Here is a 52,205-nt window from a genome sequence, read left to right on the forward strand (position 1 = left end):
GCAGCAGGGCCCCCCCCCCCAAAAAAAGGCCCCCCCCAAAACAAACCCCCCCCCCCCCAAAACCCCCCCCCCCACCCCCCCCCCCCCCACAAAAAAAAAAAAAAAACAAACACCAAAAAAAACAACACCCCCCAAAACACCCCCCCCCCCGCCGCCCCCCCCCCCCCCCCCCCCCCCCCCCCCCCCCCCCCCCCCCCCCCCCCCCCCCCCCCCCCCCCCCCCCCCCCGGGCCCCCCCCCTGCTGCAGAGCCGGAGGCACCGGCTTCCCGGCCCGCGAACGCGCACGGGCCCGCTTCACTCGTGCGATCAGGCGTCGACGAGTTCCCCACTCGCCGCGTTCACCAGCGCGCGCAGCGCCTCACCCAGTTCGCGCAGCGTCTCGGCGTCCTCACGCGGATGGTTCACACCGAAACGTTCACCCCAGGTCGCGAAGTGCAGATGCGCCTCGTCGACGATCTTGCCGCCGGCCACGCCCACCGTCTTGACCGCGTCGGCATGCGCCCACTTGGCGGCATTCGGGCTGATGGAACCGCTCAGGATTGCGACCGGCTTCTCATTGATCGCACCCGCACCGTAGGGCCGCGACAGCCAATCGACCGCGTTCTTCAGTACCGCGGGCAGCGTCCCGTTGTATTCCGGAGTGATCAGCAGCAGACCGTCGCTCGCACCCACCGCGTCGCGCAGGGCCTCGGCCGCAGCCGGAACCGAACCCGGTACATCGATATCCTCGTTGTAGAACGGAATATCGCCGATACCCTCGTACACGGAGACGTCGACGCCCTCCGGCGCGGTGCCGACCGAGGCCTCGGCGACCTGCTTACTGAAGGAAGCGCTACGAAGGCTGCCGAAGAGGACGACGATACGGGTCTGGCTCATATTCACTCCTGCGGTACTAGTTGTGTGATGATCGCACTGCCCAGATCAACCGGACCATGGTCCGCTACATTCCCCGGAGGCCCCTCCCCCGCCGTGAACTACGACACACCCTGCCCGGGCCCGGCGGACGACCCGCGCCCCGGCGACACGCCCCGGCCGTACCCGGCGGACGAACTCCATACCGCGCCGATCCGGCCGGCCCACCGGGTCGGCCCACAGCTGCCCGGCACCACCGAACCCGCCGAACGCGCCGACGCCGCCCGCAACCGGCGACGACTGCTCGACGCCGCCCGCGAACTCGTGCGCGAACACGGCGTGGACGCGCTCACCATGGACGCCCTGGCCAAACGCGCCGGTGTCGGCAAAGGCACCGTATTCCGCCGCTTCGGCAGCCGCACCGGCCTCATGTACGCGCTCCTGGACCATTCCGAAACCCTGGCGCAGGAAGCGTTCATCTTCGGCCCGCCGCCGCTGGGCCCCGGAGCCCCACCGATGGACCGGCTCATCGCCTTCGGGCGGACCCGGCTGCTCGATATCGAAGTGGAGGGCGAACTGCATCGGGCAGCAGAACTGGGATCCCCGGAACGGCACTATTCGAGCCAGCCCTACCGGGTGCTGAAAACCCACGTGGCGATGCTGCTCCGCGAAGCGGACACACCCGGCGACAGCGGCCTGCTGGCCGATGCGCTCCTGGGCGTCCTGGCCGCCGGACTCGTGCTGCATCAGCTGCGCACCCTCGGCTACACGCGCGAACAGATCGCCGCCAACTGGGAAGCCATGGTTCGCCGGGTCGCCGGACCGGCGGCGCAGTAGAGTGATCCGGCATGGGAAACGTGCGTGATCAGATCATCGCCGAGCTGGGTGTACAGCCGAGTATCGAACCCAAGGACGAGGTGCGGCGCCGCGTCGATTTCCTGAAGGACTATCTGCGCGCCACGCCCGCAAAGGGTTTCGTATTGGGTATCAGCGGTGGTCAGGACAGCGCACTCGCCGGGCGCCTGTGCCAGCTGGCCGCCGAGGAACTGCGCGCCGACGGCGCCGAAGCGCGTTTCGTCGCGGTCCGCCTGCCCTACGGCGTGCAAGCCGACGAGTCCGACGCCCGGGTCGCCATGACCTTCGTCGCGCCCGACGAATCCGTGGTGGTCAACGTCCGTCCCGGCGCGAACGCGGTGGCGGCCGAGGTGGCTTCGGCACTGAAGATCGGTAAATTACGCGATTTCGTGCGCGGCAACATCAAGGCGCGAGAGCGGATGGTGATCCAATACGCCATCGCCGGCCAGGAGAACCTCCTGGTGATCGGCACCGATCACGCGGCCGAGGCGGTCACCGGGTTCTTCACGAAATACGGTGACGGTGGTGTGGACCTCACCCCGCTCACCGGCCTCACCAAACGCCAGGGCGCCGCCCTGCTTCAAGAACTCGGCGCACCGTCGCGACTGTGGTCGAAGGTGCCGACCGCCGACCTCGAGGACGACCGCCCGGCCCTGCCCGACGAGGAAGCGCTCGGCCTGCGCTACAGCGAAATCGACGACTACCTCGAGGGTAAGGACGTGACGACCGCGGTGGCGGAGCGGATCGAATCGATCTTCCACAACACCCGGCACAAGCGGACCGTGCCGGTCACCCCACTCGACGACTGGTGGCGCTGACCCGACGCCCGCTCAGCACACCCGGCCGCCGGGCTCGGCGGCGACGGCTCGCAGCAGGTCGCGGACCAGCTCTACGTCCGGGCCCGCCGAACCGCGGAAACGCAGGCAGCCCTTGCCCGTATCCTGACCGGCCAGTCGTGGCGCGAAGGCTTCCCGGACGTCCTCGCGCATGAGGTAGAACGACAGATAGTTGCGCTGCACGGCAAACGCGATCTCGCTCTTGCCGCTGTACTGGTAGTTGGGCATTCCATAGGCCATGACCTCGGAATAGCTCGTGAGTTCGGTCCGGCACAGGTCCCGCAGGACGGTCGCGTGTGCCCGCCTGTCGTCGGGGAGTCCGGCCAGGTAGGTGTCGACATCGGCTGCCGTGCTCTTCACCACGGGCATACCCTAACGCCGCGCAAGGACCGGTTGCGCGAGAAGGCCGAGGTAGCGCCGGGGCCGCCGCCGTTCGCGCGTCCGGAGGCTCGGCGCCCACCGAGCCCGGGACATCGAGCGTGTCCTCGACCCGCTCGGCGGGCAGAGCGGCGGAGTGCGATATCAGCGACCATCACACCGGACGGCACCTCCCCGCTCGACATTGCGGGCAGGAGATTCCTGCGCACCGAGTAGTAGCGCCCCACGCGCACCGGCATCTAAGCACCAGGCCCCTCGGCCCGGCACATGTGCTCGACCTCGGCCAGCCGACGGTGCAGATATCCGCGCGCGGCATCGTTTCCGGTGGCCACCAGGGCGATCCGGTAATTCTGTGCGGCCTCGGTGAAGCGTCCGGCTCGGCGGTACAGGTCGGCACGTGAGGCCGCTATCGGCTGTCCATCCGCCACCCGGCTACCGTCCGCGACCTCCTCCAGCGCCCGCAGACCCGCCTCCGGGCCGTCACGGAAGCCCACCGCGACGGCTCGGTTCACCCGGGCCGCGGGTGACGGCGTGTAGCCGAGTAGTTCGTCGTAGGCCGCGACAATCGCAGTCCAGTCGGTGGCCGCCCAGGTCGGTGCGACGGCGTGCGCCGCCGCGATCCGGGCCTGCGCCAGGTACGGCCCGCCGCCCTCGGCCGCTACCAGCAGACAGTTCAGCCCGGCCCGGATCGCCTGGCGATCCCACCGGCCGCGGTCCTGCTCCTCCAGCGGGATCAATTCGCCGTCGTCACCCCGACGTTGCGAGCGGCGGCTGTCGGTCAGCAGCATGAGGGCGAGCAGCCCGTGCGCCTCGGCCCGCACGGCCCGCTCCTCGACCGGTAACAGCCCGCACAGCAGCCGCCCGACCCGCAGCGCCTCGTCACACAGTTCGTCACGCACCGCCGCGGGGCCGGCGGTCGCGAAGTAGCCCTCGGTGAACAGCAGATACACCACCGCGAGCACCGTCGGCGCCCGTTCCGGCAGCAGATGTGCGGGCGGGACCCGCAACGGTATCCCGGCGTGCCGGATCTTGGCCTTCGCGCGGCTGATCCGCTGCGCCACCGTCGCCTCGGATTGCAGGAAGGCCCGGGCGATCTCGGCGGTCCGCAGACCGCACACCAGCCGCAGCGTCAACGCCACCCGCGATTCGGGCGCGAGTGCGGGATGACAGCAGGTGAAAATCATCCGCAGCTGGTCGTCGGGCAATTCGCTCACCTCGATATCCGCGGGGCCCGGTGCCGTCAGTACGGCCTCGTGTTCCTTACCGTGGCGCGCGGACTCCCGGCGCAGCCGGTCCAGGGCGCGCCGGCGGGCGGTCGTGGTGATCCAGGCGCCCGGATTCGCCGGGGCACCATCGCGGTCCCAGGTACGCAACGCGATGGCGAACGCCTCCTGGACCGCGTCCTCGGCCAGATCGATATCACCGGTGAACCGGGCGAGGGTGGCCACCGCGCGGCCGAACTCGGCCCGGTACACGCCATCGAGATCGACCGCCGGCCGCGCCGCGCTCATGCTCCGAGATTCACCACCTGCCGGACCTCCGTGCCGCCGCCCGGCCCGATCGGAATCTTCGCGGCGATCTCGGTAGCGGCGCGGCGATCCGGCGCGGTGAACAGGTACAGGCCGGCCACCACCTCCGCTGTTTCGGTGAAAGGTCCATCGGTGAGCAGCGGTGGACCGTCGGTGCCGCGCACGGTGGTCGCGGTGGACGGCGGTTGCAGGGCGCCGCCGCCGCGCAGCACCGCCCCGACCCCCTCACCGAACCGCTCGTGCTCGGCGACCGCGGCATCCCACTCCGGCGTCCCCGGCGTGAGCGCCGAATCCGCCTGCTCCCACAGCAGCGCCATCCACCAGTCCGCTCCCGGCTCGTCATGCGGCAACCACTGGACCAGCGGACGGAGTTCGACCGACCCCGTCGCCACCGCCGGTAGCTGCCGGACGAGATCTGTCGCCGCATCCAGGTCGGGCACATCGAACACATAGAACCCACCGACCACCTCGGCGTGCTCGGCGAACGGCCCATCGGTGACCAACGTGTCCGTGCCACCCTGCCGTATCGTCACGGCGTCCGCCGACGGATACAGCGCGGCCCCGCCCGCGATCACTTCGGCGACCCGGGCGTCGAACGCCGCGTACTGCGCGACCTCCGCGTCGAACTCCGCCGTGCCCGGTTGCGCCACGGCCTCGCCCTCGTCCCCGGTCAGCAATGCCAGGTAATACATATCGCCATCCTTCCGCTTCGGTGAGGAGCCCGATACCCCTCTCACCAAAACGACGAGCGGGGATGCCGATCTTCGACAGAGCCGGAGAATCTCCCGGCAAATCACGACAGGAGATGTCGTGCTTTGCCGAGACCATGATCAGACGACCGGCGGACAGCCCGAGCGGTCGCGGCGACAGGAGAGGATTCCCCATGGGATCTCAGATCAACCCGTGCATCACATTCGACGGCAACGCGCGACAGGCCATGGAGTTCTACCAGCAGGTCTTCGGCGGCGAACTCGAACTGGGAACCGTCGCGGACTTCGGTTCGCCGGACGCACCCGACGCCGACAAGATCATGCACTCCCGCCTCGACACTCCCGCCGGCTACACGCTGATGGCGTGGGACTTCCCTGACAACAGGCCAGGCCACCCGCCATATCGCCCGGGCAACAACGTCGCACTCTTCCTGAGCGGCGAGGACGACAGCGAACTGCGCACCTCTTTTCAGCGGCTCTCGGAAGGCGGCACCGTCACGCTGCCGCTGGAAAGGCAGGTCTGGGGTGACGTGGCGGGCTCGGTCGTCGACCGGTTCGGGATCACCTGGATGGTCAACATCAGCGTCGGCGCCACTGATCGGCAGCCGCTCTGAACGTCCGGACCACTAACCGCCGGCGAAAGGTGGGAGGACGTCGACGCGAGGAGTGAGGGCGACCGTGGTGTCGCGGGTCAGTTCGTCGCCCACCAGGTAGGCGCAGACGGCGAGCATCTTGTCGAGGTCCGGGCCGTAGGTGGCGGCGAGGCGGGTGCGCAGGTCGGCGACGGTGGCGCCGGGCGGAAGGTCCAGGGTTTCGGCATCCTTGCCGACCGCGTCGGCGATGGCGGCGAAATAGCGGACCTCAACCACCTATTGCTCCCATCGTGCGTTCCGGTGGGACGAAGTCCGCGGCATCGATACCGTGACCCGCCCATTTCTGCCACATGGCGCCACGCCACAGCTGCGCCAGCTCCTCGTCGCTCGCGCCCGCGCGGAGCACGCCGCGCAGATCGAACTCCTGATCACTGAACAGGCAGGATCGGAGCATACCGTCGGCGGTGAGGCGGGTGCGGTCGCAGGTATCGCAGAATTTGCGGGTGACCGAGGCGATGATGCCGACGGTGGCGGGCCCGCCGTCGACCAGCCAGGTTTCGGCGGGGGCGGACGGGTCTTCGCGGCCGGCGGCGGTGAGCCGGTAACGGGTGCCGAGCACATCGAGCAGTTCGGCGGCGGTGACCATATTGGCCCGCGCCCATTCGTGGTCGGCGTCCAGCGGCATCTCCTCGATGAACCGCAGTTCACAGCCCTCGTCGAGACACCAGCGCAGCAGGTCGGGGGCGCCGTCGAGGGTTTCCCGCATGAGCACCGCGTTCACCTTCACCGGCGCCAATCCGGCCGCGCCCGCGGCCCGGATCCCGGACAGTGCCGATTCCAGCCGGTCGCGGCGGGTGAGCCGGGCGAAACCGGCGCGGTCGACGGTGTCCAGGGAGATATTGACCCGGCTCAGGCCGGCTTCGGCCAGCCCGGCCGCGCGATGGCGCAATCCGATCCCGTTCGAGGTCATCGCCAGCGGGATCTCCGGGGCGGCGGTATGGCAGCCGGCCACGATCTCCTCCAGATCGCGCCGCATCAGCGGTTCCCCGCCGGTGAAGCGGACCTCGCGAATCCCCAGCTCACGCACCGCAAGAGTGACCAGCCGGACGATTTCGCGCGCGGTGAGCAGCTCTTCCTGCGGTATCGCGGGCAGCCCCTCTTCGGGCATGCAGTAGGTACAGCGCAGCGAACATTTCTCGGTAATGGAAACCCGCAGGTCGCGTGCGGTGCGGCCGAAGCGGTCCACCAGCAGCGGTGTTTCCGGACGCCCATCCAGCGAGGGGCGCCCGGACCGCACTGTGGGTATCCCCATATCGACCAGCGTCACCCCACCATTATGGACGCCGGGCCGCCACACGCACCCCTCCTGCGCCGGATCGCTCCATATTGCCCGGCCCATGCGCCGCGTGGGCGTGGCGGACGGCGGGCGATACGGCGACGCGGGCCCGGCCGCCGCCATTAGTCTGAGCGCATGATCTCTCGGCCCGCCAGTCCCCCGGTCCGGTCGGCGGACGACTACCGCGACACCATCGAACAACTGTTGCGCCCACTCGCCGCCCGGCCGGTCGATACGGTGCCGGTGACCGAAGCGCTCGGCCGGCAACTGGCCGCGGATATGCATGCGCCGATCGATCTGCCGGTGTTCCGGAATTCGGCGATGGACGGTTATGCGGTCCGGGCACAGGATGTGGCCACGACACCCGTCGATCTGCCGCTCACCGGTGTCGTGGCCGCCGGCGACCCCGGCCTGCAGCCACTCACCCCCGGTACGGCACGCAAAGTGATGACCGGAGCACCGCTGCCGCCGGGCGCGGACTGCGTGGTTCCGGTGGAGGATACAACCGCCGGCGCCGATACCGTCCGGATCGAACGCGGGCGGTCGGCCGGCGACTTCGTCCGGGAACCCGGCAGCGATGTGCGCGCGGGCGCCGAACTGGTCACCGCCGGCACGACCCTCGCGCCCCGGCATATCGCGGCATGCGCCGCGGCCGGGCTGGCACAGCTGCCGGTTTTCGCGCCCGTGCGGGCGGTCGTCATCAGTACCGGCGACGAACTGGTCGCGCCGGGCAACCCGCTGCGACCCGGCCAGATCTACAACTCGAACGGTATCGCGCTGGCCGCGGCGCTCACCGCCAACGGTGTCGAGGTCGTCGCGATCCAGCACAGTGGTGACGATCCCGGCCACTTCCGGCAACTGCTCCGCACCGCCGCCTCGACGGCCGATCTGGTGATCACCACCGGCGGTGTCTCCAAGGGCGATTTCGAAGTAGTGCGGGAAGTGCTGATCCCGCTGGGCGGCGATTTCGGTGCGGTGGCCATGCAGCCGGGCGGACCACAGGGCCTGACCGTGGTGGACGGTGTCCCCGTGCTCAGTTTTCCGGGAAACCCGGTAAGCGCGGTGGTGTCGTTCGAGGTGCTCGCCCGCCCGATCCTGCGCCGGCTGGCGGGGCTGGAGCCGGCACCGGAATACGAACTTCCGCTGCTCGGCCCGGTCCGCCGCTCGCCGGAGGGGCGGCGGCAGTTCCTGCGCGGCAAACTGGTGTGGAAGGGTTCGCAGCCGCGTGCGGTGGACGTGGTTTCCGGGCCCGGATCGCATCTGGTGGCGAGTATGGCGGCGGCCGATGTGCTGATCGATATCCCGGCGGCGGTTACCGAACTTCCGGCCGGAGCGACTGTGCGAGTGTGGACGTTATGAGCGAATTGTCGCATGTGGATTCCGCGGGCCGGGCCCGCATGGTGGATGTGAGTGCCAAGGCCGACACCACCCGGATCGCCGTGGCCGGTGGGGAACTGCACACCACCCCTGAAGTGGTCGCGCTGGTACGTGCCGACGATATGCCGAAGGCCGATGTGCTGGCCACCGCCCGGCTGGCCGGTATCGCGGCAGCGAAGAAAACCTCCGAACTGATTCCGCTGTGCCACCAGCTCGCACTGTCCTCGGTGAAGGTCGAATTCGGCTTCACCGACTCCGCGATCACGATCGAGGCATCGGCCAAGACCACCGGCCCGACCGGAGTGGAGATGGAAGCCCTGACAGCGGTCGCGGTCGCCGGGCTCACCTTGCACGACATGGTGAAGGCCGTGGACCCGGCGGCCGTGCTGAACGGAGTCCGGCTGCTCACCAAAGAGGGCGGGAAACGGGGTCGCTGGACCCGCCCCGACACTCCCCCGGCCATGGGCGCGCAGCCTGATACATCCGCCGCGTCCGGCGGCGACGCCGTCCCGACCATGACCCCACCCGCATTCACTCCCGGCAGCGGCGCCGGTGCGCACGCCGAAGGCGGTAGCTCCGATGTACTCGCACCGGAGGACGTCCGGGAACGCGACTCGGGCACCTCGGCCCCCGGCGACGACGCGCACGAAGGCACCGCGGGTAGCGAGTCCCGCGTACAGCCGTCGGGCAGCTCTCATACTCCGAGCGCGGGCCGCGATCCGCACACACGCGAACGAAACTTCGGCACCGCCTCTTCCGATGCGAACGGCGGAACGCTTGCCCCCGGGGGCGCCCTCGCACGCCCGTCCGGCGGCGAAACGACCGGCACAGCCGTAGTGGTGGTCGCGTCCACCGGGGCGGCGGCGGGGACGCGGACCGATACCACCGGACCGCATCTGGTGTCGTGGTTGCGGGGGCTCGGGTATTCCACGCGCGACCCGCTGGTCTACGCGGACGCCGATATCGCCGAGGGGCTGGCCGAGGCGCTGCGCCCCGCACCGGACCTGGTGGTGACTACCGGGGGAACCGGTGCGGCGCCGTCGGACCGGACACCGGAAGCGACGGCGGCCGTGCTGGACCGGGAACTGCCCGGGGTGGCCGAGGCCATCCGGCAGCGGGGTACCGCGAAATTCCCGCTCGCGGCGTTGAGCCGGGGTGTCGCGGGGCTGGCCGGACGGTCGGTGGTGGTGAATCTGCCCGGCTCACCGGGTGGTGTGAAAGACGGTATCGCGGTGCTCGAACCGCTGCTGGGGCATCTGCTCGCGCAGGTGGCGGGCGGCGGGGCACACGAGGGCGGCCAGGGGGCACCGCGGGCCGAGAGGGGAAACGAGAGCGCTCATGCCTGAAGAATCTGCACAGCTTCCTGGCGGGACCGGCGAGGTCCGGCTTGCCGAAATCAGCGACGGGCCGTTGGATCCCGCTGTCGTGGACGCCGCGGTCCGGGGGCCGAGTTTCGGTGCGGTCGTCGTATTCACCGGATTGGTCCGCGATCATGATGGCGGGCAGGCGGTTTCGGCGCTGGAGTATTCGGCGCATCCGCAGGCGACCCGTTTCCTGCGCGAATGCTGCGCCGCGATAGCGGAATCCACGGGCCTTCCGGTGGCGGCCGTGCACCGGGTCGGGGATCTGGCGGTGGGCGATCTGGCCATCGTCACGGCGGTGGCGGCGCCGCATCGCGCCGAGGCGTTCGCGGCGTGTTCGGCGCTGGTGGACCGGATCAAACACGAGGTGCCGATCTGGAAGCGGCAGATGTTCGCCGACGGTATGTCGGAATGGGTGAACGCCTGCGGTTGACCGCGGTTCAGACGGTGCTTTCCACGGGAATGTAGCGCCAGAGCCCGAGCATGGTCTGTTCGTCGAGCGGTTCCGCGTCGGTGTGCACGGTTTCGCGTAACCGTTCGTGTGCCGCGCCGGTATCCAGGTCGGTGCCGATCAGCACCAGTTCGGTGTTCCGGGCGCGAGAGCGGCGGGCCGGTTCCAGGGTGATGGCCCGGCCCACCAGGTGCACGACGTACGGCCCGGACTCCGCTACCGCGAACGATACGAAACCTTTGGCGCGGAACAACCCCGGTGGCGGATTCTCCAGGAATTCGATGAGCCGGCGGGGATGCAGTCCGGTGGTAGTGGTGAACACCGTGCTGGTGTAGTCGTCGTGCAGATGACGGTGCGCGTCGCCGTCGGGGTCCGCGTCGTGGTCGTGCAGGAGTTCGTCCAGGCTCAGTTGTTCGCCTATCCGCGGAGTGTCACGGTTGCGGGGGTCGAACAACAAGCCTGGGTCGATGCGGCCGCGGGTGGTGGCGTACACCGGGACTCCTTCGGTGATCGCCGTGATCTCCGACCGCATTCGCGTTGCCTCGTCTGCGCCGAGCCGATCGACCTTGTTGAGGATCACCAGATCCGCCAGCCGTAGGTGGCTCACCAGTTCCGGATGCCGGTCGCGGGTGGTCGCGAATTCGGCGGCGTCGACCACTTCGAGCAGACCGCCGTAACGGATGCGGGGGTTCGCACTGCCCACCACCATCCGCACCAGATTGCGCGGTTCGGCCAGCCCGCTGGCCTCCACCACGATCACATCGATCCCGGCCCGAGGATCGGTCAACCGGGTGAAGAGTTCGTCGAGTTCGGCGACGTCCACGGCGCAGCATACGCAGCCGCTGCCCACCGACACCATCGCGTCGACCTGCCCGGCCACCAGCATCGCGTCGATGTTGACGGCGCCGAAATCGTTGACCACCACACCGATCCGGGTGCCCCGGTTGTTGTGCAGCAGACCGTTGAGCAGGGTGGTCTTCCCGGCGCCCAGGAATCCGGCCACGATCACCACGGGTATGCGCTCAGCCACCCGACCACCTTACTGAGTCGGCTCCGGCCATCGGCAGCCCGCCATCGGTGAGGAGAATTGATTATGTTTCAAATTCCCTGTTGTCCGGAATTCCCGTTCACCGGACTTTCTTTCGTGGAATACGGGAAAAATTCCGCATTCCCAGAAATCGGCATGGGAATTCTGGTAAACGTGCCGGGGAGATCGGGGAATCTCGGAATACAAATCGGAACAGAATTACCTAGGAGTACCGGATGCGTGCACCTACGTTGCCGGCCGCCGTGGCACTGCTGTCGGCGGCGATCTTGCTGGGCAGCGGTAGCGCGGCGGCCCAACCCGCCGATGTCATCCCGAACGACGGCGTCTACCGGGTCGGTGTGGATATCCGACCCGGCGTCTGGGAATCACCCGGACCCGTGGACCCCGCCCAGGGTTGCGATTGGCGGCGACTGTGGCGGATCGAGGGCGACAACACGAATATGCAGTACATCATCGAGAACAACTACACGAAGCTCGGCCCGATCCGGGTCACTGTGAAACCGTCCGACGCCGGTTTCCTCACCCGGAATTGCGGACCGTGGCGGATGGTGCCGCCCGCCCCTACGGGTTCCGCCGGTTTCTGAACCCTGAAACGACGAAGCCCGGTCCCCTGCCCTGGGAACCGGGCTCGCCGGGTGCTGCGGTCGATCAGGCGTGTGCGCGCAGCTGATACAGCCCCTCGGTTTCGGCGACGACGACGCCGTCGACATCGGTGAGCACCGCGCGCAGCGTGAAATCGGCCTTACCGTTCGCCTCGGCCTCCGCGCTGACCCGCTCGATCTCGGCGTCGGTCAGCGTCGCCTCCGCCCGCACGGCCGTGGTGGCGGGCCGGCGGAAACCGATCCGCAGATCCTTCACCAGCGGGTAGAACTTCGCGGTATCGAAACTGGCCACGGCAATGGCACCACCCAGGATCTCGCCCACGGTGAACAGCACCCCCGCGTACATGACACCGAAATGGTTACCGTTGCCCTCCGCGGGCACGGTGGCCGCGGCAAAGCCGGGCCGGACCTCCTCGGCGTGCACACCCATCCGGTGGGCGACCGGGATGGTGTGCTCCAGCGCCGAGTTCACGATCTCGGCGACGGGCGGGTTGCGGGTATCGCTCATGGCAGGACGAGCCCTTCCGGGGTCACGCGACGGATTGTTTCTCCGTGGCCGAATGGTGCGGATCGGCGTCCGGTACCTCGGTTCCGCGCAGCGACGTACCCGCAGTCTCCCGGAGGAACGCCCAGGCGACCAGGCCGACCAGCGCGGCACCCGTCATGTAGAGAGCAGGGAACAGGCTCCAGCCGGTGCCTTCGATCACCGCCTCGTTCACCAGCGGTGCGGTACCACCGAAAGCGGCCGTGGACACGTTGTAGCCGAGCGCGAAACCGGCATAGCGGACATGGGTCGGGAAAATCGCCGGGAAGGTCGCGCTGATGGTCGACAGCTGCGGTACGTACAGCAGGCCCAGCACCACGAAGCCGAGGATCGCGAAGCCGGTGCCCTGACCCATCAGCCAGTACATCGGCACGGACAGCACCGCGAGACCCACCAGCGAGAACAACCACATGGGCCGGCGGCCGACCCGGTCGGAGAGACGACCGAAGAACGGCACGCACAGCATCATGATGACCTGGCCGATCAGCATCATCGCCGTGGTGGTGGATTCCCCGAGACCGATGGTGTTCTGCAGATAGGTCGGCTGGTAGGTGAGCAGCGTGTAGTTCGCCACGTTCAGCGCCACCACGAGACCGAACAGGATCAGCACCTCACGCCAGTACGTGGTGAGCAGGATCCGCAGCCCGCTTTCGGGATGCTCCTTCTCGTTCACCTCGGTGAAGACCGGGGATTCGTCGAGCCGGGTCCGCAGATACCAGCCGATGGCGCCCAGCGGGATCGCGATCAGGAACGGAATCCGCCAGCCCCAGTCGTGCATCGCATCGGAACCGAGGATCAACTGGCACAACAGCACGACCGCCGAGCCCCCGACGAACCCGCCGAGCGTGCCGAATTCCAGGAAACTGCCGAAGAAACCGCGCTTCTTGTCACTGGCGCATTCGGCCAGGTAGGTCGCGGCACCGCCGTATTCACCGCCGGTCGAGAACCCCTGCACCACCCGCAGCAGGATCAGCAGGATCGGCGCGAGCACCCCCACCTGGCCGTGTGTGGGCAGAACACCGATCAGACCGGTGGCGGCGGCCATCAGCAGGATGGTGGTGGCCAGGACCACCTTGCGACCCACCCGATCGCCGAGCGGCCCCCACACCATGCCGCCGAGCGGACGCAGGACGAACGACACCGCGAACCCGAGCATGGTGCCCAGGGTTCCGAGATCACCGGGGAAGAACGCGTCGGTGAGGTAAGTGGCGGTTGCGGCGTAGACGCCGTAGTCGAACCATTCGGTGGCGTTACCCATGGCCGAGGCCGCCACCGACCTCTTGAGATGGGGCGACTCCTGCGGTTTCTCGAGGTGTGCCCCGTCCGAACTCTTCTCCAGTTGTGGTGTGTCCGGCTGCTGCTCCGTCACGGTCAGTCCTCTCCGGCGTGCGCGGCCAAGTCGGCCCGGCCGACCCATAACGTCGCGCCCGCCGGCGACCGGGTTCCGGCGAGTATCGACCTCAAACCGTTACCCGGGATTTGCCCTGGGTAAACGCGGACCAGCTCCGAACCCACCGGACCAATGGCTTTGATCAGCTATTTCCCAGCTTATGTGAAGGCGGTCACGCCTGCCCTCTCCAGGCCGCCGACGCACCGGGAAAGAAAGGCGCGCAGAGCCGGCCGCGAGGTGCGCGGCCGGCTCTCACGGACTGGACGGCGAGGGTGTGCACCGGCACCCGGGACGGACCGACAACGACGTGCACCAGCACCCCGGACCGAACAACAACGACATCCACCAGCACCCCGGACCGAACAACGACATCCACCAGCACCCGGGACCGGGCAGCGAGGGGTATGCGCGGGCTCACTGGACGGAACGGCGACAGGGCACGCCGGCTCCCGGGACCGAGCGGCGACCATGTACGCCGGCTCCCGGGACTGGGCAGCGGGGGTGTGCGCCGGCTCCCGCGTAAGCGAGCAGCGAGGGCGTGCGCGCGCCCTGTGTCGATCAGTGGGCCTGTTCCCCCGCGGCGACCTCCGGGCGCTCGCGGTGCTTCACCTCCACCAACGGCAGGCGCAGCGCAGCCGGCGCCGAGGCGGGAACCACGGGGGCGACCGGCTCCACCGGCGCGATCCGCCGATACGGCGACCCCAGCGGCGGCCGCGGATCGGCCTCCCCCTTGTTCGGCCACAGTGCGACAGCCCGCTCGGACTGCGCGGTGATGGTGAGTGAGGGATTCACACCGAGGTTCGCCGAAATGGTCGAACCGTCGATCACGTGCAGGCCGGGGTATCCGTAGAGCCGCTGGTAGGGGTCGACCACCCCGGATTCGGGGGTGTCGCCGATCACGCAGCCGCCGATGAAATGGCCGGTCATCGGAATATTGAAAACGCTGCTGACCGGCCCGCCGGGGGTTCCGTCGATTTTGCCGGCGACCCGGCGCCCCACCTCGTGCCCGGCGGGAATCCAGGTCGGGTTGGGGGCACCTTCGCCCTGTCGTGTGGTCATCTTGCGCTTGAACAGGCCGCGTTTGGTGTATGTGGTGATCGAATTGTCCACCGACTGCATCACCAGCAGGCCGATCGACTGCTCCGACCAGTGCCGCGGATTCTGCAGATGCGGCATATCGCGACGATGCCGCCACATCTCCCGCAACCAGAGCCGCCGCTTGGACACCCCCGGCTCCTCGCTCACCATGATGCTGCCCAGCAGCGCGATCACATTACTGCCCTTGCCGTAGCGCACGGGCTCGACATGGGTATCGGCGTCCGGGTGGATCGACGAGGTGATCGCCACCCCCTTGGTGAAATCGTTGTCCGCCACCCGGCTGCGGATGGCGAGCAGTTCCTCGGAATTGGTGCGCGAGAGGAACCCGAGCCGGCCGGAGATATCGGGCAGCGACCCGGCATCACGCAATGTGTGCAGTAGCCGCTGGGTGCCCAGCGATGCCGCCGAGAAGATCACCTGTTCGGCGGTGTAGGTGGTGCGCTTCTTGCGCATCCACCGGCCCGTGGCCACGGTCTGGACCGCGTACCCGCCGTCCGGCAGCGGTTTCACGTCGGTGACGGTACGCAACGGATGCACCACCGCACCCGCCTGCTCGGCCAGGTAGAGGTAATTCTTCACCAGCGTGTTCTTGGCGTTGTGCCGGCAGCCGGTCATACATTCGCCGCAGTGGGTGCAGGAGCGCCGCGCCGGGCCGGCCCCGCCGAAGAACGGATCCTCGACCTCCTCGCCGGGCCGGGCGCCCGGGCCGCCGAAGAACACACCGACCGGGGTCCGCTGATACGTATCGGCGACCCCCATCTCCTCGGCGACCTCACGCAACACCCGGTCGCTCGGGGTGGTGGCCGGGTTGGTGGTCACGCCCAGCATGCGTTTGGCCTGGTCGTAGTAGGGCCCGAGCTCGTCCTTCCAGTCGGTGATATGCGCCCACGGCCCGTCGCGGAAGAATTTCTCCGGCGGCTCGTAGAGCGTGTTCGCGTAGACGAGGGAACCACCGCCGACCCCCGACCCGGCCATGATCAGGGTGTCCTTCAACAGCGCCAGCCGCTGGATACCGAAACACCCGAGGTAGGGAGCCCACAGGTACTGCCTGGCACGCCAGGACGTTTTCGCGAATTCGTCGTCGGCGAAACGGCGCCCGGCCTCGAGAACACCGACCCGGTACCCCTTCTCGGTCAACCGCAGGGCGCTCACACTGCCGCCGAATCCGGAGCCGATGACGAGTACGTCGTAGTCGAAGGTCTGGCCGGGCCCGGCGTCGGTGCCGGGATTCGTTGCGGAACTGGACATTCTTCCGAGACTATGGCCTGGGTCACCCCGCAGGGAACACACCCGCGGTCAGGAAATCGGCTTTTTCGGCCAACTCGGTGGCCACGGCCGGCTATGTGGTGCAGGATCTGCGACAGCGCCACGGCCTGGCGCCGGCCGGACCGATGGCCGCGGGAGACTCGGCTCCGCAAGCGCCTACCGGGCATACCGCCCGAGCTTCACCTACCCGCGTCGATTTCCGCTTCCCGGCCGGAAGCATCGACTTCGGGCGGGGCGGGCGCAGGGCCGGGGTCACCGGCGGCTTCGGCACCGGGCCGACCGTGTTCGACCACGAAACTCGCTCGGGTGACGACGGGTGCGCCGGGCTCCCGGACGAACGGCACCACCCGGAAATCACTGCGCCACAGCTCGTGATCGACCTCCACCCGGACGTAGCCGCGCTGGCCGTTGAAGAACTTCATATCGGGGTTGGCGGCGAGCAGGGTTCGACCGCGCGGGGTCAGATCCGCGCCGTCACGACCGGTGGTGATCGAGGTCCCGGTGAATTCCGTGGCCACCACCGGCGACCCCGGATCCCGGTAATCGCCGCGGATATCGACCACATAGTTCTCGTGCCGATCGCCGGTGAGCACCACCAGATCCCCCCGCCCGCGGGCAGCGGCCGCGGCGAGCACCGCGTTGCGGTCGGCGACATAGCCGTCCCAGGCGTCGGTGCCCACCGCCACCGCCGGGCCGGGGTCGTAGTCGGATTGCGCCATGGCGACCTGATTGCCCAGGATCTGCCAGCGCGCCGGCGAGTGCGTGAGACCGTCGATCAGCCATTCACGCTGTTCGGCGCCCAGGATCGTACGGTCGGGGGCGAAGCGGTCAGCGCAGTCGGTGACGAGATTCGCACCGTCGCCGCAGACCAGCGGTGAACGGTACTGGCGGGTGTCGAGCATGGTGAGATCGGCCAGATCGCCGAAGGTATAGCGGCGGTGCATCCGGGCGTACGGCCCCCGCGGTAGCTGTTCGAGGCGTAGCGGCAGGTGTTCGTACATCGCCTGGAATGCGGCCGCGCGGCGCCGCCGGAACAGGGCGGGCAGCAGATGGATATCGATACCGGCGCCGGGTTCGAAACCCGCCCAGTTGTTGTCGATCTCGTGATCGTCGAAGGTACAGACCCAGGGGAAAGCGGCGTGCGCGGCGCGTAGTTCCGGTTCGGCCTTGTACTGCGCGTAGCGAAGGCGGTACCCGGTGAGGTCGGTGGCCTCGTCGCGCAACGTCTCCGGGATCGCGACCCCTGCCCGGCCGCGCGCCCATTCCATTTCGTAGATGTAATCGCCGAGATGCACGACCAGATCCAGGTCCTCGGCGCCCAGGTGCTCGTAGGCGGTGTAGTAGCCGGAACTCCAGTGCTGGCAGGACGCGAACGCGAACCGCAGCCGATCGATCCGTGCTCCGGCCGCGGGCGCGGTACGGGTGCGGCCGACCGGTGAGATCGCCGATCCCGCACGGAACCGGTAGAAATACCAGCGATCCTGCGCCAGCCCCCGCACCTCCGGGTGCACACTGTGGCCGAGTTCCCGGGTGGCGACCGCGCTGCCCCGGGCAGCGATCCGGCGGAACTGCTCGTCCTCGGCGACCTCGTATTCGACGGTGACCGGTGCGAGCCCGGTCCCGCCCAGCCCGTCGGGGGCGAAAGGGTCGGGCGCCAGACGCGTCCACAGCACCACACCGCCGGGCAGTGGTTCGCCGGAAGCAACTCCCAGCGTGAACGGGTCGCCGAGCAGCCGCGGCGCCCGAAACGGCGCACTACTCACCAGCCCTGCGCCGGCCAGCACTGCGACGGCACCGGTCGACCCCGCATGCAGCAACCTGCGACGGGATAGGGGCATGGATCAAATTATTGCCTGCCCCGGCCCGATCCGCCCCCGCGGCCTGCCACCCCGCGGGCCCGCCCGGCCCGCACCGCACAGACCGAAGAACTGACGCCCCCAGCACCGGACCTGCCGGGGCCCGGCCCACCATTGCCGGGAATCCCGGAAGCACCATGCACGACGGCATAGGCCCCCGATTCCAGCGTCCCGGGCCCGTATGTCGGCGCGTCGGCCGCGACCCGGTCGCCGGCGATCAGCCGCACACTTTCTTCCCGCTCGAATCGTGGACAACCGCAACAGCAGGGCATTCCGGCGGCGCTGCGGCCCCGGCCGATCAACTCACCGTCACCAGCACGGTCCGGCGACGTCCATCGTCGGCAACGCGGCCGCGGTCTTACTCCTCGCCGTCGACCGGTGGCCCGGTAAGGGGCGAGGGCGGGCTCATGCCCGCCCTCGGTCGCTGTCGGATGCCGCGATACTGCCTAGAGGTCGGCGAAGCAGACCACGAACCGCCGCTCGTCGTAGACGAAACCGCGATCCGCCGACGGGCAGGCGTTCACACTGTTGGTATCCGGCAGGATGCTGACCACCTGCACTCCTCCGGGGGCACAGTCGGCGCGCTGGGGATGATCGCCCGATACATCGGCACAGCTGCCCACCACCCAGTCGATATCGAGGCACAGGGTGGTGTCGGCGATCGTATGGGTGGTGTCGCCGTCGGCGGGGCAGGCTGTTCCGGCCGGACCCACCGCGGAGACCTTGTACCGGGATTCGGGGCTGCCGCAGGGGGCTTCGGTGACTTCCTTCTCGCCGAATCCGCTGAGGCATTCCCCGGCGGCCACCTCGACCTTCGGCGGCGCCTGTTTCGCCTCTTTGTTGACCTGTCCCGCCGTGCCGAGGGCGGGCGGGGTGGTGGTCGGCGGCGCGGAGGCCGAGGGCGGCACGACGGGCACCACGGGCGATGCGGGTGTCGTGGTCGTTCCCGCGATTGTGGTGGTGGCGGCTGCGGTGGGGGCGGCGAGATCCTCGGTCGCCTCCTCTGTGCCGCCGCCACCGGCCGTGGCCAGCAGGGCGGCGATCCCGATTCCCAGCACGATCGAGGTCACCACGGCCGCGATGGCGATGGCGGCCGCAGTGGCCCCTACCCGTGCGCGTTTGTCCTGCTTCGAGAGCGACGGCTGCCCGTCGATCTCGTTCGGTGCCGGATCGGTCACGGTTCGCCGCGCAGGACGGCCGCCACGGCGTCGCCGAACGACTGCCCACCCATGACGTAACCACCGGCCACACCGCCGACCAGCAGTCCGATCGGTCCGGTGATGATGCTGAGGAAGCCGAGCCCGACGAGCGCGCCGAGCAGACCGCCCAGTACCGCGCCGACCGCGACCCCGGCGACGTTCTTCTCCAGTTCGGAGGTCAGCCGGGCCATCGAGCTCACCGGCCGCATCTCGCCGATGTTCTCAGCGGTGACGGTCGGGGTGAGTTCGAGAGAGGTGCCGTCGCCGCTGATTTCGTGGGCGACGGCCATCTCGCTGCCGGAGATGTCATAGGTCAGCGGCACCTCGGCCACGACGGCGCCGCTGACGGCTTTCAGTACGGCCGTGGCGCCGTCGGGGGTGAGTTCGAACCGGCCGTTCTCGACCTCGGTGGTGATGGTCTGCGTTTTCTGGTCGACGCTGGTCTCGTAGGCGATTCCCTGGTCGACGCCCTCGCTTTCGAGCTTCGGGGCCGGAGCCGCCGGTTCGGCGTGCACGGTCGCGGCCGAAATACCGACGGCGGCGACGGACAGAAGTGCGGTTGCGGCGAAAGTGCCGAACTTCATTACGTTCAATTCCTTCTCACGTAGACCGTCCCGGAACCGGGCGGCTGCGATTTCAGTTCGCGCACAGGACCATACCGATATTCGGACTCCAGGTGCATACCCAGAATTCAAAGGAATTTTCATCCTTTAAATTGCTGCACAATAACGGGCATTCGGTGGCGGAATTCCGCAGAACTCGCCTGACCCAACGGTTATACCGCTCGGCAATGTTCGCAACGAGCGACCGAACGGGCCACCAGCATTCAGCCGGCAATCACGCGCCGTCGATAACGTTTACGCACCGTTATTCACTCGAAGGCCCCCGGCTGTTACACGTCCGCCGGATCCCTGCGAACCACTCGATGAGCATTACCCCATTCGTGACCCCCGCACACACTTCGTGATCATCCGGGGCTGTGCCCCGTGATCCGCAGGTGCTCCACTACTTACAGGATGTCCGATACCTGCCCATACCACCGGAGCCGGCCATGAACTCATCGGGAAATCTGCGCCTCGGGGTCACCGCCTGTGCGCTCGCCACCGCAGCCGTCCTCGGCCACCCCGCCACCGCCTCGGCCGATATCACCGATATCGGCGTATCAGGCGGGTTCGGGCTGGGTTTCATCCAATACGGTGTCGGCTGCACCTACACCGTGACCGCCACCGGCGCACCCGGTGACCAGGTGGTTTTCGCGGATTCGGTGAACGGGCGGCCGGGCGGCGGCACCTTCGGACCGGTCGCGGAGGAGGAACCGGGGGTGTTCACCGCGGACTGGAACCCCACGGCGATCGGGCGCCACACCGTCTCCGCGGGCGGCGCCGCCACAGAGGTCGATGTGCAGGTCGGCTACGACTTCGGCATCATCTGCTTCACGTTGCCCGAGTGGGTTCACCTGCCGTTCTGACCCTGTCGGCGAAGCCTGCGGCCCGCGCTCCTGCTTCCAGAGCGCTTGACAGGCTCGGCAATTTTGACAGACTCCGACGAAATCGCCGGGCGGGTACGCGCCGGGTCGTAGGGAAGGATTTCGGATGGGTGTCTATGCGGTCACCGGAGCTGCCTCGGGTATGGGCAGGGCCGTCGCCGAGAAGCTGGAAGCCGAGGGTCACCGGGTGATCGGCGTGGATATCCAGGAAACCGATATCGTCGCCGACCTTTCCACCGCGGCGGGCCGCCGCCGGGCGATCGACGAAGTGCTCGAGGCTGCGAACGGCCGGCTCGACGGCGCGGTCCTGGCGGCGGGGCTGGGGCCGGTACGGGATCGGTCGCGACTCCCGGTGATCGCGGCGGTCAACTACCTCGGCGTCGTCGATCTGCTCGAGGGCTGGCGGCCGGCCCTCGCCGCGACCGGCGCCGCGCGCGTGGTGGCCTTCGGCAGCAATTCGTCCACCACGGTCCCCCTGGTACAGAACCGGACGGTCCGCGCATTCCTGGCCGGCGATACCGAGCGCGCGGTCCGTAGCGTGCGGCTCTTCGGTGCCCAGGCCGCACCGTTCGTCTATGCCGCGTCCAAGATCGCGGTGAGCCGCTGGGTCCGCCGGCATGCCGTCCGGCCGGAATGGGCCGGTGCCGGTATCCGGCTCAATGTCATCGCACCGGGTGCCATCCTGACTCCGCTACTGGAGCGCCAGCTCGCCACCCCCGGCGAGGCCAAGGCGGTCGAAGCATTCCCGGTCCCCACCGGAAGTTTCGGCAAACCCGAGCACATCGCCGACTGGGTGTCCATGATGCTGTCCCCGTCGGCCGAGTTCCTGTGCGGCAGCATCCTGTTCGTGGACGGCGGTACCGACGCCTACTTCCGTCCGAACGACTGGCCGCGGGCTGTCCCGCTGCGGGGCGTGGTGGGTTACCTCCGGAAATTCCTGGGATTCACCGCGACCCGCCGCACGTGAGGTCACCGGGCGCAGGGCGGTAGTAATACTCATGCCCGCCCCGGCCCGCCCACGGCAGACTCGGCAAGAGGAACCGAATCAGCCGAATGAGCCGAGGGGAACACCGATGACATGGACGTGGGTATGGCGGGTGACGACCGGGGTGGCGCTGCTGTCCATCCCCCTGCTCATGGTCGCCGTCCGACTGAATATCTCGGCGGGCTGGATCTTCGCGTTCGTGTTCATCTACGGCGCACCTCTGTGGCTGGGCAGTGTCGCCGTCGTCATCTGGATCGCGCTGGGCTTGTTCACTCCGGGCAGTGCCGTCGAGACGGCGGGGCCCCGCACCCGCGGCCTGCTGTACGGGTTGCTGTGGCTCCACCTGGCGGCCCTGAGCTTCTTCTGCCTGTTCATGTCCGACGGTGGTGATGCCGACGACTGGCAGTCCCCCGCCGGTCATTTCCTGGGCGTGGACGGCTACAACAGCAGTACGCCCGAATACCTGTGGCGGGCGGAGGCCGCGGCGTTTCCGAGTCTCGTGGTGAGCTGGGTGGCGCTGTTCGCGGCCGCGATCATCTACGGGCTGGTCGTTGTCCGGCGCCGGCGGGCCCGATCCGTATCCGCGCCCGTACTGTAGGCCGCGGTCACGGCGGTTCGGGTAGCTGCAATGCGCTGAACCAGATCCAGTTGAGGGTGTCGAGCAAGGTTTCGGCGTCGATCTTCTCGCCCTCGACGAACACCAGCGAGGCCATCCGGCTCACCATGCTCGACAACGCCAGCGCCGTCACCCGCGCGTCCAGCCGCGGCGTCACCAGACCGCGCTGCTGCAGATCGCGGATCAGCGCCGCATTGCGATCGATGAACGCCGACGCCCGTTCGGCGCGCAGGGCCGCGAACTGCGGATCGACCCGCGATACCTGTTCCAGCGCCGCCATCAGGCGGGCATTACGCTGGTAGGCGCGCAGATACTCCCGGTTGGCGGCGGCAATCCAGTCCCGCGGATCGCTGCTTCCGCCCCGGGCGCGGACATGCGGATGCAGCATCTCGTCGCGGACCTGCGCGACCACTTCGGAGAAGATTTCTTCCTTGCTGTCGAAATGGGTGTAGAAGGATCCCGATGCCACCCCCGCGGTGCGAGTGATATCGCTGATGCGGGCATCGACGAACCCGTCGTTTTCGAAAACCTGCCGCGCCGCGGCCACCAGTGCGGCCCGGGTCCGGATGCCGCGCCGGCTCTTCGGCGCCGGGCGGCCACCGGCCGGGCCCGCAGGGGCAGCGGGGTCGGTCACGGTATCCGCCGTGCCGCCCTCCCGGGCTGTCACCGGCTGCTCGCCGGGAACAGGCGGCCCGTCGCCAGGGTGGTGATCCGGTCCTCGTTACCGGCGTCGCGCAGCGTCGCCCGCGCCACATCGGCCCGCACCATCGCCTCGGCGACCACCGGCCCCACGCGCGCGGCCTGCAGATAGCGCAGCCCCAGCGTGCTCAGGGTCGCGCCGGGAGCGAGCGAGAGCATCGCCTCCTCGGCGGCGAGCGCGATCAGGCCACCGTTCACCGTGCGGGAGGCGTTGAGACCGTCGTCGGTACGCGGCAGCACCGCGGTCCCGGGGGCCCGCCGCTCGCAACCCGCCCGCTCGGCCAGCGGTACCGCGAGCAATCGGCCGGTGACCGGCATATCGATACTCATCTGCTCCGGTAGCCGCAGTTCCTCGTTCGGCGACACCATGAACGACCCGCCGCCGAACGCGAAAGGCTCACCGTCGACGGTCCACTCCACTTCCGCGACGAAGACCGAACGCCCCGCCTTGATCGTGCGGCCGACCGCCCGCACCTCACCGGAGCTCGGCGCCGGGCGGTAGAGGTGAACATCGAGTTCGAGAGTCACCGGAACCCGCGGCCCGAGGGTGAGCGCCGCGAGCAGGCCGGTCACCGTATCGGTCCAGGTGGCGAGCACCGAGGTACGCAGCCGGTCGGTGCCCGGCACATGCATCTGCGGGGTGATCGTCGCCGACCCGTGCAGTTCCTCTCCCACCCTCGTGGTCGCGAACCCGAGTTCCAGCAGAATATGCCGCCGCCGCTGCGGTTCCGTACCGGTCTCCACAGTCATCCGTTGCCTCCTCGTGCTCGTCCCCGGCAGCACCCGTGATCGCGGGGCACCGGCCGGACCTACCCAACGTATCCCGAGCCGATCCGCCACACGGGCGCTACGTCGTCCGGCGGCCGACGGCGATCCGCCGCCGGTGAGGAGCCCGGCGAGCCCCGGCTGTTCTCTGGCCTCCCGAGCCCGGCGGAGTGCCGCACGTCCGGCCGGTTCAGCACTGAGTGTCCGGCGGCGCGGCGGCCGCCCGGACGCCGCCCCCCCCGGGATACGGCGGCCATCGCCCCCGGACCGCGCGCCCCCCCGCCCCGCCGCGCCCCCGGTGATCCGGAGGCCTTCGCACCGGAACCGAGCGCCACGCGGCACCGAGCCGGCCAGGTACTCGGCGTCCCCTTCCGGATCCCCGCTCCGGATGCGCGCCCCCTCAGCCGGCGGCTTCGGCGGCGGCGCGGGCCTTGCCGAGTTCGGCGCGGGCGATGGTCAGTTTGTGCACCTCGTCGGGTCCGTCGGCGATACGCAGGGTCCGCAGGTGGGCGTACATGCTTGCCAGCGGGAAATCCTCGGTGACCCCGGCCGCCCCGTACACCTGGATTGCGCGGTCCACGATGCGCAGCGCCATCACCGGCGCGGCGATCTTGATGGCCGCGATCTCCGTACGCGCCTCCTTGTTGCCGACCGTATCCATCATCCAGGCCGTTTTCAGGGTGAGCAGCCGTGCCTGTTCGATATCGATCCGGGCCTCGGCGATCCAGTCGCGGATATTCGCGCGTTCACTGACCTTGCGCCCGAACGTGATACGCGATTCGGCCCGCGCGCACATGAGTTCCAGCGCGCGCTCGGCCATCCCGATGGCACGCATCGCATGGTGGATCCGGCCCGGTCCGAGCCGCGCCTGGCTGATCGCGAAACCCTCACCCTCGCCTTTGAGTACATCGGTCAGCGGCACCCGCACATCGGTGAATTCGATTTCGGCGTGCCCCTCGCGGTCGACGTACCCGAACACCGGCAGGTTGCGCACCACCCGGACACCCGGCGCATCGATCGGCACCACCATCATCGACTGCTGCCGGTGCTTGGGCGCCTCCGGATCGGTTTTGCCCATGACGATCAGCACCTTGCAGTTGCGGTGCATGGCATTGGAGGCGAACCATTTGCGGCCGTTGAGGATGTAGTGGTCGCCATCGCGTTCCATCCGCATTTCGACATTCGTCGCATCGGAGCTGGCCACACCGGGCTCGGTCATCGCGAAGGCCGAGCGGATGGTGCCGTCGAGCAGCGGTTCGAGCCAGCGTTCCTTGTGTTCCTGGGTACCGAAGAGGGTGAACACCTCCATATTCCCGGTATCGGGCGCCGAACAGTTGCAGGCCTCCGGGGCCAGCGCCGGGCTGCGGCCCATGATCTCGGCCAGCGGCGCGTACTCCAGGTTGGTCAGCCCCGGGCCCCATTCCTCGTGCGGGTGGAAAAGGTTCCACAGGCCGCGCGTCTTGGCCTCGGCCTTCAGATCCTCGAGGATCTGCGGGTGATGATGCGGATCGCCGGCCGCGGCCATCTGCTCGGCGTAGACCGGTTCGGCCGGGTACACGCATTCGTCCATGAAGCCGAGCAGTTTCTGCCGGTACTCGCGGGCGCGGTCGGTCGAGGTGAACAGTTCCACGGGAGAACTCCGATCTTCGGGGCGCGGCTCGATAGGCCGCAGAGGGACCTTCGCTGCTCTCCGCACGCTAAACCAACTTGAATCCGGATTCAAGTAGTGACTCGCCTCGGCCGGCCGCGACGTGGGCCGGTGCGTGGCCGGGTATCTCGAGAGCCTCATCGATCTCGGGATACCGCGGCCGGGGCGTCCCCTTCTCAGGCCCCCTCAGGAACCTCGCGGGCCGCAGAGGTGCCTGCGCGGCCTCGCCTCAGGTGTAGGTCGCGGGACGGGCCGCGGCCTGCTCGACACCCAGCAAGGGCGAGCTCGGCGGGAAAGTGACCGGGAGTTCCACCAGCGACCGATGGAACGGACCCGGGCGCCAGGCCGGTTCGTCGCCGGGAAAGTCGGCACGCATCTCCGGGATGGCGTCCAGCAGCTGATCGATCGCCCCTTCGGCGATGATGTAGGCCAGCGACTGCGCGGGGCAGGCATGCGGACCGAGACCCCACGCGAGATGGGCACGATTACCGGTGAGCTCCGAGGCCCGGATCTTGGGATCGTTGTTACAGGCGGCCATACTGATCACCACCGGCTGATGCGCCGGCAACCAGACATCGTCGAGCAGGATCGGCATCCGCGGATAGGTCACCAGCAGATTCGCCAGCGGCGGATCGTTGAACAGCACCTCGTCCAGGGCATCGCGCGAGGTGAGGTTGCCGCCGAGCACACTGCCACCGAACCGGTCGTCGGTGAGGATCAGCAGCAGGGTGTTGACGATCAGATTGAGTTCGAATTCGATCCCGGTGCCGTACACCTGCGAAACATGGTGCGACACCTCTTCATCGGATAGCTCGGCCGGATGCCGCAACAGTACCGAGGTGATATCGGCCCCGGGGTCCTCCCGCTTCGTCGCCACCAGCTTCGCCAGGGCCTCACCCAGCATCCGGCTACCGGCCTCGGCATCGATCCCCTCGAGCATGGCGGCGATACCGGCGGCGACCTGCTGCCCGACCTCCGGCGGGCTGCCGAGCAGATAGTTGATCACCTGGAACGACAAGGGGAAAACATACTGCTGGATGAGTTCGGCCCGGCCGTCCGCGCAGAACGAATTGATCAGCGGACCCGCGATGTTCTCCACCACGGCGTGGATGGCATACATATCCACTTCGTCGATACCGGCCGTGATCGCCTGCCGGTAGCGCAGGAATTCCTGACCGGCGCAGCGGCTGGCCATCGGCCGCCACTCCATCATCGGCAGCACCGGGCACCCCGCCGGAACCCCCTTCTGCCAGGTCCGTGGATCGGCGGGGAAACGATCCGGATCGTTGAGTACACGCAGCGCGGTCGAGTAGCCGATCACCAATGTGGCGGGCACCCCCGGGGCCAGCTCCACGGGTGCGAGCGAACCGTAGCGGCGGCGCATGTCCTGGTAGGCGCGATGTGGGTCGGCGGCGAACTCCGGGAGATACAGCGCGTACCGGGGGTCGTCGTACGAACCGGGACCGGACGGGGCCGGGGCGAGCCTTCGATATTCCGAGCTGGTCAAGAAGAAACTCCATACGTCTGGTAGCGGGACCGATGGTTTTCCACCGGCCGGGCACCGGTTCGAGCCTCCTCCTGCCTACTGACTCGAGCCGGAACGACGCGATGTTACGACACCACCGGACTCTCTGTTCGTTTTCGAAAATGGTTGCCTACCCAGTCTTTTCGAGAAACTCATTGGACTGGTCCGCATATCTGCCGACCCGGCTCGGCAGGCGAAAATACGGCTGACCGGGGCCGAGCCCGCCGGCCCGGCCACGATCCACCGCTCACACACCCAATGCGTCCAGCGAACGATTGTCGTGCACCGCAGTGGTAATCCGGCGCATAAGCGACAAACAGGTCTCCTGCGATTGCATTTCGGGTTGATAGGCGGCCCGGCCGATCGTGAACGCCCACGCGGCGTACGCGAACATCGATTGCTGCCGGTAGATCAGCCAGGCCTCGTCGAAGGACGGCGCGCGGCCACCGGCAGCCGCGAGTTCGTCCAGATAGGCCCGCAGCAGATCCTCGGCCCAGGCCCGGCGGTCGGCCGGCTCGCATCCCGAGTTCACCGTGTACGCGAAATCGTGACCCCAGCCGCCACGCATCACGACCTGCCAGTCGACGTATCCCATCCGGCCGTCGGCGGTGCGGTAGGTCTGACCGATATGCGGGTCCCCATGTAGCAGGGTGTGCGGGAGTTCCCGCGTCGCCAGGTCCACCGCCCGTTCCACACCGGCCCACAGCCGATCCGCCTGACCGTGCAACTCCTCGGGTACGACCTCCGCCGCCCGCTCCAGCCCCACCGTGCAGCGGGTCCGCATATCGATCGCGGCCAGGTACGCGGCCAGCGCCTCGTTCGTCGTCTTCAGCGGTTCGATCGCCGGGCTCTCCCAGAACGTGCCGTGCAACCGGGCCAGGTTGCGCACCAGATCTTCCATCTCCGCGCGGCCGATCGGCTCGGTGGGCTCGCTGAACACGGCACCCCGCGTCACGGCGATATCCTCCATCAGCGCGATCGAACGCCAGGACGCCGGATCGGAGGCGCCCCAATAACCGAGCGGCGCCTGGATATCGAGTTCCGGACGGAAGTCCCGGAAGAACCGGGTCTCCCCATCGATCATCTTGCCGCCGCCCAGCAGGATGCGCTGGCTGAGCGAGGTGGTGGTTTTCGCGAACAATGCCCGCGGCAATTCGGCGGCCCGCCCGGCCTCGTTGTATTCCACCCGGATCGCGGTCCGGGTGGAGGTGCCGCTGCTGCCACCGTCGATCTCGAACGAGAGGACCTCCGCACCGGGGGTGTCGCGGCACAGCACCGCGGTGAGCCATTCGGTGGTCAGCGCCGCCCCGGACGCGGGTACATCGTCGATGGTGCGGGCACGGTGCCCGGTGATCTTCTCCCCGAGAATATGCCCGCCCACCGTGGCGAGCCGCCCGAGCAGCCAGAGTTTGTGATTCATTTCCGCCTCACTTTCCGGATGCGCGCGTGGACAGCCGCGCACCGCACCGGACCATCCGGCCCAGAATTCGTATTGCATCGACAAGCGTCGATCTTGCGCCATATTGCCAGTGCCGGAATGGCTTTCGCGCAATTACCCCGATCGGTGCCCGATCCCCGGCGCACGCGGCGATATCAGAACGAGACGCCGGGTAACCCGGTTTCGGACGGGCGGGAAATATAATCGGGGCACCGACGACTGTCGACGAAAGACGGCTCCATGGTGACGCTATCTGTTCGGCATGTACCGGACGCGGTGTACCGCGCCCTGCGGATACGCGCGGTCGACCACGGCCGCAGCCCGGAGGACGAAATCCTGGCGATCCTCGAGGAAGCGGTCCTGCCGCCCAGAGCCCGATTGGGCGCCATCCTCGCCGGAAACTGCCCCGATATCGCCCCCGGGGACGACGAGGAAGACCACTCGGCCGGTCCGGACGATTCTCGCTGAACGGGTGCGCGAGGGCGCGGGCTCGATCAGTCCCCGAGCCCGCGCAGCACGATATCGAGACCGCGCCGGAACTCTTCGGCGGGCGGGAGCGTGCGGGCGTCGGCCGCAGCACCGGAGAGGTGCGGGTACCGCTCGGGAGGTAGCTCGGACATGGTGACGGTGCCCGCCCCCGACAGTGCCGCGTAGTGCTCGTTCTGCAGGAATCCGAGCAGATAACCGATCAGCGTGCGCTGCGCGACGACCCGGTCGGTTCCGGTATGGCCGCCTTCGGTGAGCAGAGCCAGCATGGTTTCGATCAGTAGCAGTGAGCCGGGTGCGGCCTGGCGGTGACGGAGCACCAGTGGCACCGCGGCCGGATGCGCGGCCACCGCGTCCCGTAGGCGGTCCATCAGAATCCGTATCCGGTCCGCCCAGTTCACCGCGGGCAGCGTGAGGTCGACCGTGCCGAAGATGTGGTCGACGACGAGGACTTCCAATGCCTGCCGATCGGCGACATACCGGTACAGCCCCATGGTGGCGATCGGCAGCTCGCGGGCGACCGCGCGCATGGTCAAGCCGGGCAGACCGTCCCGGTCGATCACCGCCAGCGCGGCGGCGACCAGTTGCTCATCGGTGAGGGAACGCGGCCTGGGCACGGGTTGACAGCGTACTGGATACGCGCATACTCGTTTATAAGCGTACGTCGTACTCTTAAGGAGATCAGATGCCGCCACCCGACGGCGTATCCACCCGCACCCTGACGGGCATCAGCGGTGCCGCGATACCCCTCCCCGACCCCGATCACCTCACCCACCTGCAATTTCGCCGTTTCGCCGGCTGCCCGGTCTGCAACCTGCACCTCCGGTCGGTGGTCACCCGGCTGCCCGAGATCCGGGCCGCCGGGATCCGCGAGGTGGCGGTCTTCCACTCGAGCGCCGCCGAACTCCGCACATACACCGCCGACCTGCCGCTCGACGTTATCGCCGACCCGGACCGCGCGCTGTATCGCGAATTCGGCGTCGAGACCGGCGCCCGCGCACTCCTGGACCCGCGCGGCTGGAGAACCATCGCCCGCGCGATCGGCACCGAACTACCCGGTCGGCGCGGTGAACGCCCGGCGCCGCCCGCACGGCCCGAAGGCGGCCGCCTGGGGCTCCCCGCCGACTTCCTGATCCACCCCGATGGCACCGTCCTCGCCGCGAAGTACGGCGCCTACGCCGACGACCAATGGTCCGTCGGCGAACTGCTCGCCCTGGCCGCCCGCCACACCACCCCGATTCCCCTCACGACACCGGAGGAATGACCATCATGATGACCCTCGAAATATCGGTCACCGGACGCGAACTCGACGCCCGTGCCGAACAGGACCTCGCCGACCGGGTGATGTCGGCGCTCAGCGGCTACGACGAAGCCCCGGACGCAACCATGGCCAAGGCGCGGGAATTCACCCATGTACTGATCCAGCAGCCGCGAACCTGGGTCACCGGCGGACCGGATACCGACTCCGCACCCCGCTACCTGGTTCGATTGACGGTGCCGGGGTCCTGGAGCGGGGACCCGGATTTCGGCAAGAACATCGTCCCGATGATCACCGCGGCAATCGCCGGCACCGAGCCCGACGCGGAGCGCCTGAATCGCGAACCGCACTGTGTCGTGCAGATAGTGGGTCTGCGCGAACACTGCGTCGGCACGCTCGGCCGGTCCACGACCAGCACCGAGCTGACCCGGCTGATGACCCAGGACTTCCGCGATTCCGGGCAGCTGCCCGCGGCCCCGGACGGGTTCACCATCGACCCGACCTGTGGGATGCAGGTCGAATGGGCGACCGCCCAGATCACCTACACCCATGAGGGAGTCGACTACGCGTTCTGCGCCCCCTCCTGCCGCAAGGTCTTCGTCGAGGATCACGTCCGGAGCTGAACAACGGCGGGCGAGCAGAACCTCGTGCCGCCGAAAATACGTGGCGGCCCCCTGCCCGAAATGTCACGATCACGGCCATCATGGATACCCCAGCTATTGTTATCGGCGCAGGCCAAGCCGGGATAGCCGGCGCACTGGCCCTCTCGGAGTACGGGTTCCGCCCGGTGGTGCTCGAAGCCGGATCGGATACCGCCGGATCCTGGCCGAGCTACTACGACAGTCTGCGACTGTTCACCCCCGCGCATATGAACGCGCTCCCCGGCAAACCTTTTCCGGGTGATCCGCACCGGTACCCGACGCGCGATGAGGTGGCCGCATATCTGCGGCAGTGCGCGGCCGCGATACCGGGCGGGATACATACCGGGCACAGGGTCACCGCTGTGGACAGGGCCGGCGCAACGTTCCGGGTGCGCACCACCACCGGTGCCGAGTTCACCGCGCCGGTGGTGGTCTCGGCCACCGGCGGTTACGCCAATCCCTACCGTCCGGAGATCCCCGCATTGGCCGGCTACACCGGCGAGGTGTTACACGCCGCCGAGTACCGTCGCCCGCAACCGTTCACCGGGCAGCGGGTGGTGGTGGTCGGATCCGGTAACTCCGCCGTCCAGATAGCCATCGAACTCGCCGCCGAAACGCGGGTGATCCTGGCGCACCGCACGCCCCTGCGCTATGCGACGAACGAACCGATCCCGGCCGACTCACGATTCTGGCGGGCGATATCCCTGGCGTCCCGGCTGCCGATCGGGCGGTTCTTCCACAGCGGCACGATCCCCATCGTGGACACCGAGGGCTACCGGGACACGCTCGAACAGGGCAACCCCGAGTCCCGGCCGATGTTCGCCCGGGCCGATGAACGGGTGCTGCACTGGCCCGACGGCCACAGCGAGGAGGTGGATACCGTCGTCCTGGCCACCGGATACCGACCGGCACTGGCACATCTGAGCGCACTGTGCCCCGCCGATGCCGCGGGTTTCCCGTCACATCGGAACGGAATCTCGACTGCTCACCGGGGTCTGGCCTTCCTGGGCTTGGAATATCAGCGCAATATCCTCTCCGGCACCCTGCACGGCGTAGGACGCGACAGCCGCTACCTGGCCCGGCGTCTCGCCCGATACAGCTGAACCGGGTCGCCTGCGGCGCGGCCGTTCACACCGGAACCCCACGGCCGGACCCGGTCCCGGCCGGGCTACGCCACACGGGAGAAACGGAAACGGGCACAGCGGCGACACCCAGGTAGATATTCTCTTCAACGCGGAACACCGACAGTCCTCTACTGGATCAGGGAGCCCAGATGCCTCGCGCACGTCAGCTCGTCACCGCAGCACTCGCCCCGGCAACCGCCGTCGCCGCGGCCGCCGCCCTCCTCACGGCCGGCGCCGGCACCGCGGCGGCCCAGCCACCGTCGTCGACCGTTATGACCTGCGGCAGCGCGAATCCGCTGGCGTGGGCACCACCGTTCACCTGGCATATCCGGGCGAGTTCGGGGGCCAGCCGCCCACCGGGCGGGGAACTGGAACCGGCGCTGCTGCTCAGCGGCGACAACGATCTGCCGAACCCGCCCGCGAGCCTGTTCCCGATTCCGACCACCACGCCGTACGGCACCCAGGTGCAGGTCGACTGGCACAACGAGACCACCGGCGCGTCCGGTACCAGCGTCAGCGATGAGGAAATGCTGAAGGGTAAACCGGGGATTCCGGTGAACCGCACCTGGACCGGCGTCGGCACTGTCGCCTTCACGGTGACCGCCCGCACCGGCGGCGGCTGGTGGTGGCTCAACACCCAGAACGCGGTCTGCCGCGGCACCATCTCGGTTCTCCCCGACTGATCCCCGTACGGGTACCGGTCGCGGACACCGTCCCGGCCGGTACCGCGCGGGCTATCGCCCCTGCCGGGACAATGCGCGGGCGATGACACGCACGCCCTCGGGGAACGCACCCGGATTCGGGCCGGAGTAGTTGAGCCGCAGATAGGCACCCGTCGGTTCGGCGGGAAACCACTCGTCCCCGGGCGCGATGACCACCCCGTCGTCCTCACAATCGCGAACGAGCCGCGCCACATCGGTGGGATCGGATAAACGCACCCACAGGTGCAGCCCGCCGCGTGGCACCACATCCAGGCGGGCTTCCGGCAGGTGCTCGCGCAGCGCGGCGATCAACAGATCACGCCGGGTGGCCAGCCGGCGCCCCAGCCCGCGGGTATGGGTACGCCAGCCCGGCTGGGTCACCACATCGAGGGCCACGGCCTGAAGCAGACCACTCACATACATCGACTCCGCCTGGGCGTCCGCCAGGATCCGTTCCCGGGCCGGGCCCCGGGCGACGACAGCGGCGATCCGGACCGACGGCGAGACACTCTTGGTCAGCGACCGCAGATACACCACATGGCCGGCGTCGTCGCGGGTGGCCAGCGGGATGGGGACGGTATCGATACCGAAATCGTGCGCCCAGTCGTCCTCGATCAGGAACGCTCCGTGTGCGCGCACCACATCGAGCACCCCGGCCGCCCGTTCCGGTTTCCATTGCGCGCCGGTCGGATTGGCAAAATGCGGCTGGGCGTAGAAGGCGCGAGCACCGGTCCGCTCGAATGCCCGGGCCAGATCCTCGGGGCGTGGACCGTCGGCACTGCTCGGGACGGGGACCACCTGCACCCCGGCCCGGTTGGCCGCCAGAATCGCACCCCAATAGGTGGGTGATTCCACCAGCAGCGGCCGGCCGGGTCCGACCAGCGCCTGGAAGGCCGTGCCGAGCCCGCTCTGACTCCCCGGGAAGATGACGACATCACTCGGGGCCGGCGCCATCACACCGGCGGGGGTCACCGCCGCCAGTTCGGTCGCGAACCACGCCTGCAGGTCCGGGAGGCCGCTACTGGGCGGGCGGTTGACCGTGGCGTCGCCGCGGGCGGCGCGGGCGAAGGCGCCGCGGACCAGCCGTTCGGGCAGCAGTTCCCGGTCCGGATAGCCGGAGTGCAGGGCTATCCGGTCATTGGCGACCGTCTGCAGCGCGGTGAACCAGCGGGCGGAGCGATTACGCGGTGTGCCCAGTGCCGCGGTCTGCCACCCGTAGTCGTGCGGGCGGGTGTCGCGCACCGTACGTACGAAAGTCCCCACGCCGGGGCGGCTTTCGACCAATCCCTGCGTGGTGAGGATGCGCAGCGCCTTCTGCACCGTGACCGGACTTGCGGAATACCGGGTCACCAACGCGCGGGTGGACGGCAACTGCGCACCGGGCGGGGCCTCGGCTATCCACTCGCGAAGCTCCGCCGCAATACGCGAGCTGCTATCGTCAGACATGAGAGAACATAGTAGCGCTACTACCCGGACGGCAGAACCGCTACCGTCCCGATATACGGGCCCGGCGTGGGGCCTGCTGGGCATCCTGGCCTTCTCGTTCACCGTGCCACTCACCAAGATCGCCGTTGCCGACGACGGTTTCACCGCACTTTTCGTGGCCGCCGGACGCGCGGTCGTGGCGGGATTGCTCGCGGGAGGCGCGCTGGCGTTCACCGGACAACGGTGCCCACAGGGCAGGCAGTGGATCCGGCTGGGTGTCGTCGCCGGTGGTGTCGTCGCCGGATTCCCGCTACTGACATCCTTCGCGCTCACCGAAGCGTCGGCAGGCCACAGCGCCGTCGTGATCGCACTACTGCCCGCGGCGACCGCGGTACTGGCTGTACTCCGCGGCCATGAGCGGCCACCACGGGCCTTCTGGCTCACCGCGGCCGCCGGTGCAGTGGCGGCGCTGATATTCGCCGGGTTCCGCGGCGGCGGTTTCGGCGGTCCACACTGGTCGGATCTGCTTCTGCTGGGCGCGGTCGTCGCGGCGGCCTGCGGTTATGCCGAAGGCGGGCTATTGGCCCGGGAACTGGGCGCCTGGCAGACCATTTCGTGGGCGCTGGTGCTGTCGGCTCCGGTGATGGTCGTACTCACGGGGATCTCCGTGGCCCAGCAGCCTCCGGCGGGTTCAGCGGCGCAGTGGGGCGCCTTCGCCTACCTCGGCGTGGTGAGCATGTACCTGGGCTTCCTGCCCTGGTACCGCGGCCTGGCGATCGGGCCGATGACCCAGGTCAGTCAGGTTCAACTCGCGCAGCCCGTATTCACGCTCTGCTGGGCGGCATTGATCCTGAACGAGGAGCTGACCTGGGCCACCGCGCTCGGTGCGGCGGCGGTGATCGGTTGCGCCGCAAGCGCGGTACGAACTCGCCTGCGCCGGCCGCTGGTCCCCGATGCGCCACGCGGCGAGCGCCGGGCAGGCATCCCACGCGCGGAATCCACCGAGCAACCACAGACGGCCCGCACGCCGATTCGGTGATCGGCGCGGGACAGGACCGACGGCGCCGCACCGGCAGGCCGTTTCGACGAGCCCGAGGGACGTCTACAGCGGGATCTGCCGGTTATGCAGCTCCCTGCGCACGGGTTCCGCTCAGGGATAGACGAGTTCGCGATAGGTGTCGAGGATCTTCTGGACCGAGGAGGTGACCGACAGATCGCCACTGTTGAGGGGTGCCCAGACATAGCTCGCGTGCGCGCTCAGCACCACGGGGCCCGGCGATTCGACCTCGACCGCGAAATGCAAGCGCCGCACCGGTTTACCGGCGGGCGAAAGGTAGTCGAAGTCGCCGACGTGGTGGCGGATATCGGTGACCGCGAGCCCGGTCTCCTCCTGTACACCGCGGATCAGGGCGCCGGTCACCGATTCACCGGGCTCCACAGTGGCCCCGGGCAGTTTGCGGGTGGGACGAATCGGCCCGGTGCTGGGCAGTTCCAGCAACAGCACCTCACCACCGCGATCGATGATTGCGCCGACCCGCAGCCCGACCCCGTCTCGTTCACCGCGTGGCAGGGTTTCGTCGAACATCGATACCGACATGGGTGGTCTCACCAACCTTCGATCCGGCGGGGCTCGCCTGATACACGCCTCGGCGAGCAATTCGATATTACCGTGTTGTGACCTCCGGATAACACAGGTTGACAGGACCTCGACGCGTCCGGGTTCTCCCCGAAGGGCGTAACCAGGACGTTTAACACAGAATTCACCCGCCTCCGGCCCCGGCCGTTCTCCGAATCGAAGATGGTTGCCGGACAAGCACTTCGAGACGCGGCGCCCCGCCCCCAACGGTTGCACCCGATGCCCTCGCCCCAAGCCGGCGGCCGCACGCGATTCGGCGATCCACTCGGCACAAAATGTGACACACGCCGCTTTTGAACCACGATTCCCGGCCGCTGTGATGGATGCCACCGAACTCGCACCCGGCCGCGGCTGCGCCGACATCCAAGGGCGGCGAGACACTCGAACGGAAACCTTATTCTCATATTCCAGAGTATTCGTTCCGCATATTGCAAATAGACCCTAAGCTGAGCAGATGCCCAAGGATCGTCGGTATCGGGTCGTCCAGTGGACGACCGGCAATGTCGGGAAGAGTTCGGTTCGCGCCGTCGTCGCGAACCCGACCCTGGAACTCGTCGGCTGTTATGCGTGGTCACCGGACAAGGTGGGCCGCGATATCGGCGAACTGTGCGGGATCGGTCCCGTCGGAATCACGGCCACCGACGATATCGCCGCCCTGCTGGCATCGAAACCGGATTGCGTGGTCTACAACCCGATGTGGATCGACGTCGACGAACTGGTCCGGATCCTGGAGGCCGGGGTGGACGTGGTGTCGTCCGCGTCGTTCATCACCGGACACCGCCAGGGGCAGGGCCGCGACCGTATCGCCGAGGCCTGCCGGCGCGGCGGCGCGACCATGTTCGGCTCCGGGATCAGCCCTGGTTTCGTCAACCTGCTGGCCATCGTCTCGGCCGGTATCTGCGACCGAGTCGACAAAGTGACCGTCACCGAGGCGGCGGACACCACTTTCTACGATTCCCCGGCGACCGAACGCCCGGTGGGATTCGGTCAGCCGATCGACCATCCCGATCTGCAGGCGATGACCGCCGAGGGCACCGGGGTGTTCGGTGAGGCGGTACGGCTCATCGCCGACGCCCTGGGGGTCGAACTCGACGACGTACGCTGCGACGCCGAATACGCCCGGACCACTACCGATCTCGATCTCGGCTCGTGGACCATCCCGGCCGGCTGCGTGGCCGGCGTGTTCGCGAGCTGGAAAGGTATCGTCGCCGGCCGGACCCTGGTGGAGCTCACCGTGCGGTGGCGCAAAGGACAGAGCCTGGAACCGGATTGGAAGATCGATCAGGACGGCTGGGTGCTGCAGGTGGACGGGCGCCCGACGGTGAAGAACGTGGTGAGTTTCCTGCCGCCACCGGATTTCCAGGCCGAGACGATCGCGGATTTCATGACACTCGGGCACATCATGACCGCGATGCCGGTGATCAACGCGATCCCGGCCGTCGTTGCGGCACCGCCGGGCATCGTCACCTACAACGATCTACCGCTGATCCAGCCCCGCGGAGTCGTACCCGGCGTTACGTAGCCCCACCCACGGCCCGGCAACCGCCGTCGATCTTCATGCCGGATCCCGATCCTCGTGCAGCACCCGGTCGAGGGCTTCGAGCGCGTCGGCGGCGGAGTACAGCGCGTCGACCTGATCGTCGTCGAGCCGCGTCATCGCCTGCTGGACAGTGCCCGACCACACGGTATGGATGGTCTGCCGGGCATCGAAGGCGTTCTCGGTCGGCGCCAGCCGGATCACCCGGCGGTCGTCCGGGTCCACCGACCGCGCGACCAGCCCGCGGCCGACCAGGCTACGCACCGCGGCGCTCACATTGCTCTGCCGCATACCGAGTTGTTTCGACAGTTCGGTGACGGTGATACCGGGTGCGGCCAGGATCTGTTTGAGCACCGCGAGTTCGGTGGTGGGCAGCGGCAGTACGCCCGCGACTTCCGGCACCAGCCGGTGCACCGTCCAGGCCAGATCACGCAGGACCGTGGGCAGGTCGCGGCCGTCCTGGGCGCGACGTTCGGAGTTCATGACACCCACGATATCGCATCTTTTGACATATATATTTTTTCATAACTATGGCGCCCGTTCCCTCGCGGCGGCGGTGCTCGCCTTGGTGTTCTTCACCCGCGCGAACACCGAACCAGGGCTATCACAGCGGATACACCGAAGGCCTCGGCTCCCGAACCAGTTTGTCCAGCAGAGTCTTTCCCTCTCGATCCGGCGCCGAGCCGGGCCGCCGGGCGCGTTCCCGCCTACGGGATCTGCGCCGTACCGGCTATTATGCGCACAGTGACTCGAGGCCGTAACAAGAACTCGGCCGAGTGGCACCGGTCCGTCGCACCATGGGCGGTCCGTAGCGCAGCGCAGGGGTTTCCCGGACGCGGCCGAGGACGATACGGCCGGGGCGGGTTTCGAGCGCAGAGGGGACGAGATGGACAGGCCGGCCTGGGCACCCGAGGGTGTGGACATGATGCAGCCGAGCCCGGCGCGGATGTACGACGCGCTGCTGGGTGGTTCGCACAACTTCGAAGTCGATCGGCTCGCCGCGCAACGCGGTAGCCGGCTGGTACCGGATCTGCCCCGGCTGGCGCTGAGCAACCGCGCGTTCCTGCGGCGGGCCGTGCGCTTTCTGATCGATGCGGGTATCACCCAGTTCCTCGATATCGGTTCGGGTATCCCGACCGCCGGTAATGTGCACGAGATCGTCCGGGAGTGCGATCCCGGGGCACGGGTGCTCTACGTGGATATCGATCCGGTGGCCGTGGCCCATTCGCGGGCGATCCTGGTGGGCGAGCCGAATTACGGCGCCATCGAAGCCGATCTGCGGGAACCCGCCGAACTGCTGGCGCGGGTCCGCGACACCGGAGTGATCGATCCGGAACAACCGGTCGGGATCCTGCTCATCGCGGTACTGCATCTACTCGCCGACGACGATCTGCCCGCGGCGAAGGTGGCCGCGCTCCGGCAGGCGGTGCCCGCCGGAAGTCATGTCGCCATCTCACATCTGACCTCCGCGCTGCGGCCCGACGATGCGGCCGCCCTGCACAAATCCTCACAGCACGGTAACCAGGTGGGGATCCAATTCCGTTCGCGCGCCGCCATCACCGAAATGTTCGACGGCTGGGAACTCGTGGAACCCGGTGTGGTCGAACTGCCGATGTGGCGGCCGGAATCGGAGCGCGATCGGCACGAGGCCCCGGGCCGGTCGCTGGGCTTGGCCGGTGTGGGGTGCAAGTCCTGACCCGGGCGGTACTGCGCAGGAGAAACGGGTGACCGCGCGGGAACTCGCGGTCTGCTGGGCCGACGTGCTCGACGGCGCGGTGGCGCCGACCCTGACGCGGGATCGTATCGAGGAACTGCTGACCGAACAGGTCGAACAGTTGCTCGCTGCCCTGCGCGGCACCATCGGGCCGGAGGCCGGGAAGTACGCGGCCGAGGCATTGGTCACGGCGAACTACCGCGACCCCGCGGTGACCGGCCGGACGATCCCGCTGATCTGCGCGGATATGGCCCGGTACGTCCAGGCCACGGATCCGGTTGCCGGGGACGCGGTCCACGACCGCGCGCTGCTCGTGGCCGCCGAGTTCGCGACCGGGTTCACGGCGGCACTGCGTTCGGTGGCATTGTCGGAGCAGGAGGCCACGCTCGCCGCGGCGCTGGCGGCCGCCCAGGACGCCGAGCGGCGACGCGAACTGTCCGAAGCGCGTTTCGAGGCGGTGTTCGCGGGCGCCTCGGTGGGAATCGGGACGGTCGACACCCACGGGCGGGTTCTCGAAGCGAATGCGGCATTCGCCGACATGCTCGGTATCGCTGTGGAAGAGATGCCGGGCAGTCCGGTGGCCGATGTGGTGGGTCACGCCAATATCGGTGACGCCTACCAGCGGATGACCCAGCTGCTGGCGGGCAGTATCGACCGATTCCGGCTGGAACTAGACCATCCGCGCCCGGACGGGACGTCCACGGGTATCGATCTGTCGATGTCGGCCGTGCGCGATCACAGTGGTCAGGTCCGTTTCCTGATCGGTGTGGCGGTCGATGTCACCGAACGCCGGGAACTCGCCGCCCGCCTCTGGTACGACGCCAATCACGACGAACTCACGGGCCTGCCCAACCGGGGCCATTTCTTCGACCGGCTGGCCGTGGCGACGCCACCGATCGGGATGGTCTATCTGGATCTGAACGGGTTCAAGGAGGTCAACGACCGCTGGGGGCATACCGTCGGCGACGAGGTGCTGCGGATAGTCGGCGCCCGCCTGCGGCAAACCGTGACGGCGGCCGGTGGGCTGGCGGCACGTCTGGGCGGTGACGAATTCATCGCCGTACTCGAGCGGTGCACCGGTACGGCCGAATTGGCCATGCTCAGCGCGGATGTGCAGACCGCTCTCACCGTGCCGATGGAGATCCGTGAGCGGACGATCAGTATCGGCGCGAGTATCGGCACGGTGTATCTCGAGGACGCTCCGACCGCGATCGACGAGGCGATGCAGGCCGCGGATACCGCCATGTACCGCAACAAGGTCCCGCGTACCCGTTCCTGACCGGCATCGTCGCCGCGGGATGCAAGCGTTGACTTTTTATGAAGACCGGTCTACTTTTCAGGCATGGGTGCCAAAGGAGCCGAAACCAGGCAGCGGATGATCGAGGCGACCCGGTCGTCGATCGAACGCCGCGGCTATTTCGGCACCGGCCTCAACCAGATACTGGCGGACAGCGATACGCCGCGCGGTTCCCTGTACTTCCATTTCCCGGGCGGTAAGGACGAACTCGTCGCCGTCGCCGTCACCCAGACCTCCGGCGTCATCGATACCGCGCTCGCGGAGGCCGATCTCACCGACCCGGCCGGCGCGGTCACCGCGCTGATCACCCTGCTCGGCGATCGGCTCGAGGCATCCGGCTGGGAATGCGGCTGTCCCGTCGCCACCGTCGCCCTGGAGGTCTCCGGCGCGAACGACACCGTCCAGCGCGCCTGCGCCGAGGTCTACGGGCGGTGGACGGAGGCCTTGCGAATCAGCCTCCGAACGGCCGGTTACGACAATGCCGACGATCTGGCCGTTTCCCTGCTGGCGCTGATCGAGGGCGCGCTACTGCTCGCACAGACACATCGCGACCGCGAGCCACTGGAACGGGCCGCGCGCGTCGCCCGCACCCTGCTCTAGATCCCCCGACAACTCACACCGCGCGCTTACCTACCCACAAAATATGTAGACCAGTCTAGTTAGGATTCGTTATGAGCACTCCCGATTCCGTCGTCTTCGGCGCGGCCGGTTTCATCGGACGCGCCCTCGTCGCCCGGCTGCTGCATCGCGGGCATACGGTCGCGGCCGCATTACGACCCGGCAGCGCCGGCCGGCTCACCGCCTGGCTCGACGAGCACGGAGTCGAGCGCGAGCGGCTGACCGTACTCGACTGCGATATCACCGACCCCGGCCTGGGCGAGGTCGCCGGGCTGGACACCGCCGGGATACGCGATGTGTACAACTGCGCGGCCCGGTTCACCTTCGGGATCGACGCGGGTCTCGCGCGAGCGGTGAATATCGATGGCGCCCTGCACATCCTGGACTGGTGCACGGGCCTGCCCGAACTGCGCCGGCTGGTCCACATCACCGGATACCGGGTCACCGTGCCGGATTCGGCCGAACACGATTACGCGGTCGGCGCCTACGGCGCCTCGAAATTCGAGGCCGACGCGATAGTGCGCGAACGCGCCGCGACCGCGGGAATCGCACTGACCGTCGCGAACCCGAGCACGGTCGTCGGCCCGGGGCAGTACATCGGCCTCGCCGAACTCGTCCGCGACCTCTGGTACGGCAGGCTTCCCGCGCTGCCCGGCAACGCCCGCACCCTGCTGCCGATCCTCGATCTCGACTATTTCGTCGATTTCCTCCTCGCTCTCCCCCGCGACCCGGACACCGCCGGCCGCTCCTACACCGTCCTCGACCCCGCGAGCCCACCGCTACCCGAGTTGATGCGCATCCTCGCCGAGTACCTGCACGTCCGCGCACCCCGTTTCACGATTCCGACCGGCCTGGTGGCCCGCCTGCCACAGCGGCTCACCGGGGTCGACCGGGAGCGGCTCGCATTCGTCGCCGAGGACCGCTACGACACCTCCGCCGCCGATACGGTGGCTGCCGCCGCCGGGCTCACCATGCCGCCCGCCGGCGACGTCCTGCGGAAATGGGCAGACCACCTGGTGAGCAGTCGATTCGGCGATACCGAGCCGGATCCGTCCGCCGGGTTCGCCGACGGCCTCTGGGTGAGCGGCGAGGGCCGGACACCGGATCTCGTACTGCTGCACGGGCTCCCCACCGACAGCGAGGCCTGGCGCGCGGTGACCGCGGCGACCACCGCATCCACCTACACCGCCGACCTCCCCGGCCTCGGCCGTTCGGCCCCCGGCGGCTCTCCCGCCCACTTCCGGCCGGACCGGCTCATGGCCTCGGTAACCACACGTCCCGTCCTGGTCGGCCATTCCCTCGGCTGCCTCCCGGTCCTGCGCTACGCGGCCGCCCACCCCGACCGAATCTCCGGAATCGTTCTGGTGGCCCCCGCTTTCCTGCAGAGCCGGGCGTCGTGGTTCACGCGGCTGCCGCTCACCGCCCTCGTGCTGCGCCGCCTCCCCCCGGAGCGGCTCGCCGCCGCCCTGGGTCTGCCCTCCGGCCCGGCGATCGACAGCGCGAGCGCGAACCTGAGCCGCCCCGGTGCAGCCCGGCGCACCGTCGCGGCGCTACGCACGGCGAGCCGGCCCGATCAGCGGGCGGCCGCTCGCCGCCTGCTCGCGGCGGTCACGGTCCCGGTGCATGTCATCACCGGCTCCCGCGATCCGCTCGAGACCCCGGTACCCGTACCGGCCACGGTGATCGAGGGCGCGGGCCACTACCCCCATCTCACCCATCCGGACCAAGTGGCCGAGGTCCTGGATTCCGTCCGCAACGTCTTCCCACGGAACCCGGTCACAACCGGCCGCACGATCCCGGCGTCCAAGTGAATTCCCGGGCGCGCATCACACTGCGCCGGCCCCGCGGGATAAACAGCGATGCCGCTGCGTGGGGCTGATCGCACCGCAACGACCACGGACGTGGGCCGGCTGTGCGAACGCACGCACGGCCCGGCCGTATCGGGCTTACCCCGGTTGTGACACGTTCGGTGCCGTCGGCCGGGGAACGTGCGCCCCGCCGCAACCGGCGGGACGCGGCGCATCGGCGGATGTCCGTTTCATCCGGCGAACGTGGGCCGGCGGCTCTGTTCGTCCAGCAGTTCGCCGGCGATCTTGTCCAGCGCTCGGTCGAGTAGGGCCTTGTCGGCGGGATCGTCGAAGGTCCAGTCCTCCAGATGCCGGTCCAGCCAGCCGCGCCAGACGCGGCGGAAACGCTCGGCCTGCCGTGCCCCGCTGTCGGTCAGGCGTAGCGAGTCCGCCTCGGCCGTCACGTACCCGGCTCGTGCGGCGTCGCGGTAGACCGGTTCTAGTACACCGACCGGCACCATATGGTCGTCGGCGATACCGGTGAGGGTCGCACCGCCGCGTACCCGGGCACGCAGATGCACCGCGCCGATCGCCCAGGTGATGGACTCGGAGAGTTCCCCATCGGTGAGGTCGTGCAGCGAGGGCCCCGGAAGAACCTGCTTTCGCTCTCCCGGTGAGCCGGGCAGGCGGCGCTCGTCCCGGCGCAACACCTGCGCGACAGCGTGTTCCAGCTGGGCCGCCCGGTCGGCGGAATCCGGCATCGAGAAGCCCTCCCCCAGTTCCGCGGCGCGCGCCCGAGTGCTGTCGCGCAGCGGTACCTCGCGCAGGAACCACGCCACCACGAAGCCGACGAGCGCGACCGGCACAACCCAGCGGAACACGGTGTCGATGGCGGTCGTGTAGGCCTCGATGATCGGCGCCGCCAGCTCGTCGGGTAATTCCCGCAGGGCCGCCGGGCTCTGCGCGAGCTCCGGGGCCACCCCCGATTCGGCCAGCGCCGCGCCCAGCGCAGGATCGAGTTTCCCGGTGTAGAGCGTGCCGAACACCGCGGTACCGAACGCACTTCCCACCGTGCGGAAAAACGTCACACCGGAGGTAGCGGTACCCAGCCGCGCGTAGGGCACGGTGTTCTGCACGACGATGGTGAGCACCTGCATGGACAGGCCGATACCCAGCCCGAGGGTCAGCATGTACAGCGATTCCAGCCAGATACCGGTGTGCCGTCCCATCGTCGACATCAGGTAGAGGCCGAGCGCCATCACTGCCGTACCCGCGATCGGGAAAGGTTTGTACCGGCCGGTGGTCGAGACGATGTTCCCGGAGATGATCGAGGTGATCAGCAGACCGACCACCATCGGCAGTGTGCGCAACCCGGATTCCGTTGCCGAGACACCGTCCACGTACTGCAGGTAGGTGGGCAGGTACGTCATGGCACCGAGCATCGCGAAACCGACGATGAAACTGAGGATCGAGCACACCGTGAACACCCGGTTGCGGAAGAGATGCATCGGCAGCATCGGTTCGGGCACCCTGGTTTCCACCACCACGAACGCCGCCAGCAGCACCACCGCCCCGGCGAACAGGCCGATGATCATCGGCGACCCCCAGGGGTATTCGGAACCACCCCATTCGAGACCGAGGATCAGTCCGGCGACGCCGAGCGCGACCAGCGCGATTCCGAGGTAGTCGATCACGGGGCGTACGGCCGGGCGCACCGTCGGAATCGTCCGGGCGGCCAGCACGATCATCACCACCGCCACCGGAACATTGATGTAGAAGCACCACCGCCAGCTGGCGTGATCGGTGAACAGGCCGCCCAGTGTCGGCCCGAGTACGGTGGTCACCCCGAACACCGCGCCCATCGCGCCCTGATACTTACCGCGCTGACGCAACGGAATGACATCGGCGATCAGCGCCATCGCGGTCACCATCAGCCCGCCCGCACCGACACCCTGGATACCGCGCGCAATGATCAAGGTGAGCATGTCCTGGGCGATCCCGGCGAGTATCGAGCCCAGGATGAAAACCACGGCGCTGATCTGGAAGACGAGTTTGCGGCCGAAGAGGTCACCGAACTTCCCTGCCAGCACCGTCGATATGGCCTCGGCAAGCATGTACGCGGTGACCAGCCACGCCATATGCCCGGCGCTGCCGAGATCGGCGACGATCGTCGGCAGCGTGGTCGCGACGATCGTCTGGTCGAGCGCGGCCATCAGCATGCCGAGCACGATGGTCACGAACACGATGTTTCGGCGGCGCCGGTCGAGCGCCGGCGCCGTATCGGGAACCTCGCGGGTGCCGGTCATCCGCCGAGTATCGGTGACAGCCCGGCACAACTGCGGCGGGACACGCGAGCACCCGCTCTCCGTGGCGCGGCAGCTCGATACGCAGGCACCGGCCGGTAGATCGGCCCCGGCAATAATCGGCCGGCGGTAGGGTCGCGGGGGTGACGATGATCGAGATTTCGCTTCCCGGTGGCAGTGCTGAAGGATATGTGTCCGGCGAGTCCGGGCCCGGAGTCCTGCTCTTCCAGGATGCGATCGGGTTGCGTCCGGAGATCGAGCGGATCGCGGACCGGATCGCGTCGTGGGGTTATGTCGTACTGGCGCCGCATGTTTTCTGGCGGGACGGGCGCGCCGCGGATCTCGCGCCCACGGTCGACCTGCGCGATCCGGCGAGCCGCGACGCGTTCTTCGCCTCCGGGGTGGGCGAGCGGATGGCCCGGCTCACGCCGGAGGTTCTGCGGGCAGACGGCGAGGTGTGGCTGGAAACGCTGCACGGGCTGCCCGGTGTCACCGGGTCCGCGGTCGGCGCGACCGGATACTGCTTCGGCGGCCGGATCGCGCTGCGGCTGGCCGCGCACCGTCCGGATGAGGTCGCGGCGATCGGGATGTTCCACACCGGCGGAATCGTCACCGAGGACGCCGACAGCCCGCATACCGAGGTCCCCCGGGTCCGGGCCGCGGTGTTGGCCGGGCACGCCGACAACGACGGTTCCAACACTCCCGAACAGATAGCGACCTTCGATGCCGCACTGGAGGCCGCCGGTATCGACCACCGCACCGCCGTCTACCCGGACGCCCTGCACGGTTACACCATGTCCGATACCGCCGCCTACCAGGAGGAAGCGGCCGAACGGCACTTCCGGGAACTGCGGGAGCTGTTCGACCGCGCCCTGAAGAAGTAAGGGCGGTCGCCGGACCATCGATCACGGCAGATTTCACGAGCCCCGAAGCGCCCGTGTGCTGCCTCATGCACCTCAGGTCCGGTGTGCGAGGTGGCCGGCGATGCGCGGGCGGAGCCGGCCACGACGGACCCGTGATCGCCACCGCGCCGAGCACAGTCGGCGAGGTCTGCCCGGGTAGCCGGGAACCGTCGACGGTAGCAGCGGCAAAGAATGCGCGCGACGGGATGGTCTCACCCGCGGCGGGTGACGACGTGCTGGTCGCACGGCATCTACCGTGCGCCCATGGCCCGACCTCATGCAGGTGCCGAGCCCGCCGTGAATCCGCGGCCGGACTGCGCACAACGGATCGAGTGCGGAGCCCGGCAGCGCGAGCGGATCCCTTTCGACGCACTCGCCGAGGTGGGAACCGAGGACGATCGCGACCCGCTCGCCCTCCTCGAATCCCAGGCCGTCACCCGCATCCCCGATCTGGTACCCGTGCGCTACGGCCGGATGGCGACCTCGCCGTTCGCCTTCTTCCGCGGCGCCGCGCTGGTGATGGCCGACGATCTGGCCCGCCTCCCGAGCACGGGTTTGTGCACGCAACTGTGCGGGGACGCGCATCTGAGCAACTTCGGCCTGTTCGCGACACCGGAGCGCCGGCTCGCCTTCGATGTCAACGATTTCGACGAAACCTATCCGGGCCCTTTCGAATGGGATGTCCGGCGGCTGGTCGCGAGCCTGGCCATCGCCGGCCGCGGCAACGGTTTCACCACCAAACAGCGCCGCCGCATCACCCGGGCCTGCGCCGCCGAGTACCGCGACACCATGAACTATCAGGCGGAACGCGGCGAGCTCGCCGTGTGGTACTCGCACCTCGAGGCGGAGTCGGAGATGGCGGAAATACGTGAGGTGCTCGATGCCTCGACGCGGAAGCGGGTCGAGAAGACGATCGGCAAGGCGTGGGGTCGCGACAGTGCGCACGCTCTGTCGAAGCTCACCACCACCGGAGCCGACGGGCAGCCGCGCATCGTCAGTACACCGCCGCTGATCGTGCCGGTGGAGGAACTGTTCACCGGTGCCGACGCGCAGCAGGTGCATCGCACCATGATGCGGCGGCTGATCGACTACCGCGCCACCCTGCAGCCCGACCGTCACTACCTGCTGGACCGGTTCGACTATGTGCACGCGGCCCGCAAGGTCGTGGGTGTGGGCAGCGTGGGAACCCGCTGCTGGATCGTCCTGTTACGCGGCCCCGGCGGTGATCCGCTGTTCCTGCAGGCCAAGGAGGCACAGCCCTCGGTGCTCGCCGGCTACCTCGACGGCCCCGAGTACGAGAACCAGGCGGAGCGGGTGGTGACCGGGCAGCGGCTGATGCAGGCGACCAGCGATATCTTCCTCGGCTGGCATCGCGGACCGGACTCCGACGGAGTGCCGCGGGATTTCTATATCCGCCAGCTCCGTGACGGTAAAGGTTCGGCGGAGATCGAGACGATGTCCCCCGAACTCATGGCGCTGTACGGCAGGTTGTGCGCGCGGGTACTCGCCCAAGCGCATGCGCGCGGCGGGGACCGCTTCGCGATCGCCGGCTATCTGGGCTCCGGCAACGAATTCGACGAGGCGATGGCAGCTTTCGCCGAAGACTACGCCGATCGCAGCGACCGCGACCATAGGGGATTTCTTGCCGCGATAGCCGATCGCCGCATCATGGCTGCGCCGGTCACCCGGTGATTCGGGCGGGGGGTAGGAAACCTGGTCTTCGGCTGAGACGCCCGTGTACCGCGGTGTCGTCGGTTCCTCCGACCGGCGGCTCCGGCGAATATCCGGGGATCGCGGCCCTGGCCGACCCGCCCGGCCGACTGCCCACGGGCACACTCCCCGCACAGAAACGCTGCGGTTTCTGCCGTCCACCGCGGCTCGTGGCTAGTTCACGACGGCGAAGGCGAAACCGTCCCAGCCTTTCGCCCCGACCGTCTGCACGACAGTGGCGTCCAGCCGCGGTTCCGCCGCCAGGAGTTCGACCAGTTCGCGACTCGCGCGGGCGGCGGGGTCATCGGACGCCTCGTCGGCGAGACGCCCGCCACGCACCACGTTGTCGACGACGATGATCGCTCCGGGCCGGCTCAATCGCAGTGCCCACCGCACGTAGTTCGAGTTGTTCACCTTGTCGGCGTCGATGAATACGAGATCGAACGGGTCCGGTTGTTCTCCGGCCAGGACCGGTAGCGATTCCATCGCCGCGCCGATCCGGATATCGACCACATCGCCGACGCCCGCCCGGTCCAGGTTCTCCCGCGCGACCTGCGCATGACGTGGCTCGTATTCGAGAGTGACCACGCGCCCGTCCGTACCGACTGCGCGGGCCAGCCACAGGGTGCTGAATCCACCCAGTGTGCCGATTTCCAGTACCCGCCGGGCGCCGGTGGACCGGGCGAGCAGGTGGAGGAATTTGCCCTGGGCCTCGGAAACGTCGATCGAGGGCAGTCCCGCCTCCGCGTTCGCCCGCAGCGTCGCGCTTCCCGCGTCGTCGCGCACGAGATGGTCCACCACGTACTGGTCCACATCCGCCCACTCGGGTGTACTCATACCCGCAGTCTGCCATCGGTCACCCCATGGCGCCGAGCACTGCGAGGGAGAGTTACCGACGCTGGTCGAACGTGTGCTGCGCCCGGATTCGCGCGATACCGCTCGGCCTCGGGAGGCCGGTGCGTGTCCGCGGCGGCCGCGGGGTCCGGGCCGTCGGCTGCCGAATCGAGTGCGCTACGGGGCCCGGCCAGGTGACACATTGTCCGGCACGTGACAAGCAGCGCCGTAGAGATGTGGGTCAGCGCGGTCCCGCGATACCGAACAGCAGCGCATCGATCCCGGCCCGGAATACGGCATCGTTGTCGACGGCGGGCTCGCCGGGGGCGTCGGGGTCGGCGAAGAGCGCGGCGAGGTGCGGATAATCGCCCTGGCCGAGCATGGCGGCGATATGTCCGGCGCCCCCGCCCTGAGTGGGCAGCGGTTGTCCGGTGGCCTCCTGACCGGCGAAAACGGTGACCCAGCCGGAGAGCATCGCGATACCGGTCATGGTCTCGGCCGGCCGCAGCCGCGCGGGCGCCAGCACCGCCACCATATGGTCCAGGTAGCGCAGACCGTGCGGCCCGAGACTGCGCGGGTTCGTGTCGATCAGCCAGCGGTGCCGGCGGTGCATGGCGCGCGCTTGTTCGGCGATATCCAGCACATCGGCCCGCAGATCCCCGGTGGGGGGTGCTAATTCGTATTCGCCGGCGACGCGGTCGTACATCAGGTCGACGAGATCGTCCTTGCCCGACACATAGCGGTACAGGGAGGCGGCGCCAGTGCCCAGTTCCTCGGCGACCCGCCGCATCGAAAGCGATCGCATACCTTCCGCGTCGGCCAGCCGGACGCAGGCCGCCGCGATGTCGTCGAGGCTCAGGCCGGGCCGCGGTCCGGGTTTGGTGTCGCCGGCCCGTAGCCACAGCGCGTTGGTCGGTTCAGCGGAGGGCATTCGGTAAGCATGCCTCGAGCCAGTTGCGAACATCGTTCGCATTCAGTTACCGTCAACTGCGAACAATGTTCCCAATCAAGGAGTGGACGTGACGGCGATCGAGGCCTGCAGGCTGACGAAGAGATACGGCGAACAGACCGTGGTCGACGCCGTCGACCTGCGCGCGGAACCCGGCCGGGTGCATGCGCTACTGGGACCCAACGGGTCCGGGAAGACCACGACCGTGCGTATGCTGGCCACCCTGCTACGACCCGACGCGGGGTCCGCCCGGATCGCCGGGTACGACATCGCGCGCGAAACCACCGAGGTGAAGAAGCGAATCGGATCGGTCGGTCAGTTCCACGCGGTCGACCCCCGGCTCACCGGCCTGGAGAACCTCACCATGTTCGGCCGGATGAACGGAATCCCGGCCCGACGAGCCCGCGCACATGCCGGCGAACTGCTCGAACGGTTCGATCTCGGTACTGCCGCCGAACGTCTCGCCCGGGATTATTCGGGCGGGATGCGCCGCCGGCTGGATATCGTCGCGGCGATGGTGGTGCGCCCGGCCGTCCTCTTCCTGGACGAACCGACCACCGCCCTCGACCCGCGCAGCCGCAACCAGATCTACGGTTACGTCGAGGAGTTCGTGAACGAGGGCACCACCGTCCTGCTCACCACCCAATACCTGGACGAGGCCGATCGGCTCGCGGATAACGTCACCATCCTCGACAGCGGGCGGGTGATCGCCACGGGGACCCCGCACGAGCTCACGGCAAGTATCGGCGGTGGACTGGATCTGATCGCCGACCCACGCCGCCGTAGCGAAATCGATACCGTGCTATCCGATTTCGGGGGTATCGCCACTCCACCCGGCGATGCGCGGGACGAATCGGAAACACCGGCGTCCCTGTCGTATTCGTTCCCCGGAGCCGAGATACCGCTGCTGCCGATTCTGCGCGCCCTCGAGGAAACCGGGATCGAAGTGCACGATATCGGCCGCCGGCGCGCCACCCTCGACGACGCGTTTCTGGCCCTCACCGGCTCCACCGAAAGGACGCAGCGATGATCACCCACACCCCGCACCCGCCTACCACGCTCGCTGCCACCGCAACCACATTCGGCCGAGTGCTCACCGCCTACCGGCATTCGCCCGGGCTGCTCGCGATCACCCTGGCCGCACCGGCGGGCATGATGCTGCTGTTCGGTTTCGTCTTCGGCGGCGCACTCGCCGGCACCGCCGATGCCGCGGCCTACCGTTCCTATCTCACCCCGGGCGTTCTCGTGCTGGTCGCGGCCATGGGGCTCACCGCCACCGCGTCAACCGCCAATGCCGATCTGAACAGCGGTCTCACCGACCGCTTCCGGGCACTGCCGCTACCCGCGCTTTCGGTTCCGGCCGGGCTCGCGCTCGCGGAAACCCTGACCGGAGGCGTCGCGCTGGTCGTGATGTCCGGTATCGGTTGGGCCGCGGGCTGGCGGATCGATGCCACCCCCGCCGAAATACTCACCGCCGTAGCGCTGCTACTGCTGTTCCGGTTCGCCCTGAGCTGGGCCGGTATCTGCCTGGGCGCGGTGATCCGGGACGAACAGATGCTCCAGCAGACCGCACCACTGATCTTCGGCGCCGTTATGTTCTCCAACGTCTTCGTACCGACCGAGACCATGCCCGGACCGCTGCGCGCGTTCGCGGAGTGGAATCCCGTCAGCGCCGTCGTCGCCGCGCTGCGCGAACTGTTCGGCGCACCCGGCGCGGTCGCGGCGGACGCGGCATGGCCGCTGCGCGAACCGGTGGCAGCGTCCGCGATCTGGCTGTCGGTGGCGCTGGTCGTTACGGTCCCGGTTGTGCTGCGGCAGTACGGGTCCGCCCGGACTACGACGTCGGCAGCCGCTCGCCGTCGCCGAGTGCCGTCGACAGTGCGGTGAACCGCGCCTCCAGGTAGGCCCGCCCGACACCGGTCCGGGCCTCGACCAGGTCGAAACCGTGATACGCACCGTCGACCTCGTACAACTCGCAGGGCACCCCCGCGGCGCGCAACCGCTCGGCGTAGGCCACGTCTTCGGTGTGGAAGAGATCGTTGGTTCCGACGCCGATCCAGGCCGGCGGCAGGCCCGCGAGGTCATCGCAACGTCCCGGCGCGGCCAGCGGCGGCACGGTACCACCCGCCGCCGGACCCAGGTAGGAAGACCATCCGAACCGGTTGCTGCCCGGGCTCCACATCCGCATCCGGCTCGCGTCGAGCGGGGAGCCCGCGCAGGTCCGGTCGTCCAGCATGGGATAGGACAGCAACTGGAGTACCGGCCGCACCTCCCCGCGGTCCCGGGCCAGCAGTGCCAGCGCAGCAGCGAGCCCACCGCCCGCGCTTTCGCCGACGATCGCGATACGGTCCGCGTCGACGTCGGGTTGGGCGGCCAGCCAGCGCAGAGCGGCGTAACAGTCGTCGAGCGGCGCCGGGAAGGGATGCTCCGATGCCAGCCGGTATTCCACCGACGCCGCCACGATCCCGAGGCGGCGGGCCGCCGCCCGGCAGAACCGGTCACCCATCGCGGCATTACCGATCACATAGCCACCACCGTGGATGAACAACAGGGCCGGGCCGGGCCGCGGGGCAGTGTCGGGCCGGAACACCCGGACCGTCACCGTCTCGTCGACCCTTTCGATCGTCCCGCCCGCGGGCCGGGCCCGGCCCGCCCCCGCGGGGGGGCGCCGGAGGATCCCGATCGAGCGCGGCGGCGCGACCGGCCGCGGCCCCGCCGCGCGGGGGGTGAAGGCCACGTAGAAACCGCCCGGCGCGGCGGCCGAGGGGGGGAGGTAGGCCGGGTTTTCGGTAAACACGTCGGCGGAGAATTAGGCGTAGGGGGCCCCCCCGGCGGGGGAG

General features: G+C 68.6%; 51 protein-coding genes. 25 read left to right on the forward strand and 26 right to left on the reverse strand.

Annotation, left to right across the window (positions count from 1 at the left end; genetic code table 11):
* Positions 1–306 precede the first annotated feature (306 nt).
* Positions 307–876 carry an NAD(P)H-dependent oxidoreductase gene (locus QH196_RS05285; protein WP_280414610.1) on the reverse strand — a complete coding sequence of 190 codons (570 nt, stop codon included), beginning with the start codon at positions 874–876 and terminating at the stop codon, positions 307–309.
* A 93-nt stretch (positions 877–969) separates the two neighbouring features.
* Between QH196_RS05285 and QH196_RS05290 the strand changes: the two genes are divergently transcribed.
* Entirely contained in the window at positions 970–1,689 is a 720-nt protein-coding gene (locus QH196_RS05290) for a TetR/AcrR family transcriptional regulator (RefSeq protein ID WP_432279438.1), read from the forward strand.
* Between the two features lie 11 nt (positions 1,690–1,700).
* Positions 1,701–2,525 (forward strand): ammonia-dependent NAD(+) synthetase, encoded by an 825-nt coding sequence (nadE, locus tag QH196_RS05295; protein ID WP_280414611.1) that lies wholly within the window; start codon positions 1,701–1,703, stop codon positions 2,523–2,525.
* A 12-nt stretch (positions 2,526–2,537) separates the two neighbouring features.
* On the opposite strand, the gene QH196_RS05300 is transcribed toward nadE, so the two are convergent.
* From QH196_RS05300 to QH196_RS05310, 3 genes are all read right to left on the reverse strand, one after another.
* Positions 2,538–2,912 carry an iron chaperone gene (locus tag QH196_RS05300; protein ID WP_280414612.1) on the reverse strand — a complete coding sequence of 125 codons (375 nt, stop codon included), beginning with the start codon at positions 2,910–2,912 and terminating at the stop codon, positions 2,538–2,540.
* Positions 2,913–3,160: 248 nt separating this feature from the next.
* Entirely contained in the window at positions 3,161–4,432 is a 1,272-nt protein-coding gene (locus QH196_RS05305; protein WP_280414613.1) for an RNA polymerase sigma factor, read from the reverse strand.
* Positions 4,429–5,142: a YciI family protein gene (locus QH196_RS05310; protein ID WP_280414614.1), complete on the reverse strand. Its 714-nt coding sequence runs from the start codon at positions 5,140–5,142 to the stop codon at positions 4,429–4,431. Before QH196_RS05310 ends, QH196_RS05305 begins: the two co-directional genes overlap by 4 nt.
* A gap of 191 nt (positions 5,143–5,333) precedes the next feature.
* Here QH196_RS05310 and QH196_RS05315 point away from each other — a divergent pair, with 191 nt between their 5' ends.
* Complete coding sequence (locus tag QH196_RS05315; protein WP_280414615.1) at positions 5,334–5,774, forward strand: VOC family protein; 441 nt, start codon at positions 5,334–5,336, stop codon at positions 5,772–5,774.
* A 12-nt stretch (positions 5,775–5,786) separates the two neighbouring features.
* Here the strand turns inward: QH196_RS05315 and QH196_RS05320 are convergent, their stop codons facing one another.
* Complete coding sequence (locus tag QH196_RS05320) at positions 5,787–6,029, reverse strand: MoaD/ThiS family protein (RefSeq protein WP_280414616.1); 243 nt, start codon at positions 6,027–6,029, stop codon at positions 5,787–5,789.
* Positions 6,022–7,080, reverse strand: a complete 1,059-nt coding sequence (gene moaA, locus QH196_RS05325; protein ID WP_280414617.1) for a GTP 3',8-cyclase MoaA — start codon at positions 7,078–7,080, stop codon at positions 6,022–6,024. Before moaA ends, QH196_RS05320 begins: the two co-directional genes overlap by 8 nt.
* A gap of 144 nt (positions 7,081–7,224) precedes the next feature.
* Between moaA and QH196_RS05330 the strand changes: the two genes are divergently transcribed.
* From QH196_RS05330 to QH196_RS05340, 3 genes are read left to right on the forward strand one after another with little or no spacing between them, the layout of a single operon-like run.
* Complete coding sequence (locus QH196_RS05330; protein ID WP_280414618.1) at positions 7,225–8,448, forward strand: molybdopterin molybdotransferase MoeA; 1,224 nt, start codon at positions 7,225–7,227, stop codon at positions 8,446–8,448.
* Positions 8,445–9,812 (forward strand): bifunctional molybdenum cofactor biosynthesis protein MoaC/MoaB, encoded by a 1,368-nt coding sequence (moaCB, locus tag QH196_RS05335; protein ID WP_280414619.1) that lies wholly within the window; start codon positions 8,445–8,447, stop codon positions 9,810–9,812. The genes QH196_RS05330 and moaCB overlap by 4 nt, the downstream gene beginning before the upstream one ends.
* Positions 9,805–10,260, forward strand: a complete 456-nt coding sequence (locus tag QH196_RS05340) for a molybdenum cofactor biosynthesis protein MoaE (protein ID WP_280414620.1) — start codon at positions 9,805–9,807, stop codon at positions 10,258–10,260. Before moaCB ends, QH196_RS05340 begins: the two co-directional genes overlap by 8 nt.
* A 7-nt stretch (positions 10,261–10,267) precedes the next feature.
* On the opposite strand, the gene QH196_RS05345 is transcribed toward QH196_RS05340, so the two are convergent.
* The gene (locus QH196_RS05345; RefSeq protein WP_280414621.1) at positions 10,268–11,308 is read right to left on the reverse strand and encodes a CobW family GTP-binding protein; all 1,041 of its coding nucleotides are present in this window, start codon (positions 11,306–11,308) and stop codon (positions 10,268–10,270) included.
* 233 nt (positions 11,309–11,541) lie between these two features.
* Between QH196_RS05345 and QH196_RS05350 the strand changes: the two genes are divergently transcribed.
* Positions 11,542–11,910, forward strand: a complete 369-nt coding sequence (locus tag QH196_RS05350; RefSeq protein WP_280414622.1) for a hypothetical protein — start codon at positions 11,542–11,544, stop codon at positions 11,908–11,910.
* A gap of 64 nt (positions 11,911–11,974) precedes the next feature.
* Here QH196_RS05350 and QH196_RS05355 read toward each other — a convergent pair whose 3' ends face one another.
* The 6 genes from QH196_RS05355 to QH196_RS05380 all read right to left on the reverse strand — a co-directional run bounded on the left by QH196_RS05355 (position 11,975) and on the right by QH196_RS05380 (position 19,865).
* Positions 11,975–12,436, reverse strand: a complete 462-nt coding sequence (locus QH196_RS05355) for a PaaI family thioesterase (protein WP_280414623.1) — start codon at positions 12,434–12,436, stop codon at positions 11,975–11,977.
* A gap of 22 nt (positions 12,437–12,458) precedes the next feature.
* Positions 12,459–13,730, reverse strand: coding sequence for an MFS transporter (locus QH196_RS05360; protein WP_280414657.1), 1,272 nt, complete (start codon positions 13,728–13,730; stop codon positions 12,459–12,461).
* A 690-nt stretch (positions 13,731–14,420) separates the two neighbouring features.
* Positions 14,421–16,208, reverse strand: a complete 1,788-nt coding sequence (locus QH196_RS05365) for a GMC family oxidoreductase (protein ID WP_280414624.1) — start codon at positions 16,206–16,208, stop codon at positions 14,421–14,423.
* Between the two features lie 197 nt (positions 16,209–16,405).
* Positions 16,406–18,064 carry an alkaline phosphatase D family protein gene (locus tag QH196_RS05370; protein ID WP_280414625.1) on the reverse strand — a complete coding sequence of 553 codons (1,659 nt, stop codon included), beginning with the start codon at positions 18,062–18,064 and terminating at the stop codon, positions 16,406–16,408.
* A gap of 464 nt (positions 18,065–18,528) precedes the next feature.
* Positions 18,529–19,260 (reverse strand): LppU/SCO3897 family protein, encoded by a 732-nt coding sequence (locus QH196_RS05375; protein ID WP_280414626.1) that lies wholly within the window; start codon positions 19,258–19,260, stop codon positions 18,529–18,531.
* Complete coding sequence (locus QH196_RS05380; protein ID WP_280414627.1) at positions 19,257–19,865, reverse strand: hypothetical protein; 609 nt, start codon at positions 19,863–19,865, stop codon at positions 19,257–19,259. Before QH196_RS05380 ends, QH196_RS05375 begins: the two co-directional genes overlap by 4 nt.
* A 467-nt stretch (positions 19,866–20,332) precedes the next feature.
* On the opposite strand from QH196_RS05380, the gene QH196_RS05385 reads away from it, so the two are divergent.
* From QH196_RS05385 to QH196_RS05395, 3 genes are all read left to right on the forward strand, one after another.
* Positions 20,333–20,749, forward strand: coding sequence for a hypothetical protein (locus tag QH196_RS05385; protein WP_280414628.1), 417 nt, complete (start codon positions 20,333–20,335; stop codon positions 20,747–20,749).
* A gap of 124 nt (positions 20,750–20,873) precedes the next feature.
* A complete protein-coding gene (locus QH196_RS05390; RefSeq protein ID WP_280414629.1) occupies positions 20,874–21,734 on the forward strand; it encodes an SDR family oxidoreductase in 861 nt (286 codons plus the stop codon).
* 106 nt (positions 21,735–21,840) lie between these two features.
* Complete coding sequence (locus QH196_RS05395; protein WP_280414630.1) at positions 21,841–22,350, forward strand: hypothetical protein; 510 nt, start codon at positions 21,841–21,843, stop codon at positions 22,348–22,350.
* A gap of 7 nt (positions 22,351–22,357) precedes the next feature.
* On the opposite strand, the gene QH196_RS05400 is transcribed toward QH196_RS05395, so the two are convergent.
* The 5 genes from QH196_RS05400 to QH196_RS05420 form a co-directional block, all read right to left on the reverse strand.
* On the reverse strand, positions 22,358–23,035 hold the full coding sequence (locus QH196_RS05400; protein WP_280414631.1) for a TetR/AcrR family transcriptional regulator: 678 nt from the start codon (positions 23,033–23,035) through the stop codon (positions 22,358–22,360).
* The gene (locus QH196_RS05405; RefSeq protein ID WP_280414632.1) at positions 23,032–23,817 is read right to left on the reverse strand and encodes a hotdog domain-containing protein; all 786 of its coding nucleotides are present in this window, start codon (positions 23,815–23,817) and stop codon (positions 23,032–23,034) included. The genes QH196_RS05400 and QH196_RS05405 overlap by 4 nt, the downstream gene beginning before the upstream one ends.
* A gap of 415 nt (positions 23,818–24,232) precedes the next feature.
* A complete protein-coding gene (locus QH196_RS05410) occupies positions 24,233–25,456 on the reverse strand; it encodes an acyl-CoA dehydrogenase family protein (RefSeq protein WP_378749400.1) in 1,224 nt (407 codons plus the stop codon).
* A 253-nt stretch (positions 25,457–25,709) separates the two neighbouring features.
* A complete protein-coding gene (locus QH196_RS05415; RefSeq protein WP_432279439.1) occupies positions 25,710–26,987 on the reverse strand; it encodes a cytochrome P450 in 1,278 nt (425 codons plus the stop codon).
* A gap of 265 nt (positions 26,988–27,252) precedes the next feature.
* The gene (locus tag QH196_RS05420) at positions 27,253–28,425 is read right to left on the reverse strand and encodes an aminoglycoside phosphotransferase family protein (RefSeq protein WP_280414634.1); all 1,173 of its coding nucleotides are present in this window, start codon (positions 28,423–28,425) and stop codon (positions 27,253–27,255) included.
* A gap of 258 nt (positions 28,426–28,683) precedes the next feature.
* Here QH196_RS05420 and QH196_RS05425 point away from each other — a divergent pair, with 258 nt between their 5' ends.
* Positions 28,684–28,911, forward strand: a complete 228-nt coding sequence (locus QH196_RS05425; RefSeq protein WP_280414635.1) for a FitA-like ribbon-helix-helix domain-containing protein — start codon at positions 28,684–28,686, stop codon at positions 28,909–28,911.
* A gap of 26 nt (positions 28,912–28,937) precedes the next feature.
* On the opposite strand, the gene QH196_RS05430 is transcribed toward QH196_RS05425, so the two are convergent.
* Entirely contained in the window at positions 28,938–29,546 is a 609-nt protein-coding gene (locus tag QH196_RS05430) for a TetR/AcrR family transcriptional regulator (protein WP_280414636.1), read from the reverse strand.
* 68 nt (positions 29,547–29,614) lie between these two features.
* Between QH196_RS05430 and QH196_RS05435 the strand changes: the two genes are divergently transcribed.
* From QH196_RS05435 to QH196_RS05450, 4 genes are all read left to right on the forward strand, one after another.
* Complete coding sequence (locus tag QH196_RS05435) at positions 29,615–30,193, forward strand: peroxiredoxin-like family protein (protein WP_280414637.1); 579 nt, start codon at positions 29,615–29,617, stop codon at positions 30,191–30,193.
* A gap of 5 nt (positions 30,194–30,198) precedes the next feature.
* Positions 30,199–30,810, forward strand: coding sequence for an ATPase (locus QH196_RS05440; protein WP_280414638.1), 612 nt, complete (start codon positions 30,199–30,201; stop codon positions 30,808–30,810).
* An 80-nt stretch (positions 30,811–30,890) separates the two neighbouring features.
* On the forward strand, positions 30,891–31,931 hold the full coding sequence (locus tag QH196_RS05445) for a flavin-containing monooxygenase (RefSeq protein WP_280414639.1): 1,041 nt from the start codon (positions 30,891–30,893) through the stop codon (positions 31,929–31,931).
* Positions 31,932–32,101: 170 nt separating this feature from the next.
* Positions 32,102–32,635, forward strand: a complete 534-nt coding sequence (locus tag QH196_RS05450; protein WP_280414640.1) for a hypothetical protein — start codon at positions 32,102–32,104, stop codon at positions 32,633–32,635.
* A gap of 51 nt (positions 32,636–32,686) precedes the next feature.
* On the opposite strand, the gene QH196_RS05455 is transcribed toward QH196_RS05450, so the two are convergent.
* A complete protein-coding gene (locus QH196_RS05455; protein WP_280414641.1) occupies positions 32,687–34,099 on the reverse strand; it encodes a PLP-dependent aminotransferase family protein in 1,413 nt (470 codons plus the stop codon).
* Between QH196_RS05455 and QH196_RS05460 the strand changes: the two genes are divergently transcribed.
* Positions 34,098–35,117 (forward strand): DMT family transporter, encoded by a 1,020-nt coding sequence (locus QH196_RS05460; protein ID WP_280414642.1) that lies wholly within the window; start codon positions 34,098–34,100, stop codon positions 35,115–35,117. The two genes, QH196_RS05455 and QH196_RS05460, sit on opposite strands and share 2 nt — an antisense overlap.
* 111 nt (positions 35,118–35,228) lie before the next feature.
* On the opposite strand, the gene QH196_RS05465 is transcribed toward QH196_RS05460, so the two are convergent.
* A complete protein-coding gene (locus QH196_RS05465; RefSeq protein ID WP_280414643.1) occupies positions 35,229–35,675 on the reverse strand; it encodes an NUDIX hydrolase in 447 nt (148 codons plus the stop codon).
* Positions 35,676–36,168: 493 nt separating this feature from the next.
* Here QH196_RS05465 and QH196_RS05470 point away from each other — a divergent pair, with 493 nt between their 5' ends.
* Entirely contained in the window at positions 36,169–37,236 is a 1,068-nt protein-coding gene (locus tag QH196_RS05470) for an NAD(P)H-dependent amine dehydrogenase family protein (RefSeq protein WP_280414644.1), read from the forward strand.
* A gap of 33 nt (positions 37,237–37,269) precedes the next feature.
* Here the strand turns inward: QH196_RS05470 and QH196_RS05475 are convergent, their stop codons facing one another.
* On the reverse strand, positions 37,270–37,734 hold the full coding sequence (locus tag QH196_RS05475) for a MarR family winged helix-turn-helix transcriptional regulator (protein ID WP_280414645.1): 465 nt from the start codon (positions 37,732–37,734) through the stop codon (positions 37,270–37,272).
* A 403-nt stretch (positions 37,735–38,137) separates the two neighbouring features.
* On the opposite strand from QH196_RS05475, the gene QH196_RS05480 reads away from it, so the two are divergent.
* The 4 genes from QH196_RS05480 (at position 38,138) to QH196_RS05495 (ending at position 42,691) form a co-directional block, all read left to right on the forward strand.
* A complete protein-coding gene (locus QH196_RS05480; protein ID WP_280414646.1) occupies positions 38,138–38,947 on the forward strand; it encodes an SAM-dependent methyltransferase in 810 nt (269 codons plus the stop codon).
* Between the two features lie 28 nt (positions 38,948–38,975).
* The gene (locus tag QH196_RS05485; protein ID WP_280414647.1) at positions 38,976–40,244 is read left to right on the forward strand and encodes a sensor domain-containing diguanylate cyclase; all 1,269 of its coding nucleotides are present in this window, start codon (positions 38,976–38,978) and stop codon (positions 40,242–40,244) included.
* A gap of 63 nt (positions 40,245–40,307) precedes the next feature.
* Positions 40,308–40,862: a TetR/AcrR family transcriptional regulator gene (locus QH196_RS05490; RefSeq protein ID WP_280414648.1), complete on the forward strand. Its 555-nt coding sequence runs from the start codon at positions 40,308–40,310 to the stop codon at positions 40,860–40,862.
* 71 nt (positions 40,863–40,933) lie between these two features.
* Positions 40,934–42,691, forward strand: a complete 1,758-nt coding sequence (locus tag QH196_RS05495) for an alpha/beta fold hydrolase (RefSeq protein ID WP_280414649.1) — start codon at positions 40,934–40,936, stop codon at positions 42,689–42,691.
* A gap of 227 nt (positions 42,692–42,918) precedes the next feature.
* Here QH196_RS05495 and QH196_RS05500 read toward each other — a convergent pair whose 3' ends face one another.
* Entirely contained in the window at positions 42,919–44,973 is a 2,055-nt protein-coding gene (locus QH196_RS05500; RefSeq protein ID WP_280414650.1) for an MDR family MFS transporter, read from the reverse strand.
* 146 nt (positions 44,974–45,119) lie between these two features.
* On the opposite strand from QH196_RS05500, the gene QH196_RS05505 reads away from it, so the two are divergent.
* Positions 45,120–45,854 (forward strand): dienelactone hydrolase family protein, encoded by a 735-nt coding sequence (locus tag QH196_RS05505; RefSeq protein WP_280414659.1) that lies wholly within the window; start codon positions 45,120–45,122, stop codon positions 45,852–45,854.
* Positions 45,855–46,136: 282 nt separating this feature from the next.
* Positions 46,137–47,564: a DUF2252 domain-containing protein gene (locus QH196_RS05510; protein WP_280414651.1), complete on the forward strand. Its 1,428-nt coding sequence runs from the start codon at positions 46,137–46,139 to the stop codon at positions 47,562–47,564.
* Positions 47,565–47,756: 192 nt separating this feature from the next.
* Here QH196_RS05510 and QH196_RS05515 read toward each other — a convergent pair whose 3' ends face one another.
* Positions 47,757–48,419: an O-methyltransferase gene (locus tag QH196_RS05515; protein ID WP_280414652.1), complete on the reverse strand. Its 663-nt coding sequence runs from the start codon at positions 48,417–48,419 to the stop codon at positions 47,757–47,759.
* A gap of 238 nt (positions 48,420–48,657) precedes the next feature.
* Positions 48,658–49,347 carry a TetR/AcrR family transcriptional regulator gene (locus QH196_RS05520; protein WP_280414653.1) on the reverse strand — a complete coding sequence of 230 codons (690 nt, stop codon included), beginning with the start codon at positions 49,345–49,347 and terminating at the stop codon, positions 48,658–48,660.
* A gap of 88 nt (positions 49,348–49,435) precedes the next feature.
* Between QH196_RS05520 and QH196_RS05525 the strand changes: the two genes are divergently transcribed.
* Entirely contained in the window at positions 49,436–50,395 is a 960-nt protein-coding gene (locus tag QH196_RS05525) for an ATP-binding cassette domain-containing protein (protein ID WP_280414654.1), read from the forward strand.
* Positions 50,392–51,252, forward strand: coding sequence for an ABC transporter permease (locus QH196_RS05530; RefSeq protein ID WP_280414655.1), 861 nt, complete (start codon positions 50,392–50,394; stop codon positions 51,250–51,252). Before QH196_RS05525 ends, QH196_RS05530 begins: the two co-directional genes overlap by 4 nt.
* Here QH196_RS05530 and QH196_RS05535 read toward each other — a convergent pair.
* Positions 51,200–52,102 carry an alpha/beta hydrolase gene (locus QH196_RS05535; RefSeq protein WP_280414660.1) on the reverse strand — a complete coding sequence of 301 codons (903 nt, stop codon included), beginning with the start codon at positions 52,100–52,102 and terminating at the stop codon, positions 51,200–51,202. The genes QH196_RS05530 and QH196_RS05535 overlap by 53 nt on opposite strands.
* Positions 52,103–52,205 lie beyond the last annotated feature (103 nt).

Source organism: Nocardia carnea, assembly GCF_029868325.1.
Lineage (GTDB): Bacteria > Actinomycetota > Actinomycetes > Mycobacteriales > Mycobacteriaceae > Nocardia > Nocardia carnea_C.

Coding starts and splice junctions, on each gene's coding strand:
- QH196_RS05285 (WP_280414610.1), bottom strand. CDS start 876: ATGAGCCAGACCCGTATCGTCGTCCTCTTCGGCAGCCTTCGTAGCGCT.
- nadE (WP_280414611.1), top strand. CDS start 1,701: ATGGGAAACGTGCGTGATCAGATCATCGCCGAGCTGGGTGTACAGCCG.
- QH196_RS05300 (WP_280414612.1), bottom strand. CDS start 2,912: ATGCCCGTGGTGAAGAGCACGGCAGCCGATGTCGACACCTACCTGGCC.
- QH196_RS05305 (WP_280414613.1), bottom strand. CDS start 4,432: ATGAGCGCGGCGCGGCCGGCGGTCGATCTCGATGGCGTGTACCGGGCC.
- QH196_RS05310 (WP_280414614.1), bottom strand. CDS start 5,142: ATGTATTACCTGGCATTGCTGACCGGGGACGAGGGCGAGGCCGTGGCG.
- QH196_RS05315 (WP_280414615.1), top strand. CDS start 5,334: ATGGGATCTCAGATCAACCCGTGCATCACATTCGACGGCAACGCGCGA.
- QH196_RS05330 (WP_280414618.1), top strand. CDS start 7,225: ATGATCTCTCGGCCCGCCAGTCCCCCGGTCCGGTCGGCGGACGACTAC.
- moaCB (WP_280414619.1), top strand. CDS start 8,445: ATGAGCGAATTGTCGCATGTGGATTCCGCGGGCCGGGCCCGCATGGTG.
- QH196_RS05340 (WP_280414620.1), top strand. CDS start 9,805: ATGCCTGAAGAATCTGCACAGCTTCCTGGCGGGACCGGCGAGGTCCGG.
- QH196_RS05350 (WP_280414622.1), top strand. CDS start 11,542: ATGCGTGCACCTACGTTGCCGGCCGCCGTGGCACTGCTGTCGGCGGCG.
- QH196_RS05355 (WP_280414623.1), bottom strand. CDS start 12,436: ATGAGCGATACCCGCAACCCGCCCGTCGCCGAGATCGTGAACTCGGCG.
- QH196_RS05360 (WP_280414657.1), bottom strand. CDS start 13,730: ATGGGTAACGCCACCGAATGGTTCGACTACGGCGTCTACGCCGCAACC.
- QH196_RS05365 (WP_280414624.1), bottom strand. CDS start 16,208: ATGTCCAGTTCCGCAACGAATCCCGGCACCGACGCCGGGCCCGGCCAG.
- QH196_RS05370 (WP_280414625.1), bottom strand. CDS start 18,064: ATGCCCCTATCCCGTCGCAGGTTGCTGCATGCGGGGTCGACCGGTGCC.
- QH196_RS05380 (WP_280414627.1), bottom strand. CDS start 19,865: ATGAAGTTCGGCACTTTCGCCGCAACCGCACTTCTGTCCGTCGCCGCC.
- QH196_RS05385 (WP_280414628.1), top strand. CDS start 20,333: ATGAACTCATCGGGAAATCTGCGCCTCGGGGTCACCGCCTGTGCGCTC.
- QH196_RS05390 (WP_280414629.1), top strand. CDS start 20,874: ATGGGTGTCTATGCGGTCACCGGAGCTGCCTCGGGTATGGGCAGGGCC.
- QH196_RS05395 (WP_280414630.1), top strand. CDS start 21,841: ATGACATGGACGTGGGTATGGCGGGTGACGACCGGGGTGGCGCTGCTG.
- QH196_RS05405 (WP_280414632.1), bottom strand. CDS start 23,817: ATGACTGTGGAGACCGGTACGGAACCGCAGCGGCGGCGGCATATTCTG.
- QH196_RS05420 (WP_280414634.1), bottom strand. CDS start 28,425: ATGAATCACAAACTCTGGCTGCTCGGGCGGCTCGCCACGGTGGGCGGG.
- QH196_RS05425 (WP_280414635.1), top strand. CDS start 28,684: ATGGTGACGCTATCTGTTCGGCATGTACCGGACGCGGTGTACCGCGCC.
- QH196_RS05435 (WP_280414637.1), top strand. CDS start 29,615: ATGCCGCCACCCGACGGCGTATCCACCCGCACCCTGACGGGCATCAGC.
- QH196_RS05440 (WP_280414638.1), top strand. CDS start 30,199: ATGATGACCCTCGAAATATCGGTCACCGGACGCGAACTCGACGCCCGT.
- QH196_RS05445 (WP_280414639.1), top strand. CDS start 30,891: ATGGATACCCCAGCTATTGTTATCGGCGCAGGCCAAGCCGGGATAGCC.
- QH196_RS05450 (WP_280414640.1), top strand. CDS start 32,102: ATGCCTCGCGCACGTCAGCTCGTCACCGCAGCACTCGCCCCGGCAACC.
- QH196_RS05460 (WP_280414642.1), top strand. CDS start 34,098: ATGAGAGAACATAGTAGCGCTACTACCCGGACGGCAGAACCGCTACCG.
- QH196_RS05455 (WP_280414641.1), bottom strand. CDS start 34,099: ATGTCTGACGATAGCAGCTCGCGTATTGCGGCGGAGCTTCGCGAGTGG.
- QH196_RS05465 (WP_280414643.1), bottom strand. CDS start 35,675: ATGTCGGTATCGATGTTCGACGAAACCCTGCCACGCGGTGAACGAGAC.
- QH196_RS05470 (WP_280414644.1), top strand. CDS start 36,169: ATGCCCAAGGATCGTCGGTATCGGGTCGTCCAGTGGACGACCGGCAAT.
- QH196_RS05475 (WP_280414645.1), bottom strand. CDS start 37,734: ATGAACTCCGAACGTCGCGCCCAGGACGGCCGCGACCTGCCCACGGTC.
- QH196_RS05480 (WP_280414646.1), top strand. CDS start 38,138: ATGGACAGGCCGGCCTGGGCACCCGAGGGTGTGGACATGATGCAGCCG.
- QH196_RS05490 (WP_280414648.1), top strand. CDS start 40,308: ATGGGTGCCAAAGGAGCCGAAACCAGGCAGCGGATGATCGAGGCGACC.
- QH196_RS05495 (WP_280414649.1), top strand. CDS start 40,934: ATGAGCACTCCCGATTCCGTCGTCTTCGGCGCGGCCGGTTTCATCGGA.
- QH196_RS05500 (WP_280414650.1), bottom strand. CDS start 44,973: ATGACCGGCACCCGCGAGGTTCCCGATACGGCGCCGGCGCTCGACCGG.
- QH196_RS05505 (WP_280414659.1), top strand. CDS start 45,120: ATGATCGAGATTTCGCTTCCCGGTGGCAGTGCTGAAGGATATGTGTCC.
- QH196_RS05510 (WP_280414651.1), top strand. CDS start 46,137: ATGGCCCGACCTCATGCAGGTGCCGAGCCCGCCGTGAATCCGCGGCCG.
- QH196_RS05515 (WP_280414652.1), bottom strand. CDS start 48,419: ATGAGTACACCCGAGTGGGCGGATGTGGACCAGTACGTGGTGGACCAT.
- QH196_RS05520 (WP_280414653.1), bottom strand. CDS start 49,347: ATGCCCTCCGCTGAACCGACCAACGCGCTGTGGCTACGGGCCGGCGAC.
- QH196_RS05530 (WP_280414655.1), top strand. CDS start 50,392: ATGATCACCCACACCCCGCACCCGCCTACCACGCTCGCTGCCACCGCA.